Raw genomic sequence first — 41,798 nt, 5'->3', positions numbered from 1 at the left:
AACAGCCGTGGGGGACCCCGCTGTCCGTGCCGCCAAGTCTCAGATCATCACGGCTTGAGCCAGTGCGCAAACCACTGGCGCAGGCGGCCGAGGCGATCGACCAGCAGCCAGGGCTCACCGGTGCGCGAGAGGTCGTGATTGGAGCGCGGATACCGCACCCACTCCACCGGGACGCCCTGCTTCTTGAGCGCCATGAACCACTGGTCGGCGTCGGCCATCGGCGTCCGGTGATCCTCTTCACTCTGCACGATGAGCGTCGGCGTCTTGACCTTCGTCACGTGGCGGATGGGCGAGAGCGAGTCGTACATCGCCGGGTTTTCCCACGGCTTGCCGTAGAACTCGAACTCGGTGAGTCCCTGCGCATCGCTCGCCCCGTACCACGACCACCAGTTGCTGATCATGCGGTCAGCCTCGGCCGCCTTGTAGCGATTGGTGTGCGACGTCACCCACGCCGTCATCACGCCGCCGTACGAGCCGCCGGTGACGCCCATCCGCGTGCTGTCCACGTCGGCGCGCTGTGCGGCGATGTCGGTGGCCTGCATCAGGTCCTGGAAGTCCTCCGCAAACCAGCGTCCGCGCGTGCTGAAGGTGAAGTCGGCTCCCGAACCGCTGGAGCCGCGCGGATTGGTGTAGAGCACCATGAAGCCGGCGCCGGCGAGATTCTGGAATTCGTCGAACCACCCTTCGTCGTAGCGCGAGTGCGGACCGCCGTGGATGTAGAGCACGAGCGGATACTTCTTGCCGGCCTGGTAGCCGAAGGGCTTCATCACCCACCCCTCGACCGTGAGCCCGCCGACGCCCTGGAAGGTGAACTTCTCGGCGTCGCTCCAGGCGATCTCGGCGTTCACCTGGTCGTTGAACGCGGTCAGCTTGCGCTCGTTCTTGCCGTCGTTCTTCCCGTCCTTCCGGCTGTCGAGGTCGGCGATGTACAGCTCCGTCGGCGAGTTGACGCTCGTCGCGATGAAGGCCACCTGCGTCGCCCTCTCGTCGCGGGCGAAGCCGCGGATCACGCGCCGTCCGCCAATCGTCTCGCGCATCTGCGAGGTCTTGGGATTCACGGTGAAGAGCGACGTCTTGGCGCCGATGTCGGCGCTCATCAGGATGTCGCCGTTCGGCAGGAACTCGGCGCTGGCCGGTTCGTACTGCCAGCCGTTGGTGAGGTTCACCGGCGCGCCGCCCACGGCGTCGATGAGCATCAGGCGCGCGTTCTTGGTGCGCTCGGCGCGGCTGATGAAGAGCAGCCGCTTGCCGTCCGGCGACCAGTCGAGTTCGCTTTCGTCGCCCTGGAGCGAGGCCACCTTGCGCGGCTCGCCGCCGGTGACGGGGATGACGTAGATGTCGCGGTCGTTGCGCGGTGCCTCGTCGCGCAGCGCGTCGTACGGCAGCCTGGCCATCGAGTCGGCGATCTGCTGCACCACGCTGTCGGGGCGCAGCTGCGCGTCGGCGATGAAGGCGATCCACTTGCCGTCGGGGGAGACGGTCACCCGCGCGTGCGAGTAGCGCGTGTCGGTCACCTGCACGCGCTTGGAGCCGTCGAACTTCTGCGTGAAGATCTGGAAGGGCCGGACGCGCCGTGCCTCGCGCGGGTTGGGGATGAATCCGATGCCGTTGGCCTTATACGGGAAGTTCACGATCTGGCGGCCGTCGAACCGCTTTTCATCCACCGGCTTGGTGATGGCGCCGTACGGCGGGAACGCCATCGCATTGGGCGCGATGCCGCCGGCCGGCAGCGCGAATCCCCCGGGGCCGCCACGTCCGCCCGGACCGCGGGCACCGCCGCCACCACCCGTGGTGTCCGCGAGCGCATCGAACACGGCAAAGCTCTTGTCCTTCGGGACGGAGCCGGTGGGATAGTCTTCCACCTGGAACGCCTCGCCCACCGGCTGATCCATGCGCAGCGCCCACGTGTTGCCGCGGCCGCCGGGGCGATTGGACGTGAAGAACAGGTACTTGCCGTCGGGCGAGAAGCGCGGATTCGAACTCTCGTACCCCGGCGCGGTGTAGCGCACCGGCGTGCCGCCGGCCGTTGGCACACCCCAGACTTCGCTGTGCCGCTTGTTGTCCTTCTCGACGACCGTGGTCACGGTGAAGACCACCAGCTTGCCGTCGGGCGACATGGCCGGCGCGCTGAGCTGGGTGACCTTGTACCAGTCGTTGGGGGTGAAGGCGCGGGGACTGGCCTGCGCGACGGGGGCGGCAGGCGCCGCCGCTGGCGCAGGCTGCTGGGCGGCGAGAGGGAACGCGGCGGCGAGCAGGACGAACGATCGGCGCATGAATGCTCCGGTGGTGCGGTGGCAGTTGGGGGCAGCAGACAGGCCGCGCGACGCGCGACCCGCTCAATCACGAAGTAAACGTGCAACACGGACACAGCGCTGACGATGGCCGTGACCTGGCAGGCCACGGCCATCGTCCGAGTCGTCAACGCTACCGGTTCGCCAGATCCACCGTCGCCAGGAAGGTGATCCGCCCGAGATCCTCCATGATCTCCGGGGTGAGGATCTGCCAGCGATCCTTGGTCGTGTGATACGACGCGTAGGGCAGCGGCGGCGCGCCGCCGACGCCGATCGACACGGTCGGGATCTTGGCCCACAGGAAGTGCGCGGCATCCTGGCGCGGGCGGGCGAGGTTCGGATTGGCAGAGGCGCGCATCGCGCGATGCACGTACTGGGTGTTCGCGCGCTCCATCGCCTGGAAGATCTCGGGATATTCCACGCCCGACGACACGCCAATCATCTCGCCGCGGCCAACACTCTCGAGGTTGAGGAACGCCTTGATCTTCGCATTGGGCACCACGGGGTGCGCCACGTAGTACTCGGAGCCCGCCACCCCCTGCTCCTCCGCGCCGAACAGGAGCAGCAGCACGCTGCGCTTCAGCGGCACCTTGGCCTTCGTAATCGCTTCCGCGGCCGCGAGCAGCACGGCGACGCCCGACGCGTTGTCGTGCGCCCCCGGCATCATCTCGTGATTGTAGCCGAGGTGGTCGAGGTGCGCGCCGAGCACGATGTACTCGTCCTTGAGCACGGGATCGCTTCCCGGCAGCACAGCCACGACGTTCGAGCCGATCCCCTCGGGGTGATGCTGCGTGTTGTTCGACAGCGTCATGGTCTTGCCGAACGGCCGCGAGGCGGGCTTGAGCGTATTCCGGATCTGGTCGACGGTCTGCCGGTGCGACATGGGCAGCCCCGCGAACAGGTCGTTCATCACCGCACTGCCGACGTACGTGAGGATGAAGCCCTTCACGAAGCGCGCATTCGGGTTGACGATGTGGTAGTCGTACACCATGCCGGCGGCGCCATGCTTTGCCGCGTTTTCGATCTTGTAGCTGTGAAAGGAGTACGGCCGCCACTTCTTGAAGAGCACCGTGTCGGGGCCCGGACCCATCGGCACCTCGGGCTCGACCACGACGATCTTCCCCTTGACGTCCACGCCAGCGTAGTCGTCGTAGCCGAGTTCCGGTGCCGTGACGCCGTAGCCCACGTACACTGCGTCGGCTGTGACGCTCCCCGAGTCGGACGTGGAGCCCTGATAGAATTCCGTCTCCCAGGTGTACGACTTCACGATCTTGCCACCGCCCGGCTGGGGCAGCTGCAGCGACAGCTCAGTCCCGGGCCGCACCAGCGTGTAGGGATTGGGGAACTTCTGATACCACGTCCCCTTGTCGCCGGCCGGCTGATAGCCCCATCCGCGCAGCAGGTCCACCGCCCACGCCGCCGAGGCATCGTATCCGGGCGTGCCGGTGAGGCGGCCACCGTACTTCTCGTCCGTCATCTCCTTCACATAGTCGAGAATGACGTTCGACGAGACGCCGTGCATGGCCGCGACGAGCCGCTCCTGCGGCGTCGCGGGCGCCTGCGGCTGGCGAGCGGGGTTTTGCGCACTGGCGGTGATGGCCGCCAGCGCAATGCACGACAGCGACGCGAGGGGGCGCGTGAAATGCCGAAAGCGTGACAAGTGAGTCCTCACGGAGTGGGCCGGGCGCGCGACGCATGCGGCCGCGCCGATGGTCCTTGAGTTTGCGCGGACGCCGCCGGAACTGCCAGCCGCACGCCGCGGGTTACGCCCGCGCAAAGCGACGTGCGCCGCTGGAGTCAGCCCTGGTTCGTCATCCGCCGCAGCACGCGCCCGGCGCGCCGCGCCGCCTCCTGCAGCCGTGCCGGCGAGGTGATGAACGAGACGCGGAAGAATCCCTCGCCCCCCTCGCCCAGCGCCTTGCCGGCGAGCACGACCACGCCCTCGTCCTGCAGCAGCCGTTCGTGGAACTCCATCGACGAGATTCCGGCCGGGAGCGGAACCCACAGGTACATCGACGCCTTCGGCACCTCGACGTTGAATCCCTCGGCGCGGAACGCGGCCACCGCGGCGTCACGACGCTCGCGGAAGATGGCGAGATTGCCCGGCAGCCAGTCGGCATGGCTGTCGAGGGCGGCGATGGCCGCTTTCTGCGAGGCCATGAACTGCCCGGTGTCCACGAAGCTCTTCACCTTGGCCAGCGGCGTGGTGAAGGTCGCGGCGCCGACGGCCCAGCCCAGGCGCCAGCCGGTCATGTTGTACGTCTTCGACAGGGAGTGGAACTCGAGCGCCACCTCGCGGGCGCCGTCGATCTCGAAGATGCTCGGTGCGACGTAGCCATCGAACGTCATCTCGCTGTACGCGTTGTCGTAGACGAGCAGGATGTCGTGCGCGGCGCACCAATCCACGACCTTCTTCAGGTAGTCGCGCGGGGCCACCGCCGCGGTCGGGTTGTTCGGGTAGTTGAGGTAAAGCAGCTTCGCCCGTGCGCGCACCTCGGCGGGAATCTCATCGACGTCCACGAGGAAGCTCGTGCGCGGCGTGATGGGATACATATATGGGCTGGCGCTGCTGAGCAGCGTGCCGCCGAGATACGACAGGTAGCCCGGATCGGGAATGATGGCGATGTCGTCCGGCTCGAGATACGCCAGCGCGAGGTGCGCGATCCCCTCCTTGCTGCCGATCAGCGGCACAATCTCCGTTAGCGGATCGAAGTGCTGGCCGAACCGTGTCGCCATCCACGCGGCGACCGCCTCGCGGAACGCCGGCAAGCCGAGCCCGAACCCGTAGCGCGACATCGCGGGATCGTGTGCCGCCGCGGCGAGCGCCTCGACGGCGTTCGGCGGCGCCGGCAGGTCGGCATCGCCGGCACCGAGGTCAATGACATCCATGCCGCGCGCGATGAGGTCCCGCTTCTTCTGCGGAATCGAGGCAAGCAGGTACGGCGGCAGTGACGAGAAACGGGTGCTGAGGCGAGGCATATGAAATCAGATGGCTGATGGCAGATGGCGGACGGCGGATGAGCGTCCCCCTTAAACTACAGGCGCCGCGAGTACGCGGCGCCCCCGTGCTTCAGCTCGTCGGCGGATTGAACCCCGGCCCGCCCTCGATCCAGGATCGGTAATACTCAGGGTCCTCGGCGGGCAGCGCGGCCTTGGCCACGTGCAGCGGACGGAACGAATCCATCATCACGGCCAGCTCGTTCGTCTGCTTCGCGCCAATGCTCGCCTCGGTGCGTCCCGGGTGCGGGCCGTGCGGCAGGCCGTCGGGGTGGTGCGTGATGGAGCCATACTCGATGCCCTTGCGGCTCATGAACTCGCTCGAGGCGTAGAACAGCACCTCGTCGGAATCCACGTTGCTGTGCGCGTAGGGCGCCGGGATTGCCTGCGGATCGAAATCGTACGGCCGCGGGCAGAACGAGCAGATCACGAAACCGTCACCCTGGAACGTCTGGTGCACCGGCGGCGGCTGATGGATGCGGCCGACGATCGGCTCGAAGTCGTGAATGTTGAACGCCCACGGATAGAAGAAGCCATCCCATCCCACGACGTCAAACGGATGGTGGTCGAGCACCATCTCGGTGAGCCCGTGGTACTGCTTCACGATCACGGGGAACTCGCCCATCTCGTCGAACGTCACCAGTTCCGTCGGCCGTCGGAAATCGCGCTCGCTGTACGGCGCTCCTTCGGCGATCTGCCCGAACTCGGTGCGATAGCGCTTCGGCGTCCGCACGTAACCGCGGCTCTCCATGATCAGCATCTTGGGCGGCGACGTGAACCGCCAGCGATGCATGATGCCACGCGGGAGCACCACGTAGTCGCCCGGCTTCACCGGCAGGAATCCGAACTGCGACTCGAGCGTCCCCGCGCCCTCCGCGAGGTACACCACCTCGTCCGCCTGCGCGTTCCGGAAGAAGTGCGCGTCCTCGACGTCGGGCTCCGACCAGAGCATCGCGATGTCGTTGTTGAAGAGCAGCGGGATGCGATCCAGCGTCGGCGAGCCGCCCGTGGGGAGCTGGCGCGTGCGGAAATGCCGGTGGCGCAGCGCCAGGTCCATGTCCCGCTCCCAGCGCAGATCGCGCAGCCGGCGCACAGTCAACACCGTGGTGGGCGGGTGGATGTGGTAGAGCAGCGCCGACGGACCGGTGAAGCCCTCGTTGCCCATCAGCTGCTCGCTGTAGAGCCCGCCGTCGGGACGGCGGAAGACGGTGTGCCGCTTGCGCGGCACCTGGCCGAGCGTGTGATAGAAGGGCATTAGAGGTTCCCCCGCAGCGCCTGCTCGCGCTCGATGCTCTCGAAGAGCGCCTGGAAGTTTCCCTTGCCGAACCCCCTGGCGCCCTTGCGCTGGATGATCTCGAAGAAGAGCGTCGGCCGGTCCTGCACCAGCCGGGTGAAGATCTGCAGCAGGTATCCCTCGTCGTCACGATCGACCAGGATGCCCAGCTCCTGCAGCGTGGCGAGGTCCTCGTCGATCGTGCCGACGCGCGCCTGCAGGTTGTCGTAGTACGTCGTCGGCGTCTGGTTGAACTCCACGCCGCGCGCGCGCAGCGCCTTGACCGTGCCGATGATGTCGTCGGTGGCCATGGCGATGTGCTGCACGCCCGGCCCCCGGTAGAAATCGAGGTACTCCTGGATCTGGCTCTTCTTCTTCCCCGTCGCCGGCTCGTTGATGGGAAACTTGATGCGCCCGTTGCCGTTGCTCATCACCTTGGACATCAGCGCCGAGTATTCCGTGTTGATGTCCTTGTCGTCGAAGGTGAGGAGATTGAAGAAGCCGAGCACGTTGGAATAGAACTGCACCCAGTCATTCATCTTGCCCAGCTCGACGTTGCCGACGCAGTGGTCCACGTACTTGAGCCCCACGGGCGGCGGCGCGTACTCCGGCGTCAGGGCGCGGAATCCGGGGAGGAAGAGTCCGCGGTAGTTGCGGCGCTCCACGAGGGAATGGATGGTGTCGCCGTACGTCCTGATTGCGGCCATCACGACCTCGCCGTCGCCGTCGGCAAGCACCTCCGGACCGTGCACCGACTCGGCGCCGCGTCCAATCGCCTTGGCGTACGCGTCGCGCGCGTCATCCACCCAGAACGCCAGGTCCTTCACGCCGTCGCCGTGCAGCCGGATGTGGTCGGCGATGGGTCCCTCGGGATGGATCGGCGTAGTCAGCACGATCCGGATCTTGTCCTGCTGGAGCAGGTACGAGGCGCGATCGCGCGACCCCGTTTCGGGGCCGCGGTACCCGATCAGCTGGAATCCGAACGCGGCACGGTAGTAGAGCGAACTCTGCTTGGCGTTGCCGACGAAGAGCTCGATGTAATCCGTCCCGTTGATCGGGAAGGTGTCGGCGCTGGGGGCGGTCAGGGGGGGCATGGGGGGCGGACTGGAGACGGAAAACGGGAGTGCATCCAATCATCTACGGGCGGATTTCGACAATCGCCCCGGGCAGGGCGTCGTCGCGGCGCCATCTGGGAAGCGTACCCCGGGGCGCCGATGCCGTTCAACGGCCGCGCGCGCCAGTGGCCGCGCTCGTCCAGAACCGTCCCCACATCGTCGCGGTGAAGACGCCCGCGACCAGTCCGGCGGCGACGTCGCCACACACGGCTACAGGGGGTTTCGATGACAGCGACATAGGGGGACTGCCCAATGTATTGCCGCGTCCAGGATTCGACAATTCAGGCGCACCCTCTACCTTAGTGTTTCCCATGTCCGCAACCGAAATCATGCCTGCGTATACGAAGACCGTGCTCTCCCCCGAGGAGACGATGAAACTGGCGCCGGAGATTGGCCGCCATCCGACCGCCAAGGTGTGGGTGTATCGGTACCAGCACACCTCGGAACCCTGGACGCTGAGCATCGCCACGCACGCGCAGCCGGAGTCGCGCATGCTGTCGCTGGGCGGCTTCCGCATTGCGCCGGAAAGCCGCACGAGCATCCCCGGCTGGAATCCGGATCACGAGGCGATCGACCTCGCCATCGGGATGGACGAGAAGGTGTACTGGTCGCGCCTGCTCAAGGTGGGCGGCCCGCACGTAAAGCGCGATTTCTCGCGCATCGTCGGCGGCAAGTGCGTGATGCAACCGACACCCGGTTCGCGCGTCGGCGAGCCGCGCGACCGTGAGCTGCTCGACTTCGCCATCGAGTGCTTCCAGGACGTGGAGAAGACCGGCTTCTTCCTCACGACCGGCCAGGATCTCGGGCATGGCGTGATGAGCGACGGCAAGACGGGGTCCCTGCACTACCTCAACGCGCACTACAAGGGGAGCGTCATCTCGGACACGGGCGCGCCGACCGCCGAGGGCAACTACTGGATGCTCGTCGGGCAGCTCAAGGGGGCGGGCATTCCGCTCAAGCAGGCGGTGGTCGGCCTCATCGGCGCCGGGAACATCGGCCTCCACATCATCGACCACCTGCTCGAGGATGGCGCGACGCCGCTCGTCGTGGAAGCCAAGGCGAGCATTCGCGCCGCCCTCGAGGCGCGCGGCGTGAAGTGCTGGCCGGCGGAGGGCAAGGCGGATTTCCTCAGGCAACCGATGGATGCGCTGGTGCTCAACGCCGCGGGCGGATCGCTCGATTCGGCGACGGTGGCGCTCTGCGCGGCGAACGACCGCCTGCGCGTGATCAATGGCTCAGAGAACCTCGTCATGCCCAATCCGGAGGACGAGGACGTGCTGCGCCGGGCGAAGAAGGTCTTCTGCCCCTGCGAATGCGCCGGCATGATGGGATATCTCACGGCGGCCGAGGAGTACCTGTGCCACCTGGCGGGCGACGAATTCACGCTGGCCGCGATGTACGAGGCGGCACGGGCGCTGGAAGCGCCGGGTGAGAAGGCGACCCGCTTCGTGATCGAGGGCGGATACGAGCAGACGATGGCGCAGGCGATGCAGGCGCTGTACTAGAGACTCCACGCCGTCGGCGTGCGATCCCAGCGATGAGCGCGCAGGCGCGCGAGGAGCTCGGCCGGCAGCGGCCCGCGCTGGACGGCGGCGACATTGGCCTGCACGTGCGCCGGCCGCCGCATGCCGGGGATCACGGTCTGCACCGCGGCGTGCGACAGGCAGAAGCGGAGCGCGACCTCCGGGAGCGTCACGCCCTCGGGCAGGTCGGCGCGCAGCGCCGCCACGCGCGCCACGGTGGGCGCGAGGTTCTCCGGCCCAAAGTAGATGCGACGGAAGTCGCCCTCGGGAAAGACGGAGTCGGCCGTGACCTGTCCCGCCAGCGACCCTTCGTCGAACGGGACGCGCGCGATGATGCCGACGCCCCGTGCCTGGCATTCGGCGAAGAGCGCGTCCTCCGGCGCCTGATCGAAGACGTTGTAGATCACCTGCACGGCGTCGACGAGCCCCGTGCGCAGCGTGTCGAGGCAATTGACCGGTTCCCAGCGGTTGACGCTCACGCCGACGGCGCCAATGAGCCCCTCGCGGCGCAGGTCATCCATGGCGCGCTGCCAGCGTTCGTCGCGGGCCCAGCCGTCCTCCCACACGTGGAACTGCAGGAGGTCCACGCGCGGCAGTCCGAGGTTCGCCAGCGATTTCTCGGCGTATTCGCGGATGTGGTCGGGCGGAAAACACTCGTCCAGCGTGAACTCGCGGCGCGAGGGCCACTGCAGGTTCCGGGGCGGCAGCTTCGTGGCGGTATAGAGACGCCGCTCGGGGTGCGCCCGCACGAGCTCGCCGAGTATCCGCTCGCTCGCACCACGTCCGTAGCCCCACGCCGTGTCGAAGAAGTTGACACCGGACGCGACGGCCGCCTCGAGAGCCTGCCACACCGCGTCCGCATCGGAGCCCGACCAATTGGCCAGTCCCCACATCCCGTAGCCGAGCGACGACACCGGCCATCCCGTCCGTCCGAATGCGCGCGTTTCCATGGCGCGGGAAGATGCGCCCCGCCGTCCGCTGGGACAAGTTGTCCCGCGAACCCGCCGCGCCGTGCCGTCGCGGTACGCGCGACCTCTTTCCTTGCCCGCCGCGCGTACTCATATGATGTTCATACACTCGGTGGCTTCCGCCGCGTGAATAACCGTCTTCCGTGACGCCTACGCCCGACAACTCCTCCGCGCCCGCCTCGCGTCGTGACGCCGATGTCCGCACGTCGTTGATCGGCTTTGCGGTCGTCACGGCGCTGCTCATCGTCATGGCGTCGTTGGTGGTGCGCTTCTACACGCGAGGCCTCGAGCGTTCCGCCGGCGAGAACATGGCGGCGATCGCGCGCGCGCAGGGGAGCCTGATCGAGAACCTGCTCAACGAGCGCCTGGGTGACGGTCGCCTGCTTGCCGTGCGCCCCACGGTGTGGGGAAGCCTCGATCCGGCCAACGCGATCTCGCCGATGGCGACGGCCCAACTGGGCATGGCGCGGGCCATCGAGCAGACCCGTGAGACATTCGGATACAAGCTGATCGTTGTCGTCGATAGCAGTCTGAAGGTCAGGTATCCCAGGACGTACCTCCCGGGTCCGGACGACCGTGAGTTCCTGACGGCGGTCATGCGCGCGCGGACCGCCCGCATCCTCCCCTTCCGCGTCGACGCCGGCGGGTCGCTCGAACTCGGCGTGGGGTACCCCGTCTACGCGGGAGGCGATTCGACGCGGAGCGTCGTCGGCGCCGCGCTGCTGGTGCGCGACGCGACGATCGGCCTGCTGCCGTTGCTCGCGCAGGTGGTTGGCGAGCGCGGCGGCGTCGAGAGCGCCCTGTACCAGCTGGAGGGCGATTCAATTTCGGTCGTGGCGGCCACAACGACCGGCACCACCCTGACGCCGATGCACATCCGGCTGGGCCGGTACGACCGGACACGCGTCGCCGCAAAGCTGTACGCGTCGCGCGTCGACTCGGCGGTCACGGGGCTGGATTATCGCACCGTGCCGGTGATCGCCGCCGGGGTGCGGATCGCGGGAACCTCCTGGCTCGTCACGGCCAAGGTGGAGCGCTCGTCGCTGAACGAGCGGGCGCGAACGTTCACCATCTTCGCGTGGCTGACCGCGGTGGTGCTCATTCTCTTCGCGGGGCTGATCCTGCGCGTGTTACGGCTGGCCGCCGAGCGCCGATCGGAGCAGCGCCAGTTTGCGCTCGCCACCCGCTTCCTGACCGCCACCGCGACGTCCATCGACGGCAGCATCCTGATGGCGCCCGACGGCCGCTTGCTCGACGTGAATCCGGCGCTGGAGCGGATGACGGGCTACGCCATGTCGGAATTGCTGCAGCTCACGCTGGCCGACCTGATGCAGAGCGTCCCCGCCGAGGAGGTTCGTGACTGGATCAGCGAACTCATGCGCCGGCAGAGCGCGCGCTTCCGCAGTCAGTGGCGTCGCAAGGATGGCGGGGTCATCGAGGTGGACATCAGCGCCTCGCATCTCCCGGATAGCGGCGGCGGCCAGTTGTTCTGTTTCGTCCGCGACGTCACCGAGCAGATCGAGACGACACGCCGGCTGGCGCGCCTGAACGCGCTCTACGCGTTCCTGAACCGCGCGAGCGAGGCGCTCTTCACCGCCACCTCGGCGCAGTCGGCGTATGAAATTGTCACGCAGGCCGCCCTGGACGAGGGACGATTCCGTCTCTGCTGGATTGGCGCGGTGGACGAAGCCGCCGGAGTCGTCCGTCCGGTGGCGTGGGCGGGCTCCGCGAGCGAGTACGTCAAGCAGCTCAACATCACGACTGACCCGGCGCTGCCGTCAAGCCGGGGGCCGGCGGGCGTGTGCGTGCGCGACGCCCGCGTCGTTCTCGCCAACGATTTCGCGCACGATCCGTCCACCGCGCCGTGGCACGCACTCGCCAAGGAGCATGGGTTGGGGTCCTGCGCGACGCTCCCGGTGATCGTGGATGGCAAGGTGGTCGCCATCATCGTGTTCTACGCGGCGGAGCGCGGGTTCTTCGATATCGAGACCCTGTCGACGCTCGGCGAGGTGGCGCGTCTGCTCGGGCTCGTCCTGCAGTCGGTGGCCGCCGAGCAACGGCGCCGCATCGAGGAAGAACGGCGGCGCGCCAGCGAGGAGCGGTTCCGCCGCCTCTTCGAGTCCTCGCCGCTTCCGATGTACGTGATGCACGAGCAGTCGGGCCTCATCACGCGGCTCAACCACGCGTTCACCGAGCGCTTCGGCTACACCATCGAGGACATCCCGACGGTTGACGCGCAGATGACGAAGTTCTACCCGGACCCGGCGATCCGCGCGACGCTCGCGGCGGTCTGGACGGACGACGTGGGGCGCGCGTCCTCCGAGGAGGTGCCGGTGCAGTCGCCCGACCTGCACATCTGCTGCAAGGATGGCACGTTCCGCGACGTGCAGCGGTTCGTCTCGCGCGCCGGCGACGAACTGGTGCTGGGCTGGGTGGACGTCACCGAGCAGCGCGCCGTGCAAGCCACGCTGCAGCAGGCGGAGGAAATCGCCAAGCTCGGGTCGTTCGCGCACGACTTCCTCACGGACGAGGTACGTACCTCCCCCGGCTTCCTCCGGGTGCTCGGCTTCGACCCCTCGGTACTGCAGTCGTCGGCGGGCGATGCGGCGCCGTGGCTGTTCAACCTGTTCCACCCCGACGACGTCGACCATATGCGGGCGGCCCTTGGCCAGCGCGCCGATGTGGACCGCATTGTCCGCGCCGCCCCGGATGGCGGACCGCAACGGTATCTGCACGTGCGCGTGCGCATCGAGCGGGACGCGGCGGACGCGCCGCGCCGCGCCGTGGGCTCGTTCCAGGACGTGACGGCGGAAGTCAATGCGACGACGGAACTGACCCGCCTGCGCGACCACCTGCAGGACCTCGTCGAGGAGCGGACCGCGGAACTGGCCAAGGCCAACGCCATTCTGCAGACCACCGACCGGCGCCTCAAGGCAATGCTCGCGATGAGCCAGAAGGCGGCGACGCTCGACGAGGCGGCAATTCTCCAGCTTGGCATCGACGAGGCCACGCGACTCACCGGGAGCGGTGTGGGCCTCCTGCACCTGTTCGCCGAAGACCAGGAGCACATCGAGTTCGGCACGTGGGCGACTGGCACGCAGGAGCAGTGCGAGTGCCTGTACGAATCGCACTATCCGGTGTCATCGGCCGGGACCTGGGCCGATGCCGTGCGCAGCGGCGAGCCGATCGTCCTCAACCAGCTCGAGGCCGGGGGGCTTCCGGCCTGCCCCACCGGGCATGTCGCGCTGCGGCGGCTGCTCGCCGTCCCCGTGCGCGACGGGGGCCGGGTCGTGATGCTCCTCGGCGTGGGCAACAAGGACACCGACTACGAAACCTCGGATGTGCAGGAGCTCGAGATCATCGGCCACGACATCTGGAGCGTGATCCAGCGGCGCCGCGGGGACCTCGCGCTGGAACGGGCGTACGAGCGCGTGAAGGCCAGCGATCAGCGATTTGCCTTCGCCATGGAGGCATCGTCGGAGGGCGTCTGGGAGTGGGACATCCTGCATGGCCGGTACAGCTTCAACGACCCGTTCGCGACGATGCTCGGCTACACGCCGAGTGAATTGAGCCGCGACGTCAAGGACTGGCTGCGCCTGCTCCACCCGGAGGAACGCGACGGAGTCATCGCGACGCTGGTGGCGACGATCAAGGCGGACCTGCCGTACTCGGAGGAGTTCCGCGTCCGTGCCAAGGACGGCTCGTATCGCTGGATCTATGTGCGTGGCCGCGTGGTGCAGCGCGACGCGCACGGGCAGGCCCTGCGCGCCGTAGGGACGCTCACCGACTTGACCGCGCGTCGGCAAGCCGAGGATGACCTGCGCCAGGCCAAGGAAGCGGCGGACGCCGCCAGCCGGGCAAAGTCGGCCTTCCTTGCGACGATGAGCCACGAGATCCGCACGCCGCTCAACGGCGTCATCGCGATGGCCGAGATCCTCGGACAGAGCCAGCTCCCGCCGCATGACATGGATGCGGTGCAGACGATCCAGTCGTCCGCTCACGCCCTGATGGCGGTGATCGACGACATCCTCGACTTCTCCAAGATCGAGGCCGGGCGCCTCGAGATCGACCTGGCCGACGTCTCGTTGCTGCAGCTCGCCGAAGACCTCACCGAGTCGCTGCTGCCGGTGGCGCGGTCGCGCGACGTCGACCTGCTGCTCTTCGTGGAACCCGAGGTGCCGCTCCGCGTGCGCGGCGATCCGACGCGGCTGCGGCAGATCATGTACAACCTGACCGGCAACGCCATCAAATTCAGCGCGGGCCGGCCGGAGAGGCACGGGCAGGTCTCGATCCGCATCGGCATCGCCAGCCGCGATCCGTCCGTCTTCTACTGCGACGTGGTGGATAACGGCATCGGCATGACGGAGGAGACCGTCAGCCGGCTCTTCTCCTCCTTCACGCAGGCCGAGGCGTCCACCACGCGCAAGTTCGGCGGCACCGGGCTCGGCCTGGCAATCACCAAGCGGCTCGTCGAGCTGATGAATGGCGAGATCAGCGTGACCAGCGCGCCCGGCGCGGGCTCGACCTTCCGCGTGACGATCCCCCTGCCCGTCGTCGAGTCGAAGCCCGCGCTGGTACCGCACGACCTGACCGGTCTCAACTGCATCATCGTCAAGCACGACGGCGGCATCCCGGCCAGGGACCTGAAGCGCTACCTCGAGTTCGCCGGTGCGCGCGTCGACGTGGTGGCCGACGAACCGTCAGCCGCGACGCTGGCCGGCCGTCTGGGCAGCCTGTGCGTCATTCTCCACGACCTGAATGGCCAGCGCGTGCTCGACTCGATCCCCGACTTCGCGGACTACCACAACGTGCGCCATGTCGCGCTCACGCGCGGCCGCCGGCGCGTGGAGCGCGTGAAGGTGCCGAATGTCGTGATGCTCGACCTGGAGTTGCTCCGCAGCCGCCGCCTGATTCGCGCGACGGCCGTGGCTGCCGGCCGCGCGTCGCCCGAAGTCTACCACGGCCTTGAAACGTCCGAGCTACTGACGGTGCCCGAGGACGCGCGAAAGCCGGAACGGTTCTCCGTGGAAGAGGCCCGCCGCGCTGGCCGACTGATTCTCGTCGCCGAGGATGACCACACGAACCAGAAGGTCATCCTCCAGCAACTGCAGCTCCTCGGTCACACCGCGGAGATCGCCGAGAACGGCGCCGAGGCCCTCGCGATGTGGCGCGCCGGCAGCCGCTACGCGCTCCTGCTCAGCGACCTGCACATGCCCGAGATGGACGGCTACGCGCTGACGCAGGCCATTCGCGCCGAAGAGAAAGCAGGCGAGCGGCTCCCGATCGTGGCGCTGACCGCCAACGCGCTGCGCGGCGAGGCGGCGCGGGCAACGACGGTGGGCATGGATGGCTACCTCACCAAGCCGGTACCGCTACGGACACTGCGGGAACTCGTCAACCGCTACATTTCCCCGGACGTTCGCGACGCCGCGGCCCGGGACGACGCCACGGAGACGCCGGCGGCGACACCTCCGGCTCCAGTTGAGAATTCCATGGCCCAGCAGCCGCAGTACACACCAGGCGAGGTCCGTCGGTCGGCGCTGGCAGACCTCGTCGGGGACGATGAGGCCGTCATCCGCGAGTTCCTCGCCGACTTCCAGGCCTCGGCGCGACAGCTCGCCGAGGAGATCCACGTCGCGCACGATGCCGGGAACCTGAGCCAGGTGGGCGCGCTGGCGCACCGGCTCAAGTCGTCGGCGCGTTCCGTCGGCGCGCTGTACTTCGGGGAGCTGTGCGCCGAGCTCGAGAAGGCCGGCAAGATGGGCCAGGCGGGACTGGTCAACGACGCGTACCAGCGCTTCGGCACGGAACTGGCGCTGGTGGATGCGGCGTTAACGAAGTATCTGGCGGGATCGTGACCCTCTCGCCGGCCCACCGGAACCCGCTCGCATGAAGATCTTCGTCATCGACGACGAACCGTTCGCGCTTCGCCTCGTCAGCCGCCAGCTGCAGACGCTCGGCTTCAGCGAGGTCACGACGCACGAGCATGCGATGGCGGCGGTGCGGGCGCTCGAAGCCGACGTGCACGCGGCGGAGCTGATCCTGCTGGACCTGCAGATGCCCGAGATGGATGGGATCGAGTTCGTCCGCCACCTGGCGCGCCTCAAGTACTCCGGCGGGCTGATCCTCGTCAGCGGCGAGGACGATCGCATCCTGCAGACGGCTTCCACGCTGGCGAAGGCCCACGCGCTCGACGTGCGCGGCGCGATGAACAAGCCGGTGGCTCCGGACCGGCTGCGCGCCCTCGTTGAAGCGCCGGCGCCGGCGCCCAAGGCTCCGCCCCGCGCACCGCGGAAGACCTACGGGCCGCAGGAGATCGCGCGGGCCATCGACGGCGGCGAGCTCGTGAACCACTACCAGCCCAAGGTGGAGCTCGCCACCGGCAAGGTGGTCGGCGTCGAGACGCTCGTGCGCTGGCAGCATCCACAGGACGGGCTCGTCTACCCCGACCAGTTCATCGGCGTCGCCGAGGAGCACCGGCTGATCGATGCGCTCACGCGTGTCGTGCTGCTGGCCGCGTTGCGGCAGGCGCGGGCCTGGCTTGACGAAGGCTCGGCCATCGTCGTCGCCGTGAACGTCTCGATGGACAATCTCGCCGCGCTCGACTTCCCCGACTTTGTCGAGGGCGCCCTCCGCGACGCGGGGGTGTCGAACCGTCAGCTCGTCCTCGAAGTGACGGAGACGCGGCTGATGACCAACGTCGTGATGGCACTCGACATTCTCACGCGCCTGCGCCTGAAGCACATTGGCCTTTCGATCGACGATTTCGGCACCGGGCACTCCTCGCTCGCGCAGCTTCGCAACATTCCATTCGACGAGTTGAAGATCGATCGCGGCTTCGTGCACGGCGCCGATCGCGACGCGTCGGCGCGCGCCATTGTCGAAGCGAGCCTCGGGATGGCGCGACAGCTTGGCCTGACGACCGTCGCGGAGGGCGTCGAGGTCTTCACCGACTGGCAGCAGATGCGCGCCGCGGGGTGCGACATCGCGCAGGGGTACTTCATTGCCAGGCCGATGCCCGCGGAGACGTTCAACACCTGGCACGCGGGGTGGACGCAGCACCTCGGCGCGCTCATTCCCCAATGAGCGACGGCGTGCCGGCGGGCGCGCCCGTGCCGGCCGGCGCGCCGCATCGCGTCCTCGTCGCGACGCGCTCCCACGAGGCGATTGTCGCGGCGCTGCGCGCGGCGCGTCCGGCCCTGGAATGCCGCGGCGCCCTCCACACCGAGGTGACCGCCGAGGATCTCGCGTGGGCGGACACGTACGTCGGCTTCAAGCGGCCACCGCACGCGACGGCGCTGGGCGGCGTACGGTGGGTGCACTGCACGGGGGCCGGCGTGGATGCCTGGCTGGCGCCACCCGGACTCGATCCGAGCATCCTGCTGACGCGCACGCCGGAATCGTTCGGACCGGCCATCGCCGAGTGGGCGGTCGCGCGGATCTTCGCGTTTCAGCACCAGCTGTTCGACTTGGCGGCGGCGCAGCACGAGCATCGATGGGCGCCGCGCGACGTGCCGCTGGTAGCGGGCACGCGCGCGCTCGTGGTGGGCACCGGCGACCTCGGGAGCGCCATCGCCGCGAAGCTCGCAGCGCTTGGCGTCACGGTGGACGGTGTCTCGCGTTCGGGCACCCCACGTGCCGCACCTCGCGCGCTCGGCAACGCATCACCATTCCGCGCAATGCATGCGGTCGGCGCCCTCGCGGAACTCGTCTCCGATGTGGACTGGATCATTCTTGCCCTGCCCGACACGCCGTCCACGCGCGGGCTGTTTTCGGCGTCCGTCATGTCGCGATGCCGTGGCGCCGTGCTGCTCAATGCGGGACGCGGGTCGGTGGTCGCCGAGGATGCGCTGCCCGGCGCGCTCCTGCAGGGGTGGCTGCGCGGCGCCGCGCTCGACGTGTTCGCGGTGGAGCCGCTGCCGCCTGATTCTCCCCTCTGGGATCATGCGCGCGTGCTGATCTCGCCGCATTGCGCCGGGCCCACGACCGTCGCCGGAGCCGTGGACGGGTTCCTCGAATGCCTTGCCGACGTCGAGCAGGGACGCGTGCCACGCTGGGCCGTAGACCGCACACGCGGATACTGAGGCGGACGCCGCGCGCCTCTTAGAGACTGACAACAGGACGTAGGACAGCGGCTGACGGCCATTTCGGACGTCGGCCGATAGGTCGCGCCTCGACCGTATTGCAGGTTGCTCCCTAACGGAGCCGTGCCGGAGACAGCAGCTCGGCACCCGTCCCGGACGGCCCCCCTGCTCGAGGTCACCATGCGAAAGACTCGTCTCGCTGCCCTCGTCCCATCCAGTCTCGTGATCGTGGCGCTCGTCGGCGTGAGCATCCCCGCCTGTCGTGCCGCGTGGGCGCAGCAGGTGGTCACGCAGTTCAGCATCGGCGCGGGATCGTCCACGGATGCGCGCGGCCTTCGCTCCACCACCGTCAGCGCCGCCCCCGGCGTCGTCTTCTTTCCGCTCGCGCCGGTGAACGTCTCGCTCTCGGCTTCCGGCAGCCGGTTGCAGGACGATGGATGGCAGGCCGGGGCCGACGCTGGGCTCTCGGCGCGCACCCGCGAGCGGATGCGAAGTTCGCTCACGCTCAACGCCGCCGGCAGCTACGTGCGCACGTCGTATGGCGCGACCTTCAGCGTCGGCGACGTCACCCCGGCCCTCGAGATGCACTTCGGGCCGATCACGGCCTTCGCCGGAGCGCGCCTTGCCAGCGGGCGCACCATCATGCGCGGGGTGCGCACGGCGGCCGCACCGGTACCGGTGACCCTTACCTCCATCACCCGCACGGCGCGCGGCCCGGTATACGGCGCGCAATGGCAGGCGATGGCGGGCGACACGCCGCTGCTGCTTTCCTACCGCGAAGAACGCAGTCGCGTGGCCGGCACGCTGGTGCTCGATCGCGCCGCGAGTGCGTCGATCGCCGTTGGGCGCATGCTCCTTGGCGGCAGCGCCGGACGGCGCACGTCGCCCGTGGAACGCATGAACGTTTCCAGTGGATCGGCGTCGTTCTCGCTCACCTCGTCGCTCCTCTTGCAGGCGAGCGCAGGACGGTACCCGAGTTCGTGGCTGACCGGCGCGTCGAGCGGTCGGTTCGTGAGCGTCGGCCTGGTGCTGCGCAACGGCGGGCCGCGCCCATTGCGGCTGCCGCGCCCGGAGGGCGCGCCGCGGGTGCCCCGCGACGCGACCCGGCTCTCGATTCGCGCGCCCGAGGCGTCGCGCGTCGAGCTGGCCGGCGACTGGAACAATTGGACGCCCGTCCCCGCTCGGCGCGCCGCCAATGGCGTGTGGTATGCGGACGTGACGCTGGCGCCCGGTGAATATCGGTACGCATTCCGCGTTGATGGCAACGCGTGGCGCGTGCCGGAAGGGGCGGTGGCCTCGGACGACGGCTTCGGCGGAAAGTCCGCCTTCGTGACCGTCGCCTCTGGCGCCGCCCGAGTTTCCACGCACAACCAGGAGGATCGATGAGACCGTCGTTGATCGGAGCTGTACTGTTCGTTCCCGCCATGCTTTCGGCGCAGGCTGGCGCCTCGGCGAAGGCCTCGACGCAAGCCGGCGTATCCGCGACGGCGCCCGACCCGAAAGCGTCGGCCGAAGCACGCGCGCACGCCAACGCCAATGCCGCGTTCAATGTGCCGGAGCGGTTCAGCGCGAACGGCCGCGCAAAACTCGAGGGCATGTTCAGCGCGGCGCGCCAGCGCGAGCTGCCTGAGAAGCCGATCGCGGACCGCGTAGCAGAGGGTGAAGCCAAGGGTGCGTCGGAGGCGGACATTCTTGCCGCCGCCGGTCGCACGCAGGCTGACATGGAGACCACGCAGGAAGCGATGCTCGCGGCCGGTCGGGCCAGGCCCAGCGGCGAGGAGATCTCGCGCGGTGCCATGCTGATGGCCCACGGCGCCACCTCGGCGCAGATCGAGGCGATGGCGCGCCACACGCCGAGCAATCGATCGCTGGTCGTGGCCTTCGATGTCGTCTCGCGGCTCGCGGCGGAGGGTCTCCCCGTGACGCAGGCGCTGTCGCGGGTGCAGGCCAAGCTCGACGCGCGGGCGTCCGACGCGACGATTCTCTCGCTGGCTCCGGCGGGCACGCCGGGCGCCGCGGCGTCGGCCAGCGGACTGGCGACGGCGGCGGCGGGTGGAGCCAACGCGTCGGCGCAGGGTAACGCCAATGCCGCCGCGAAGGGCGGACTGCCCGGTGTCGCGGGCGGCGTGGCCGGCACGGTCACGGGCGTGGTGAAGAAGCCGTGAGCGAAGCGGAAGCGAAGCGGTGAGCGAAGCGGTAAAGCAACTGTGGGCAGATGGAGCGGGGCGCACCGATGGTCTGGTGCGCCCCGCTCGCGCTACAGCTCCTGGCCCGGGCGCAGTTCGGCCGGCTGGGCGGCGATCTGACGTCGGCGGTCGCTCTCCGTGAGCAGCTGCGTCACGAACCGCTGCCCTTCGCCCATCCGTTCGACCTCGATGGCGATGGCCTCGATGCCGCGTTCGAGGTTGGCCATGCGGTCGCTGACTTCCGAGGAGAGCGCCGGCGCCGCCGCGCGCTTCCACAAGCGGCGGGCATAGCCGATGCTGAGCGGCAGGAGCAGCAGCAGTGAAGCACCCATTCCCATGCCGACGATGGCTTCCGGATCGGGTCCGCTCCGCGGCGGTTCCACGATGACGCCGGGAATGGCCGCCCGCGCCGCGACCTGGGCATCGGCCGCGGCGAGTTGCTTCTCGACGTCGGCAATGCGCTCGTCGATGACGGCGAGGCGCCCCTCGAGACCCTTGATGTCCGCCGGATTGGTGGCGGTGGTGAGCTGTTCTCGTACGCGGCGGCGCTCACCCTGGAGGTTTCCCTGCTGGCTGCGCAGTTCACTGCGTGCGAGGCGCGCCGCCTCGTACATCTCGGTGGCGGTCGGCGCCGTGCGCGCTCCGGCAACGGGCGTCTCGACTTGCGCGGTCGGAGCGGACGACTGGGGCATGGGCGGCGGTGAAGGAGTGTCGCGTGCTACCGGTTGGTACTACGGCGGTCGGCATCGGCCCGTTTCACCGGTTCGTACGGGACGAAGTGACGACTTCGTATGTTATACTGCATTTGGTCCACCGGCACCTGCCAACTCCCTTCAGCTGAAGAACCACGCCGATGATGCCGCACGACATCTTCGAGCTGCCGCGCGACATCGAGCCCGGCGACATCGACGACCTGAACCACGTGAACAACGTGGTGTACCTGCGGTGGGTGCAGGACGTGGCCATTGCGCATTGGTCCACGGCGGCGACGGCGGAACAGCAAGCCGAGGTCGCGTGGGTCGCGGTGCGGCACGAGATCGACTACAAGCATCCCGCGCTCCCCGGCGACGCGATCATCGCGCGCACCTGGGTGGGAGCCGCCGACTCGCACCGCTTTGAACGGCTCACCGAAATCGTGCGCGCCGTCGATGGCAAGCTGCTGGCGAAGGCCCGGACGCTCTGGTGTCCCATCAACCGCGCCACCGGGCGACTGACGCGCGTCAGCGACGAGGTGCGCGCCCGGTTCTCGACAGGTCCGGTTGTGCCGTAGCTTCCGTCAGCACTACACGCCCGATCACCTGGAGCGTCGCTTGCCGAACCGCGCCGCCGATGTCAGCCGAAGCCGTAACGTCCTGTGCCTGCGGACGCTCGTCGTCCTGTTGGGACCGGTGCTGTTCGCGCAATGCGCGGACGCGCCGACCGCGCCGGCTGGCACGACGCCAACGGTGGCCGCGGTCAACGCCGCGGCCGCGTCAATTTCCTCGAGCGAGTTCCTTCGGCTCCTCGGCGTCATTGCGGATGACTCGATGCGCGGCCGGGCGACGCCCAGTCGCGAGCTTGAGCTGACCGCGACCTATGTCGGCGCGGCGCTTCAAAGCGCTGGCCTCGCCGCCGGCGGCGATGCCGGCAGCTATCTGCAGCGCTACACGCTCGCCGCGCTCGCTGCCAATCCGACCGCCACCGCGCCAAACGCCATCGGCATCCTCGAGGGAAGCAGCCCGGCGCGGCGCGACGAGTACGTGCTGGTCACGGCGCACATGGACCACATCGGGGTTGCGGGCGGCGGTCAGAAGTGCACCGCGGTCGGCGCCGACTCCATCTGCAACGGCGCGAATGACAACGGGTCGGGAACAGTGGGGGTGATGCAGCTGGCGCGTGCCTTCGCGTCGCTGCACCCACGCCCGGCGCGCACCATCATCTTTGCGGCCTTCTCGGGTGAGGAACGTGGCCTGTGGGGAAGCGCCGCGTTCGCGAAATCCCCCGTGCGTCCCCTGAGCCAGGCGGTCGCGGTCATCAACGTGGACATGATCGGCCGCAACGCCACCGACAGCCTGATTGTCGTCGGCAAGTCGTACTCCACCCTGGGCGGCGTGACCGACCAGGTGGCGCGCGAGCATCCCGAGGTGGGACTGCGCCTGGTGAACGATCCATGGAACGGGACGTACTTCACGCGCTCCGATCAGTACAGTTTCGCCCGGCTCGGCGTTCCGTCGCTTTTCTTCTTCAACGGCCCGCACGCCGAGGTGCACACGGCGCGGGATGCGGTCGATCTGATAAACGCCGATGTGGCCGTACGATCGTTGCGCATGATCTTCTACACCATCCTCGACGTCGCCAATGCGCCGTCGCGTCCGACGTGGGACGCCGCCGCGCGGGCCCGCTGGGTGGCACCGGCCACCCGTTAGGACCGCCGCACCCGGCGCACCCCCTTTTCGCGCCCGGCGGCGCAATGCATAATCCGCGCTGGTGCACCGCCCTTCCCCCAAGCCGCCCCGATCCATGACTCGCCGCACGCTCGCCGTCCTCGCGACCTTCTGCGCCGTGCTCGGCGCCCCGCTCAGCGCCCAGCGCCATCCCGCGCCGCCGCCCGCGCGTGCGCCGTTCGACGTCGTCGAGGCAACGATTCCGCAGTTGCAGGCGGCGCTGACGGACGGCCGCCTCACGTCGCGGGAACTCGTCCTGCTCTACCTCGCTCGCATCGCAACGTACGACAAGCAGGTCAACGCCACGATCACGGTGAGCCGCACGGCCCTCGCCGAGGCGGAGGCGCTCGATCGCGAGCGGGCGCAAGGGAAGGTGCGCGGCCCGCTGCACGGCATTCCGGTGGCGCTCAAGGACAACATCCACACGACCAACATGCCCACCACGGGCGGCGCCCTCGCGTTCAAGGATATGGTGCCTCCTTATGAAGCGACGCTGACCCGGCAGCTGAAGGAGGCGGGCGCCATCATCATCGCGAAGACGGTGATGACCGAGCTCGCCAACTGGGTGGCCGGCAGCCCCACGCCGATGCCCTCGAACTACAGCGCGCTGGGCGGCTACGGCCTCAACCCGTACGACCCGCGCCCCGATCCGCGCCCCGGCTTCAACGACGGACGCCCCGCGTTGTTCACCGGCGGCTCGAGTTCGGGGATCGGCACCGCCGCCAGCTTCTGGGCGGCGAATGTGGGGACCGAGACGTCGGGCTCGATCCTGAGTCCCTCCAACCAGAACATGCTCGTCGGCATCAAGCCGACCGTCGGGCTCATCAGCCGCTACGGCGTGATCCCGATCACGGCCGACCAGGACACGCCGGGGCCGATGGCGCGCACGGTCGAGGACGCGGCGATCATGCTCGGCGCGATGGAGACGGCGCAACCCGATCCCAACGATCCGGCGACCAGGGCCTGCACGCCGCCGCCCAACCGGGACTACCGCCCGCACCTCAAGCGCGACGCGCTCAAGGGGGCGCGCATCGGCATTCCGCGCGCGTCGTTCTATGAGCCCGTCACCGTCGCCGGTCGCCCGCGCGGCGGCCTCGAGCCGGCGCAGGCCGCGATGATGAAGGAAGTGATCGAGATCCTCAAGAAGGAAGGCGCCATCATCGTCGACTCCGCCAACATTCCGAGCGTCGTGACCGCGGATTCGTCGAAGAACTTCCTCCTCTGGGGAACGTGCGGCAGCATCGGGCAGCGCAAGGGCCACAACGCCAACTGCTCGACCGTGCTCGCCTACGGCATGAAGCGCGACTTCAACGCCTGGCTCGCCTCGCTCGGCAACGCGACCCCCATCAAGACGCTCACCGACCTGCGCTACTTCAACCTGCAGAACGCCCCGCGCGGCGCCATCAAGTACGGCCAGTCACTGCTCGACATCTCCGACGAACAGGACACCATCGCCGATCGCGCGAAGTACGAGGCCGACCGGGCGAAGGACATCGCCCTCGGCGGCACCTACGGCATCGCGCAGGTCATCCGGGAGCAGAAGCTCGACGCCCTGCTCTTCCCGGGACCGTCAAGCGCGAGCATCGCCGCGAAGCCCGGTTACCCGACGGTGCTCGTCCCGTTCGGCTTCACCCCGAATGCGCCGACACCGGCCTTCCCGCCCGGCTTCGACGCCAAGCCGTCGCCCGTCGGCGTGGGATTCACCAGCGTCGCCTGCTCGGAACCGCGGCTGATTGAGCTGGCGTACGCGTTCGAGCAGGCCACCAGGAAGCGGATCCCACCGCCGCTCAAATGACGAAGCGTCGCGCGCTATGGGGCCTTGGTCACCAGCTTCCCGCCACGATACGCCTTTACCCCGTCGTTGACGCCGTGCATCAATAGCAGCGACTCGGGATTCCCATAGCGCTTCATGAGGTCGAGCAGCACGGGTTCTTCCCCGCCCCACGGGTAGCCGAAGACGACGTCGAAGTCGTCGAGGGCAAATCCCAGCTCCTGGTACCCGGACAGCCCCTCGCCGAGCGTCCCCGTGCGCAGGTCGCCGTCGGCCGCGTGATAGGCGTACCCGGCCGGGAAAAAGCTCCCGGAAACAAAGCGCGCCTTGGAGTCGAAACGATGCGCCATTTCGCGCGCGGTGGCGACGAGCGACAGGTCGAGCTCGATCCCATACGCCTCGAACCCGAGCAGGTCGGCCATGATGGTGATCACGCCCGAGGCGGAGCCGAGCTCGAGGAAGCGCCGGCCGGGCGCACGGTGCTCGACGAGCGCGGCGAGCACCACCTCGTATTCCGAGGCGACGAAGGCGTGAAAGCCGCGCTCCCGCACGGTGCGGTCGAACCGGTCGAAGAACTCCCAGCCGGCCGCGCACAGGTCGTGGAGGCGCGCACGGAGCGCATCGTCAATCACAGGCTGGGGCACGGAGACTCCTGGGGCGCGGCAGAGCGAGAGGCCAGCGTGGAAAAGTACTCGAAACACCTGTGCCCGGGTTGTCATCCTCCGCGCCCGGCGGCAAGTTAGAGGCAACCCTTTTCCCCCCTTCCATGCGACATGCCTTGATGTACCACGGCGGTTTCGAGCGCAACTTCAGCCGCGTCACGCCCGGGTTCTCCTCCTTCGAAGGAACCGACGGCAAGGTGCACACCCTGCCCCCCTGGCCGTCCAGTGCCAATGGCCTCTGCTTCGGCTACATGGAAAAGTCGGGCAAGAAGTTCTGTGTCGTGCGCGTGGTGTACGGCGCCGATGACATCGCGTTGAAGAACGAAGTCGTGCTCGATCCAGGCCGCCACACCGGCTTCGGTCACCGCCTCGGCCCGGAGCCGACGCTCGTCGAAGACGACGCCGTGGCGCTCGTCCTGCTCGAGGACATCGCCAAGAAGAACACCGACGCGGCGACAGCGCTGCTCAACGTCCGCGCCCGGTTCAAGGCGGCGGCCGGCATCAAGTAGTCGCCAGGGTTCGCGCGAAACGCACGAGGGGCGCGACCACCTGGCCGCGCCCCTCGCTCTTTCTCCCCCAGCGCCGCGCGCTCTAGCTCCCCCCGCGCCGCGCGCCTAGCGGCAGCGCGGGTAGGCCGGATCGTTGCCCGTGAAGGCGGGCCGCGTGCGGCGGGTTGCCACGGCCATCATGATGTCGTGCACGAACCGGCTCGACCGCGCGGCATGCTCGTAGTCGATGTACTGCGGTTCATCGGTCGCCATGTGATAGTCGAGCGCGTATCCGTGCGAGAAGTACGTGACCGGGATGTCCTTGAGCACGTAGTTCACCTGGTCGCTGCGGCAGAAGCGGTTCATCGGGTTGGCCGTCACGTCCCAGGACTTGTCGATGGCCATCACTTCCTTGCGGACGGCGTTGACGCTGTCAATCACGTCGCCAAACTCGCGCGAGAGCCGGCGCGCGCCCAGCGTCTGGATGCTCGCGGGGCCGCCGAACTTCACTTCCTCCACGCGCCCCTTGCCGAGCATGTCGATGTTGTGCGCGGCGACGACGTCCTTGAGCGGCACCGTCGGGTGGTCGACGAACCACCGGGAGCCCAGCATGCCCGCCTCCTCGCCCTGATGCGAGACGAAGATGATTGAGCGCGCCGGTCGCTCGGCGGCGAACTGCTCGGCAATCTCCAGCAGGGCGACGGTTCCCGAGCCGTCGTCGTCGGCGCCGTTCATGATGCTGTCCCGGCGAATGGGACGAATGCCGCGGGCGCGCGCGACCAGCGAGTCGATGCGGCGCTGCTGGTCCGCCGTCGGGCGGCAGACCGGATCATTGGCCCCCTGGCGCCGGGTGACCAGGTTGACCGCGCGGGCGGAATCATGGTCGATGGCGGCGACGGCCCCCATATGATCGTTGTGCGCGCCAAGCAGCACGTACTCGGCGGCAAGCGCCGGATCACTGCCCGGCTTGATGGCGACAACGTTGCGCGCGGGGGTGTCTGACAGCTTCCAGGCGTGGAGCCAGTGCGCCGTCACCGCCTGCCCCGCATCGCCGATCTTCAGTTGGTCCGCCGGCTTGCCAAACAACTTCGCGGCCGCGGCGCGCGTCAGCGCGGCGGCGGCGATCGCCGCCGGCGCGTCGGCGGCGGGCTGCATGCCGCCACGAATCGTCCACGCGGCGGCGATGGTGGCGGGGGGAATCACGTCCTGTCCGATGACCAGCACCGCGACGGCCCCCGCGGCCTGCGCGCGCGTGTCCCGGGCAATCCCGGCGGCGGCGCGGGCGGGTCGCGGTGAGGCGGCGTCGGCAATCACGGCGGCCTGCGCCCCGAAGCGGTCCGGCACCGAGTCGCACCGCAACACCGTCGGCACCGGACGCACCGGAGGCGGCGGCGCCTGAAAGACCGCGATCTTGCCGCGCACCAGCGCCGGATCGAGTGCTACGGTGTCGCCCCAGCGTCCCGCGAAGACGGTGGCGGCGCCGGCCAGCTCCGCCCGGCCCGCGATGCCGGAGGCGGCGTTCGGCGCCATCGGCAGCCACTCAATGCTGCGGAGCAGCGCCCCGCTGGCGGTCGTGAGGCTCGACGACGCGCTGTCGTACCCCAACGGACCGAATGGCAGCACCTGAAAGTAGCTGCCGTTGTCACCGGCCGGCTTCAGCCCAAGGCGCTTGAACTCGCGCGCAATGTAGTCGGTGGTCTGGTAGTTGCCGCGCTCGCCGATGCGGCGCCCCCGCATCGAGTCGTCAGAAATGCCGTAGAGTCTCGTGCGCAGGTCGTTGGCGGTGATGGCGCTCACCGTCGGGCGCGGCGCCCACGTGGCCGGTCCCTCATCGGGCCACACGATCTTCGAGGCCGCGGGTTTGGGCTGGGCGACGAGCGGCGTCGCGGCGGCAGCGAGCAGGCTGACCAGGCGTACGAAACGCGGGATGCTGGACACGGGCGGTTCTCGCAATTCAGATGGCGGAGCGGCCGTGATCGTCATCCGACCGCAACTGATGCTCTACGTCCGAGCGGCAGCGCGCGTTCAGGCGTCCCGGAATCCTATCGTCGCCCACCTTGTCCGGCCACCGCCCCACGAGGTACACTCGATTCAACGCCCACACGAGGAACCCTGTGCGCCGACTGCTCGCATCGCTCGTCCTGCTCACGTTGACCCAGCGCGCCGCATCGGCGCAGGCGCTGGCTCCCGCCGTGCCCGATCCGCGCGCCCCGCTGCTCGTCAGCGCCGACTGGCTCTCGCACCACGTGCACGACCCGAATCTCGTCTTGCTGCACGTCGGCGCGGAGGCAGAGTATCCTGCCGCGCACATTGCCGGCGCGCGGTTCGTCAGCGTCGCCGACGTCTCGGTGAGCGACACGGCCCGCAAGCTGTCGGTCGAGATGCCCGGCGCCGACACCCTGCGCGCGCGGCTGGCGGCGCTGGGCGTGTCCGATCACTCACGCGTCGTCGTCTACTTTGCGAAGGACATGGTCTACCAGACGACCCGCGTCCTCTTCACGCTCTTCTTCGCCGGGCTCGGCGACCGCGTGGCGCTCCTCGACGGCGGCATGGGGGCCTGGACGGCCGCCGGACAGCCGATCGCCGCCGACGTCCCGGCGGCCGCGGCGGGCAGCCTCGCGCCGCTGGGCGTCCGCAACTTCGTGGTGAACGCTGCCTATGTGCACGCGATGAACGGCAAGGCGGGCGTCGCCATCGTGGATGCGCGCGACAGTGTCTTCTACAACGGGACGCGACAGGGTGGCAGCCCGCAGGCCCCGCAGCGCGCCGGGCACGTGCCGGGCGCGCGCAGCGTGCCGTGGACCGCGCTGTACGACGCCAAGCTGCAGCTCAAGCCGCGCGAAGAGTTGGCCCGCATCTTCGCCGCGGCCGGCGTCAAGACGGACGACGTGGTGATCGGCTACTGCCACACGGGACAGCAGGCCACGGCGATGCTGCTCGCCGCCCGCGCGCTCGGACATCCGGTGCTGTTGTACGATGGGTCATTCCAGGATTGGTCGGCGCGGACCGACCTTCCGGTGGAGACGAACATCCCGTAAGACCACGATTGAGGATCAGGAATCCGGATCCGGATCGAGGAATTCGACAAAGGACAGCGACCCGCGATTGCTCTCATCGCGAGTCGCTGTCCTTATTCGTTATCATGGAATCCGAATCCGGATTCCAGATCCTCAATCGTCACTTGATGCGCGCCATCTCCAGCCGTGCGCCCTTCTCGTCCTGCACGCCCATGTAAACGACGCCGGGTCCGAAGCCGGAGATCACGCGGCCGAAGGGGAGCTTCACGCGGTCGATCAGCTCGCCCTTGCCGTTGATCACGTCGTAGATCGGGCCCGCATCGGTCGGCGCCGTCGTGCGCACCCACAGGTTCCCCTCGCCATCCGCGCGCACGGCGCCCATCCGGAAGGCCGGACGGTAGTCGGGCAGCTCCTTGGGCGCGACGAAGTTGATGGTCGGCGCGCTGATCTGCTGCACGCCCTGCTGCGGGCGAGCGCCGCCGCCGCCACCCTCGAAGCGCATCTCGACACGCACCGGCTGACCGGCAGCCGCGCCGCCCATCACGGCGTTGGCGTTGTTCACCCCATTCTGCATGGCCCGATTGATCACCTCGCGCTGCTTCTCGGCTTCCACCTTCACCGAGTCGATGAACTTCACCTTTGCATCGTCATCGAGCCGCTCCCAGTTGTACGGGATCTTCGCCGTCGCCGTCCACTTGCCGTCCGTCCCCAGCCAGTCGACGTGGTAGTCCTTGCCGCGCACGACGGCGATGCGCCCGTCGGGCAGGAGGGCCCAGTCGTCCACCACCGGCATCGGGTTCGTCTGCATGGTGATGCGCATCGCGCCGCGGTCGTCCTGCGTCATGCTGACGTTGGTGCTCGGGATCTTGAAATACGTCGCCGTGTCGAGCGCCCGCGTCTGCAGGTTGACGCGATAGACGGGCGCGGTGTCGGCCATCTGCGGGGCGCGGAACGCCTGCCCGGGCTGCGGCGGGCCCTGCATGTTCATCCCGCGCATGTTGGGCATCACGAAGCCGCGGTAGACGATGCGCCCCTGCGGATCCACGCCCGGTGTCCCGAACGGCCCGCCGATCATGAAGTTCGCATCCTGCGGGCGTGGCACCGCCATCACGCGCACCACTTCGCCCTTGCCGTCGATCACGAGCATCGAGAGCGACTGCGGATCAATGAAGAGCGACGAATCGCCGCGATACGGCATCAGCCCGGCGACGCGGCTGCTGTAGCTGTTGGCCGTGGCCGGCGTGGTGTCGGCAATCACCGACGCCTTGTTGAACGCCGAGTCGAGCACGATCAGCTGGCGGCGCGTGAGGTCGTTGACGATGGCACCGCCCCCCGGGAGGGGGCGCACGGCCGAAACCGAGCCGAGCAGGTCGGCGGGTGAGACGCGGGTGACGGGGCCAAGCGGACGCACCGTCGGCAGCGGCTGCTGCGCGGCAAGCGGCGCGGCGGCCGCCGCCACCATCAGGAAGGAGCGAAGACGAAGGGTCATGGACGGGACGAGAGAAAGGGGAGCCACGGATTAGCGCGAGATCATGATGGTCTGGACACCCGGTCCGCCGGCGCCGCCGCCCATGAACATGAACGGACCGCCGCCCGTGCCGCCAACCGTGGCGGAGCGGATGGACTGCAGGTACCACGGATCCAGGTGCGCGGCGACGAGCGACGGCAGCTTGCGCTGCTGTTCCTTGGTGAGCACGGCCTTCACGCGCGGGGCCACCCTGATGAGGATGTCCACCGAGGCTTCGCGGGTCTTCTTGTACTGCGCGTACGCCTGCTCATGGCTGTAATTGTCGCTCAGCCCCGCGAGTTCCTTGATGATCGGCGCCCAGAGCCGGTTGAGCTGGATCAGGTAGGCGCGGTTCATCGTCGCCAGGCTGTCGCCCTGCGCCGACGTGAGGTGCAGGCTGTCGGTCTGGCGCAGGATCATCGCCATCGGGTTGATGGTGACGCCGCCGGCGCCGTACATCGCGTTGAGCATGCTCTCGCTGGCCTTCTGGCCCGCGAGACGGCGGCCGCGGTCCAGCTGCTGCGTGAGCAGCGTCCGCTCGCGCGGCGGACCGAGGTCGAAGCGCATCAGCGCGGTGACCGTCACCGGCTGGCGAATGGTCGTCTGCGACGGCTTCGTCGAACCGAAGCGCTGGTTCACCTCGTACGTGTAGCGCTGCGTCACCGGATTGAAGCCGCGCACATAGAGCAGCGTCGCCTCGGGCTGGATGGTCTGCCCCCACCCCTTCAGGTGATCTTCCCCGTTGACCAGCAGGTCGGCGGCGCCGATGGGGTTGCTCACCTGGAACTGGATGTTCGCGCGCTGCGGAAGGTGCAGCTTGATGGGATTGAACGAGACGCTCAGGAAGGCGGTGTGGGTCCACGGCCCCTGGCAGCTGTTGCGGTCGGCGAGCCGCCCCAACTGCGACTCGAGGCACTTTCGGGCCCCGCCGGTCGAACTCCGGAGCAGCGACTGCATGGCCGTCGCGAGCGCCGGATCGGCGGCGGTGGACGGGTTCGGGATGAAGGCGCGGTCGTTGTACAACCCATCGCCGTTCACGTCGCCGCTGACGCCCGGCGTGTAGTACGACCCGGCGCGCACGTTGCCGAACCAATTCACGCGCACGGCATCGAAGAAGTTGTAGTTGAGCGAATACTGCACCTGGTGCCGCGACGCCGCGGCCGAGCGCGACCAGGCCACCGTGCGCGGATCGCCGACCGTGCTCTGGAAGCCGCGATACTGCTCGCGGACGTCGCCGAACACGTAGCCGATGTTCCAGCCCAGCTTCGAGCTGAAGGTCATCGGCACGAGGCGCAGCGTCACCTGCTTCGACTCCGAGCGCAGGTCGGAACGCGACTCGTTGACGGCGTTGTACTCGAGGTGCAGCCGCGACGCGCGCGGTCCCGTGATGCCGGTGACGGGATCGATGCTGGTCGCCGGCGCGAAGACCGGACGCCCGCCTTCGCTCGCCAGCGAGAAGCGCGTGGCGCCGGCAAAGTTGAGGTCGTAGTTGGCCGGCTGGTTGAGGTTGCTCGAGTACGTCACGTCCACCGTCGCCGTGAAGCGGCCGTTCGCCACCGGACCATTCCACTGGAGGTTGCCGCGCACGCTGCGGGTGGACTGCCACGCCTTGGAGAACAGGCTCACGTTGGGCGACACGTTCGTGAACGGCGACGTCACCGAGCCGTCGGCGCAGGTGGAGGGAATCGACGCCGCGTTCGTGGCCCACGTGTTCCAGGCCTGGGACGGGACCGTGCCCCCAACGCAGTTGAGTTGCTGCACGCCGGACGTGAGGCCGGTATTGTCGAGCGCGGCACCCAGGAGCGTGGATTGGGGCACGTTCTGGAAGACGCCCAATCCGCCGCGCACCACCGCGCGCGGACCGCGAATGGCGCCCTCGAAGCCCGGAATCTGCGCGCCCTGGCCGTACTGCCACGAGAAGCCGAGGCGCGGGCTGACATACACGTGATTGGGGGTGGCGCTGTTCTTCACGGCGAACAGCCGCTCGATCTCCGGGTTTTCCGTCGGGCCCGCGCTGAACGCATTGCCGTCAACGCGCACGCCGTACTGGATCTGCAGGTCGTTGCTCTTGCGCCACGCGTCGCCCACCGAGAGCGCGCCCACGGTCTGCGCGCCGCTGCGCACCCGCGGCGAGAGCTGCCGCGAGAACGACGCGGCCCGGCCGGCCTCGAGGTCGGCCAGCGACAGGTAGCTGAACGACCCGAGCTGGTTCGTCGTCTGATCCTGGTTGAACGCGTCGCGGCGCAGTTCGGTCGTGAGCTTGAGGCGGTGCTTGTTGTTCTTCGCGAACCACGAGAGCGTGTTGATCCCGCCGATGCTCGCGCTGCGCGACGCGTTGTCGAGGATCGACGACCCGCCGAACTGGATGCCGCGCACTCCCATCGACCCGTCGGGGAGCGTGGAGTTGATGCGCACCGTGCCGCTGGGCATCGCATAGTACGGATCGCCGGCGCTGCGCGAGCCGCTCAGCGTGATGTTGGTCTCCGACAGGAAGCCCGACAGGAAGCCCGATTCGAAGTACGCCGAGTGGCGGGCCTGCACGCCGCCGTTGTAGTTGGTGCGCTCGCCGCTGTGCCCGGGGAGCTCGCTCACCGAGCCGCCCACCGGCGCGCTGCGGTTGGCCGACCCGTTGAACGTGAGCGCGTAGGCCGCGCCGGTGCGCGACCCGGTCGGCGCAATGTTGATCGTGGCGAGCAGCGACCCGTTGTCGGTGGTGCGGTTGTTGAGCGACCCGCGCGGCGAGAGGGGAATGCCCTTGGCGCGCAGGATGTTCAGCAGGCGCGACGCCGAATCGGGGCTCACGCCGCTCGTCACGAGGCCGGTGGACGACGTATTGAGCAGCGTCTGCAGGTCGTTGGATCGCCGCCCCAGCTGGTACGAGAAGTTGTAGAACGCCTCGTCAATCTTGACCGGTCCCGAGAGCAGTCCGCCCAGCGACAGGTTCGTGTACTTCTGGCCGAGCGCCGTCGCCGCCCGGTCGGTCCACTGCAGGAACGGGGCGTCGAGATTGAACGAGTTGGTGCGCGTCGGGAAGTTGTTCCCCGACGGCGACCGGATGTTGAACTGGGCGCCGCTGAACCCGCCGCGCGAGACATCGTAGGGGCTCGTCGACAGCGAACTCGAGACGCCCGCGTCCCGCGGCACGTCAGCGCCGCCAAACGATCCGCCGTTCAGCGTGGACGCGTTCTGGTCGGGCGTGAGGCCCAGCACCGAGAAACCGGAGGCGTCACCGCTCGTGCCGGGGACGAGCGTCACCCCCGGCAGCGAGGCCGCCATCGCGGCGAGATTCCCCGCATCCCCCGCGGCGACGTTGGCGGCGCTCACATTGCGTTCGCTCCCCGAGATGTCGGGCTGGCGGTCGTCGCGATTGGCCCGGGCGCGCTCGCCCGGCGTGACCTTCACCGCCTCGAGTTCCGTCATTGCGCGCGAGAGCTTGGCATCGGCGATGAGGATCTCCTGGTCGGCCGTGCGCTTGACCTCGAAGCGCTTCATCGAGAAGCCCATCGCCTGCACGGTGACCATGTAGTCACCGTCGCCATTCGGAAAGGTGATGGTGAAGCGCCCACTGTTGTCCGTCAGCGCGCGACGCGTGACGTTGCCGCTCAGCGACACCGCCTGCACGCGGGCGCCGGCAATGGGAATGGAATCCTCGCCCACGATGCGGCCGCGGATGACATCGACCGCTTGCGCGGAGGCACGGAAAGGGGCACAGAAGGCAACGGCAAGGGCAAGCAGCGCGAGGCGAAGGGTAAGCAGGGATCTCATTGTCATCCGGCGACGGGAATCGATGGCAGCGGCGCGGCGAGCGGCGACCCGAACGTTAGAACCCGCCCGGGCAGGCCAGGGTTTACCCCGGCGGGCATCGCGGCCCTCATCTGTACGCGCATGCGCACGCGAACGTTTCTCTCCCTTCCTACAAGCGAAGGCGGCCGGGCGTTGGCCCGGCCGCTGCGCGCCACGCGTCGCCGCCCGCGCTAGATCCGCACCGGCGTCACCTTATGGCTTCAGGCACGGCTTCAGCGACGTATCCACTTTCAGAATGTGGTTCTGCAGCCAGTCGCCCAGCGACTTCTGCAGTTCGAGCGCCCGCGACTCGGTCACGCCTTTCGCGTCGCACTCTGCCTTGATCCGCCCGAAGGTCTCGATGAACTGCTCGTGCGCTTTCTTGTTAGCCGCCGCGTGCGGGCACTTGTGCCGTGCAAAGCACGACTCCTCGTTGGCGAAATGCCGCGTAGCGTAGATGCCCAGAAACGTGAGAATCCTTCGGACTTCCGACTCGCCCGTTCCGGCCTCATTGGCCTGGCTGAGGCGATTGATCCAGGAAATCAAGGTGCGGTGCTCGGCGTCGATCTCGTCATCGCCAGTCGCCATCGCCTCGGTCCACAGGTACTGCATCAGACGGGTTCCTCCGGGCTCATCCCGATCGCGGCGCTACGCCGTGAGTTCAGCACCGACCGTCACCTCGGCCAGCAGATACTCCAGCACGTCGGCGGCGGAATACGACGTGCGCCCCTTCGCCACGCGCGCCAGGTCGGTGACGGCGTCCCCGCTCGTCACCATCGGCGCTTCCACCGATCCATCCCTGCGAATCTGCGCCAGGCCGATGTCGGACATGAGGCCGTTGCACAGGCAGCGACGCCCCACTGTCTCCGCTTCGCTCCCGCCGGCATTGAGGAAGTCCTTCACCGGCGCGGCCGGACAGCGGTAGACGAGCCGTCCATCGGCACGACGCGCCGCCGTGCGCAGGTACCCGAGGTCGCAGCATCGCTCGCGGGTGTCGTCCTGCTGCACGATGGACGGTGTCTGAATGAGCTTGAACGGGAAACCCGTTGGCGAGGCGCGCGGATCCGTGAAGACCGACGCGCGTCCCTCGGCGATGTCGGCCAGCACTTTCTGCTTGATCTCCGCCGAGAAGCCCGACTCGTCGGAGTAGGCGAAGGCCGTTCCCACCTGCACGCCGGCCGCGCCCTGTCGCAACGCCTCCGCCACCCCCTCCGGCGTGCCGAAGCTGCCGGCCAGCCAGAACGGAACGCCCAGGTCGCGCATCACCTGCAGGTCGGCCGCGTCGCGCTCGCCATAGATCGGCTCGCCACGCGCGTTCAGCTGCACGGCGCCGCGCGGCGGGGCGTTGTGGCCGCCGGCGGTTGCGCCTTCAATCACGAAACCATCCACCTTGCCCGTCGCCTTCCGGGCCAGGTTGGTGGCCAGCGTGTGGGCCGAGACGATCGCATAGAAGTCGGGACGCTTCAGCGGCACGTTCGTCATGCCGTGCGTCGCCGGATCAAAGGTCAGAAACACCGGCTGATCGGATGGCTGCCCGTCCACATCGAGCCGCAGCGTCGCTGGCGCGTGCACCGCGAGCGCATCGAGCGCCCCGGGAATCTCGCGGGGAATGCCCGCCCCCATCAGCACCACGTCGGCGCCCGCCAGCATCGCGCCGTAGAGCGAGGCGAGGTTCGGCATCTGGACCTTGGTCAGCAGATTGATGCCCACCCGCCCCTGATGGCCTTCCTTCGCAAGCCAGACTTCCACGAAGTTCGCGGCGATGGTCACCTGCTCGCGAAACGCACTGACGGCCTGCCGGTACATCGGCAGCAGCTCGTAGGGCTCGTGGGGCGCGCGCCCTTCGGGCTTGAAGTAGCGGCGCAGAATCTCCGCGGCGACCTCCGGCTTCGGGAACTTCGCCAGCGCCCGGCGCACGGCGCCGCCTGGGTCACCGTCCTGGAGCCGACGCACGAAGACCGAGTCGAGCGCGGTCCCCGAGATGACCCCCAGGTGCCCCGCGGCCGCGACGGCACTCGCCAGCTTCCAGTTGGAAACCGCGATGCCCATCCCACCCTGGATGATCAGGGGAAGTCCGGCAATGCTCATCAGGTGACTCGGCAGTGAATGTCGAAGCCGTCCGCGGCGCCGGCGTCTGAAGCGGAATGCGACCTGTCGCGGAGCCCCCGCGCAGAAGGCGTGGTAGCCGGGGGCCAGACTATTAAGATGGCCGGAGCCGGGCCGAATGTCTATCGGCCCGGCTCCTTGACATTCTCCACTGTCACTTTGTGTTACAGCGGAGTTGCGTGCGCGTGATCGCGGAATTCCAGGCGCGACGCCACTTCGGCGAGCGCGTGATCGAGGTCGCGCCACAGGTCACGGGCATCCTCCAAACCGACGCTCAGACGTAGCAGGCCGCGGCTGATCCCGACTTCCTCACGCGCCTGCGCATCGACGACCCGGTGCGTCAGCGCGGCGGGCGGCTGGATGAGCGAGTCGGTGGACCCCAGGCTGACCGCGGGTGTGATGATCTCGAGCGCGCCAAGGAAGTCGCGCATGACCGTCGGGTCGTCGTTGCCGATCTCGAAGGAGAGCACACTCCCCGGCCCGCGCATCTGGCGGCCGAGGAGCGCGCGAGGATCCTGCCCCGGAAGCGCCGGGAACCGGACGCTCGCCACGCGGCGATCATCGGCGAGAAGCCGCGCCAGTTGGATGGCCGTCTCCTGGGCGCGTTCCACGCGAAGCGGCAGCGTGGGCAGACCGCGATGCAACAGGAACGACGCGAGCGGGTGCAACAGTCCGCCCGTCGCCGCGCGCACGTGCTTGATGTCGCGGACCAGCGCGTGCGAGCCGGCGACGACGCCCGCCAGGAGATCGCCATGCCCGCCGAGGAACTTGGTCGCGCTGTGCAGCACCAGCGCGGCCCCGTGCGCCAGCGGCCGCTGCAGCACCGGCGTGGCGAAGGTCGAATCGACGAGCACCGGCACCGTTCCGGCCTGCCGGACGACGCCCGCGATGTCCACGAGTTCGAGCGTCGGATTTGCCGGCGTTTCGATCACCACCAGGGCCGTGTCCGGACGAATGACGTCGCCAATCGCGTCCTGGGTGGTCCACGTCACCGACATGCCGAGCAGGCCGGAACTGAGGAGATGATCGGCGGTGCCGTAGAGCGGCCGCACCGCCACCACGTGCGTGCCGCGTGATTTCGCGGCGAGCAATACGGCGGAGAACGCCGCCATTCCCGACGCGAACGCCGCCGCATCCTCGGCCCCTTCGAGTTCGGCCAGGGCGCGTTCGAAGCGATCGGTCGTCGGATTGAACAGGCGCTGGTAGACGAAGGTCCCTTCGGGGGCGTCGCCGGCCACCAGACTGTCGAAGGAGCGCGCGGCGACGTCGAGGTCGGGTGTTGGATAGGTGGAGCTGAAGTCGAGCGGCGGCGCATGCACGCCGAGCTTGATGAAGTCCCCCCGGCCCGCATGCACGGCGCGAGTAGCGAAGGCGTTCTCCATCGCCATCTTCTTGTTCTGTCTCATAGTGCTATATTGGCACTATCTACAGCCAAGGCCAATAGATGCCGAATAATATTCGGAAACACCCCGACCCGTCGCTGATCGACCGAATTGACCGCGAGATCCTGGCCTATCTCCAGCACGATGCGCGGATTTCAAACAAGGAACTGGCAGCGAAAGTGGGGCTCGCCCCATCCAGCTGCCTGGCGCGGGTGCGGCGACTCGAGGCGTCCGGGGCGCTCCTCGGCTATCACGCCGAGGTCGATCCGCGGGTCTACGGCGTGACGCTCGAGGCGTTCATCGCCATCCGGCTCGAGAAGCACGCGCGCACGGCGATCGCCGCCTTCGAACGTCACCTCGGCACGCTCCAGGAGGTGCGCGGCGTATTCCACGTCGCGGGGTCAAATGACTACCTCGTGCACGTCGCGGTGCGTGACGCCGAGCATCTTCGCGACTTCGCGCTCGCGGCCTTCGCGACGCGTCCCGAGGTGGGGCATATGGAGACGTCGCTGATTTTTTCGCACAAGAGAAATGTGTTTTTCGGAGTGCGTGGGTGAGCCCCCTCACCCCTTCTTGAACTGCGCGATCGCCGCCCTCGTGTAATCGCTCAGCACGAGTTCGCCCGAGATCTTCGCGCGCTTCGCGAGCAGGCTTTCCCACTCGTCGGTGCCTTCCCAGAGCACTCGCTTGATCGCGCGCACCGCGTCGGGGTTGGCGGCGGCCAGCTGCCGGGCGCGGGCGGCGACCGCGGCGTCGAGCGCCGCGCGATCAGGCACGACCTGCGCGTACAGCCCGTGGCGTTCCGCCCACGCCGCATCGCGCCAGTCGGCATCGAGGGTCATCGCCCCGAACGCGCCGGTGCCGATGCGCCGAGCGATGACGGGCCCGACGACGAAGGGGCCGATGCCGACGGCCAGTTCGCTCAACCTCAGCGACGCCGTCTCGACGGCGATGGCGTAATCCGACGCGGCGACCATCCCGACGCCGCCGCCGGCCACCTTCCCCTGCACCGCCGTGACGATCGGCACCGGCGCGCCGATCATCGCCAGGATGACGCGCGCAAAGCCCAGGAAAAACTCCCGGCCGTCCGCGGCGTTCTCGATGGCGATCAGCTCGTCGAACGACGCGCCGGCGCAGAACGCGCCGTCCCCCTCGCTGCGCAGCACGATCACGCGCACGTCATCGCGCTCACCCGCCTGGGCAATGGTCGAGGCGAGGGACCGGAGGAGCGTGCCCGGCAGGCTGTTGCCCTTCGGGTGGCCGAAGCGGACGGTCGCGACACCGGCTTCGACGCGCACATCCACCGAGCCGTCGGCGGAGAACATGGAGGTGGTGGTCATGGCGGGGGGAGATGATACCCAAAGGGGAACGCGCGCACTAGCTTGGAGCGTTGGCCTCAAAATACGCTGTCGGCGCCCGCGCGGCGCGGCGGCGGCGCTGTCCAGTGCCAGTCAAGGAGCCCCCCTGATACCGACCACGCCCCCGGTTGCGGACGATGCTGCCCGGCTTGCGCAGTTCGAGGCGCGCATCGCCGCCGACGAATCGATCGAGCCCAAGGACTGGATGCCGGAGCGCTACCGGACGCAACTGGTCCGGATGATGTCGCAGCACGCGCACTCCGAAGTGGTGGGCATGCTCCCCGAGGGAAACTGGATCACGCGCGCGCCGTCGCTGCGCCGCAAGATGATCCTGCTCGCCAAGGTGCAGGACGAAGCCGGGCACGGCCTCTACATCTACTGCGGCACCGAGACGCTGGGCGTGGACCGCCACGAGCTCGTGCAGCAGCTGCTCGACGGCAAGGCCAAGTACTCGAGCATCTTCAATTACCCCACGCTCACCTGGGCCGACATCGGCGCCATCGGCTGGCTCGTGGACGGCGCGGCGATCGTGAACCAGACGATGCTGGCCAAGGCGTCGTACGGCCCGTACGCACGGGCGATGGTGCGCATCTGCAAGGAAGAGAACTTCCACAAGCGCCAGGGCTACGAGATCATGGCGACGCTCGCCCGCGGCACGCCGGCGCAGCGGGCGATGGCGCAGGACGCGCTCAACCGCTGGTGGTGGCCGTCGCTGATGATGTTCGGCCCGCACGACAAGGACTCGAGCAACAGCGACGAGCTCATGAAGTGGGGCATCAAGCGCAAGAGCAACGACGAGCTGCGCCAGCGCTTCATCAACCTGACCATCGCGCAGGTGAAGGCCATCGACCTGACGGTCCCCGACCCCGCCCTTCGCTACGACGAGGCGTCCGGCGACTGGATTACCGGCCCGATCGACTGGGACGAGTTCTGGCGCGTCGTGAAGGGGAACGGCCCGTGCAACAGCGAACGCATCGGCGCGCGCCGGAAGGCCCATGCCGAAGGCCGATGGGTGCGTGACGCGGCGGCGGCGTATGCAGAGAAACAACAGAGAGACAACAGAGAGACAACAGAGAGACAACAGACGGGGATGGCGACGTGAGAGGGGGGATCGCCGCCTCTCGCGCCGGCGCCATCTGCCATCAGCCATCTGCCATCCGCCATCCGCCCTCCGCCGTCTGCTATCCTCCATCCGCCACCCGCCACCCGCCATCCGCCCTCAGCCATCCGCCATCACCCGCCATGACCCCACCAGCCGACGAACGCAACTGGCCGCTCTGGGAAGTGTTTACGCAGGGCAAGGACGGCGAGCCGCACCAGCACGCGGGGAGCGTGCATGCCACGGACGCCGAGCACGCGTTGCAGAACGCGCGCGACATCTACGCGCGCCGCAACGAAGCCGTGAACCTTTGGGTGGTGCCGAGCGCGGCCATCACCGCCTCCACGCCCGAGGACATGGGGCCGTTCTTCGACCCCGCCAATGACAAGGCGTATCGGCATCCGCAGTTCTACAAGGTGCCCAAAGGGGTGAAGGTGTTCTGATGAGTTCCCCGCACGCGGCACTCTTCCCGGCACTCCTGCGCATCGCCGACGATCGGCTCGTGCTCGGCCATCGCACCTCCGAATGGTGCGGCCACGGGCCGATCCTCGAGGAGGACATCGCGCTCGCCAACATCGCCCTCGACCTGATCGGGCAGGCCAACCTGATGCTGCAGCATGCGGGCAGCGTCGAGGGGGCGGGGCGCGACCAGGATGCGCTCGCCTTCTTCCGCGAGGCGATCGACTTTCGCAACGCACTCCTCTGCGAACTGCCGAGGGGCGATTTCGGCGTGACTATCGCCCGGCATTTCTTTCACGGACTGTACAGCGTGCTGCAGTGGGAGGCGCTCTCCCGGTCGACCGACACGACCGTCGCGGGGATCGCCGCGAAGGCGCTGAAGGAGAGCCGGTATCACGTGCGGCACGCCGGCGAATGGGTGATCCGCCTGGGCGACGGCACCGACGAAAGCCACCGGCGCGCGCAGGACGCGGTGGATCTTCTCTGGCCATATACCGGCGAGCTGTTCATGCAGCCGGCCGACGAGGCGGAACTCGTCGCGTCTGGACTGACCGCCGACGTGTCAACGCTCCAGGCGCCCTGGCGCGCCCAGGTGGACGACGTGCTGCGACGCGCCACGCTCAGCGCCCCCGACGGCGTGTGGATGCAGCGCGGCGGACGAGACGGCCGCCATACCGAGCACCTCGGTCACATGCTGGCGGAGATGCAGATTGTCGCCCGATCGCATCCCGGGGCCGCGTGGTGATTGCGACGCGCGAGCAGGTCTTCGCCTGGCTCGAGGACGTCAAGGACCCCGAGGTCCCGGTGCTCTCGGTCGTCGAACTCGGGGTGGTCCGCGATGCGCGCGTCGCCGACGACGGCACCGTGACGGTGACGATCACGCCCACCTACAGCGGCTGTCCGGCGATGCGCGTGATCGAGGAGTCCATTCGCGACGCCCTGCTGTTGCATGGAGCGCCGAACGTCGTCGTGCAAACCGTCTTCACACCGGCGTGGACCACGGACTGGATCCCCGAGTCGGCCGAGGCGAAGCTCGAAGCGTACGGGATCGCGCCGCCGGGGCCGACGCGAGCCGACGACGAGCTCGTGCCGCTGCGCCGGGTGAGCGCGAGCGTGCGCTGCCCCTTCTGCAAGTCCGCGCGCACATCGCTGCGCACCGAGTTCGGCAGCACCTCGTGCAAGGCGCTGTGGACATGCCACGAGTGCACGCAGCCGTTCGAGGCGTTCAAGGCCATCTGATTACTACGGAGTACGACAGAGTACGACAGAGTACGACAGAGTACGACAGAGTACGACAGAGTACGAC

General features: G+C 68.4%; 31 protein-coding genes. 16 read left to right on the top strand and 15 right to left on the bottom strand.

What is annotated here, in order from left to right:
* Positions 1-47: 47 nt before the first annotated feature.
* The 5 genes from VGJ96_03040 to hppD all read right to left on the bottom strand — a co-directional run bounded on the left by VGJ96_03040 (position 48) and on the right by hppD (position 7,655).
* Positions 48-2,273 (bottom strand): S9 family peptidase, encoded by a 2,226-nt coding sequence (locus VGJ96_03040; protein ID HEY3286077.1) that lies wholly within the window; start codon positions 2,271-2,273, stop codon positions 48-50.
* Between the two features lie 151 nt (positions 2,274-2,424).
* Entirely contained in the window at positions 2,425-3,951 is a 1,527-nt protein-coding gene (locus tag VGJ96_03035; GenBank protein HEY3286076.1) for a M20/M25/M40 family metallo-hydrolase, read from the bottom strand.
* A 137-nt stretch (positions 3,952-4,088) separates the two neighbouring features.
* Positions 4,089-5,270, bottom strand: a complete 1,182-nt coding sequence (locus VGJ96_03030) for an aminotransferase class I/II-fold pyridoxal phosphate-dependent enzyme (protein HEY3286075.1) — start codon at positions 5,268-5,270, stop codon at positions 4,089-4,091.
* Positions 5,271-5,361: 91 nt separating this feature from the next.
* Positions 5,362-6,543, bottom strand: a complete 1,182-nt coding sequence (locus VGJ96_03025; GenBank protein HEY3286074.1) for a homogentisate 1,2-dioxygenase — start codon at positions 6,541-6,543, stop codon at positions 5,362-5,364.
* On the bottom strand, positions 6,543-7,655 hold the full coding sequence (gene hppD / locus VGJ96_03020) for a 4-hydroxyphenylpyruvate dioxygenase (GenBank protein ID HEY3286073.1): 1,113 nt from the start codon (positions 7,653-7,655) through the stop codon (positions 6,543-6,545). Before hppD ends, VGJ96_03025 begins: the two co-directional genes overlap by 1 nt.
* Positions 7,656-7,987: 332 nt before the next feature.
* On the opposite strand from hppD, the gene VGJ96_03015 reads away from it, so the two are divergent.
* Complete coding sequence (locus VGJ96_03015) at positions 7,988-9,181, top strand: hypothetical protein (GenBank protein ID HEY3286072.1); 1,194 nt, start codon at positions 7,988-7,990, stop codon at positions 9,179-9,181.
* On the opposite strand, the gene VGJ96_03010 is transcribed toward VGJ96_03015, so the two are convergent.
* A complete protein-coding gene (locus tag VGJ96_03010; protein ID HEY3286071.1) occupies positions 9,178-10,149 on the bottom strand; it encodes an aldo/keto reductase in 972 nt (323 codons plus the stop codon). The two genes, VGJ96_03015 and VGJ96_03010, sit on opposite strands and share 4 nt — an antisense overlap.
* Positions 10,150-10,310: 161 nt before the next feature.
* On the opposite strand from VGJ96_03010, the gene VGJ96_03005 reads away from it, so the two are divergent.
* From VGJ96_03005 to VGJ96_02985, 5 genes are all read left to right on the top strand, one after another.
* Positions 10,311-16,025 carry a GAF domain-containing protein gene (locus VGJ96_03005; GenBank protein HEY3286070.1) on the top strand — a complete coding sequence of 1,905 codons (5,715 nt, stop codon included), beginning with the start codon at positions 10,311-10,313 and terminating at the stop codon, positions 16,023-16,025.
* Between the two features lie 31 nt (positions 16,026-16,056).
* Complete coding sequence (locus tag VGJ96_03000) at positions 16,057-17,253, top strand: EAL domain-containing response regulator (protein HEY3286069.1); 1,197 nt, start codon at positions 16,057-16,059, stop codon at positions 17,251-17,253.
* A complete protein-coding gene (locus VGJ96_02995; GenBank protein HEY3286068.1) occupies positions 17,250-18,251 on the top strand; it encodes a D-2-hydroxyacid dehydrogenase in 1,002 nt (333 codons plus the stop codon). The genes VGJ96_03000 and VGJ96_02995 overlap by 4 nt, the downstream gene beginning before the upstream one ends.
* Before the next feature lie 180 nt (positions 18,252-18,431).
* Entirely contained in the window at positions 18,432-19,637 is a 1,206-nt protein-coding gene (locus VGJ96_02990) for a glycogen-binding domain-containing protein (protein ID HEY3286067.1), read from the top strand.
* Entirely contained in the window at positions 19,634-20,416 is a 783-nt protein-coding gene (locus VGJ96_02985) for a hypothetical protein (GenBank protein ID HEY3286066.1), read from the top strand. Before VGJ96_02990 ends, VGJ96_02985 begins: the two co-directional genes overlap by 4 nt.
* Positions 20,417-20,508: 92 nt before the next feature.
* Here the strand turns inward: VGJ96_02985 and VGJ96_02980 are convergent, their stop codons facing one another.
* Positions 20,509-21,129, bottom strand: coding sequence for a hypothetical protein (locus VGJ96_02980; protein HEY3286065.1), 621 nt, complete (start codon positions 21,127-21,129; stop codon positions 20,509-20,511).
* Between the two features lie 164 nt (positions 21,130-21,293).
* On the opposite strand from VGJ96_02980, the gene VGJ96_02975 reads away from it, so the two are divergent.
* The 3 genes from VGJ96_02975 (at position 21,294) to VGJ96_02965 (ending at position 24,655) form a co-directional block, all read left to right on the top strand.
* Positions 21,294-21,707, top strand: a complete 414-nt coding sequence (locus VGJ96_02975; GenBank protein HEY3286064.1) for a thioesterase family protein — start codon at positions 21,294-21,296, stop codon at positions 21,705-21,707.
* Between the two features lie 40 nt (positions 21,708-21,747).
* Positions 21,748-22,842: a M28 family peptidase gene (locus tag VGJ96_02970; GenBank protein ID HEY3286063.1), complete on the top strand. Its 1,095-nt coding sequence runs from the start codon at positions 21,748-21,750 to the stop codon at positions 22,840-22,842.
* A 94-nt stretch (positions 22,843-22,936) separates the two neighbouring features.
* A complete protein-coding gene (locus tag VGJ96_02965; GenBank protein HEY3286062.1) occupies positions 22,937-24,655 on the top strand; it encodes an amidase family protein in 1,719 nt (572 codons plus the stop codon).
* 14 nt (positions 24,656-24,669) lie between these two features.
* On the opposite strand, the gene VGJ96_02960 is transcribed toward VGJ96_02965, so the two are convergent.
* The gene (locus VGJ96_02960) at positions 24,670-25,275 is read right to left on the bottom strand and encodes a hypothetical protein (protein HEY3286061.1); all 606 of its coding nucleotides are present in this window, start codon (positions 25,273-25,275) and stop codon (positions 24,670-24,672) included.
* A 122-nt stretch (positions 25,276-25,397) separates the two neighbouring features.
* Here VGJ96_02960 and VGJ96_02955 point away from each other — a divergent pair, with 122 nt between their 5' ends.
* On the top strand, positions 25,398-25,802 hold the full coding sequence (locus VGJ96_02955) for a hypothetical protein (GenBank protein ID HEY3286060.1): 405 nt from the start codon (positions 25,398-25,400) through the stop codon (positions 25,800-25,802).
* Between the two features lie 105 nt (positions 25,803-25,907).
* On the opposite strand, the gene VGJ96_02950 is transcribed toward VGJ96_02955, so the two are convergent.
* Complete coding sequence (locus tag VGJ96_02950) at positions 25,908-27,719, bottom strand: M28 family peptidase (GenBank protein ID HEY3286059.1); 1,812 nt, start codon at positions 27,717-27,719, stop codon at positions 25,908-25,910.
* A 176-nt stretch (positions 27,720-27,895) separates the two neighbouring features.
* On the opposite strand from VGJ96_02950, the gene VGJ96_02945 reads away from it, so the two are divergent.
* Complete coding sequence (locus VGJ96_02945) at positions 27,896-28,819, top strand: rhodanese-like domain-containing protein (protein ID HEY3286058.1); 924 nt, start codon at positions 27,896-27,898, stop codon at positions 28,817-28,819.
* A 139-nt stretch (positions 28,820-28,958) separates the two neighbouring features.
* On the opposite strand, the gene VGJ96_02940 is transcribed toward VGJ96_02945, so the two are convergent.
* The 5 genes from VGJ96_02940 to VGJ96_02920 form a co-directional block, all read right to left on the bottom strand.
* Positions 28,959-30,287 (bottom strand): hypothetical protein, encoded by a 1,329-nt coding sequence (locus tag VGJ96_02940; protein ID HEY3286057.1) that lies wholly within the window; start codon positions 30,285-30,287, stop codon positions 28,959-28,961.
* 30 nt (positions 30,288-30,317) lie between these two features.
* Positions 30,318-34,070 (bottom strand): TonB-dependent receptor, encoded by a 3,753-nt coding sequence (locus VGJ96_02935; GenBank protein HEY3286056.1) that lies wholly within the window; start codon positions 34,068-34,070, stop codon positions 30,318-30,320.
* Between the two features lie 231 nt (positions 34,071-34,301).
* Positions 34,302-34,700 (bottom strand): hemerythrin family protein, encoded by a 399-nt coding sequence (locus VGJ96_02930; GenBank protein ID HEY3286055.1) that lies wholly within the window; start codon positions 34,698-34,700, stop codon positions 34,302-34,304.
* Between the two features lie 36 nt (positions 34,701-34,736).
* On the bottom strand, positions 34,737-36,176 hold the full coding sequence (locus tag VGJ96_02925; protein HEY3286054.1) for a nitronate monooxygenase: 1,440 nt from the start codon (positions 36,174-36,176) through the stop codon (positions 34,737-34,739).
* Between the two features lie 182 nt (positions 36,177-36,358).
* Positions 36,359-37,600: a PLP-dependent transferase gene (locus VGJ96_02920; protein ID HEY3286053.1), complete on the bottom strand. Its 1,242-nt coding sequence runs from the start codon at positions 37,598-37,600 to the stop codon at positions 36,359-36,361.
* A gap of 38 nt (positions 37,601-37,638) precedes the next feature.
* On the opposite strand from VGJ96_02920, the gene VGJ96_02915 reads away from it, so the two are divergent.
* On the top strand, positions 37,639-38,133 hold the full coding sequence (locus VGJ96_02915; protein HEY3286052.1) for an Lrp/AsnC family transcriptional regulator: 495 nt from the start codon (positions 37,639-37,641) through the stop codon (positions 38,131-38,133).
* Between the two features lie 6 nt (positions 38,134-38,139).
* On the opposite strand, the gene VGJ96_02910 is transcribed toward VGJ96_02915, so the two are convergent.
* Complete coding sequence (locus VGJ96_02910; GenBank protein ID HEY3286051.1) at positions 38,140-38,916, bottom strand: enoyl-CoA hydratase/isomerase family protein; 777 nt, start codon at positions 38,914-38,916, stop codon at positions 38,140-38,142.
* Between the two features lie 97 nt (positions 38,917-39,013).
* Here VGJ96_02910 and paaA point away from each other — a divergent pair, with 97 nt between their 5' ends.
* From paaA to paaD, 4 genes are all read left to right on the top strand, one after another.
* Positions 39,014-40,036, top strand: a complete 1,023-nt coding sequence (paaA, locus tag VGJ96_02905) for a 1,2-phenylacetyl-CoA epoxidase subunit PaaA (protein ID HEY3286050.1) — start codon at positions 39,014-39,016, stop codon at positions 40,034-40,036.
* Positions 40,037-40,176: 140 nt separating this feature from the next.
* A complete protein-coding gene (gene paaB, locus VGJ96_02900; GenBank protein HEY3286049.1) occupies positions 40,177-40,476 on the top strand; it encodes a 1,2-phenylacetyl-CoA epoxidase subunit PaaB in 300 nt (99 codons plus the stop codon).
* Positions 40,476-41,237 (top strand): 1,2-phenylacetyl-CoA epoxidase subunit PaaC, encoded by a 762-nt coding sequence (gene paaC, locus VGJ96_02895; GenBank protein ID HEY3286048.1) that lies wholly within the window; start codon positions 40,476-40,478, stop codon positions 41,235-41,237. The genes paaB and paaC overlap by 1 nt, the downstream gene beginning before the upstream one ends.
* Positions 41,234-41,731, top strand: coding sequence for a 1,2-phenylacetyl-CoA epoxidase subunit PaaD (gene paaD, locus VGJ96_02890; GenBank protein ID HEY3286047.1), 498 nt, complete (start codon positions 41,234-41,236; stop codon positions 41,729-41,731). Before paaC ends, paaD begins: the two co-directional genes overlap by 4 nt.
* The last annotated feature ends 67 nt before the right edge of the window (positions 41,732-41,798 follow it).

It is taken from the genome of Gemmatimonadaceae bacterium, assembly GCA_036504815.1.
Classification (GTDB): domain Bacteria; phylum Gemmatimonadota; class Gemmatimonadetes; order Gemmatimonadales; family Gemmatimonadaceae; genus PNKL01.
The sequence above is the reverse complement of the archived record's forward strand: the minus strand, read 5'-3'. Positions and strand labels throughout refer to the sequence as shown.

Excerpts from the sequence above, each read along its gene's own strand:
- VGJ96_03040 (HEY3286077.1), bottom strand. The coding sequence starts at position 2,273 with ATGCGCCGATCGTTCGTCCTGCTCGCCGCCGCGTTCCCTCTCGCCGCC.
- VGJ96_03030 (HEY3286075.1), bottom strand. The coding sequence starts at position 5,270 with ATGCCTCGCCTCAGCACCCGTTTCTCGTCACTGCCGCCGTACCTGCTT.
- VGJ96_03025 (HEY3286074.1), bottom strand. The coding sequence starts at position 6,543 with ATGCCCTTCTATCACACGCTCGGCCAGGTGCCGCGCAAGCGGCACACC.
- hppD (HEY3286073.1), bottom strand. The coding sequence starts at position 7,655 with ATGCCCCCCCTGACCGCCCCCAGCGCCGACACCTTCCCGATCAACGGG.
- VGJ96_03015 (HEY3286072.1), top strand. The coding sequence starts at position 7,988 with ATGTCCGCAACCGAAATCATGCCTGCGTATACGAAGACCGTGCTCTCC.
- VGJ96_03010 (HEY3286071.1), bottom strand. The coding sequence starts at position 10,149 with ATGGAAACGCGCGCATTCGGACGGACGGGATGGCCGGTGTCGTCGCTC.
- VGJ96_03000 (HEY3286069.1), top strand. The coding sequence starts at position 16,057 with ATGAAGATCTTCGTCATCGACGACGAACCGTTCGCGCTTCGCCTCGTC.
- VGJ96_02995 (HEY3286068.1), top strand. The coding sequence starts at position 17,250 with ATGAGCGACGGCGTGCCGGCGGGCGCGCCCGTGCCGGCCGGCGCGCCG.
- VGJ96_02990 (HEY3286067.1), top strand. The coding sequence starts at position 18,432 with ATGCGAAAGACTCGTCTCGCTGCCCTCGTCCCATCCAGTCTCGTGATC.
- VGJ96_02985 (HEY3286066.1), top strand. The coding sequence starts at position 19,634 with ATGAGACCGTCGTTGATCGGAGCTGTACTGTTCGTTCCCGCCATGCTT.
- VGJ96_02980 (HEY3286065.1), bottom strand. The coding sequence starts at position 21,129 with ATGCCCCAGTCGTCCGCTCCGACCGCGCAAGTCGAGACGCCCGTTGCC.
- VGJ96_02975 (HEY3286064.1), top strand. The coding sequence starts at position 21,294 with ATGCCGCACGACATCTTCGAGCTGCCGCGCGACATCGAGCCCGGCGAC.
- VGJ96_02965 (HEY3286062.1), top strand. The coding sequence starts at position 22,937 with ATGACTCGCCGCACGCTCGCCGTCCTCGCGACCTTCTGCGCCGTGCTC.
- VGJ96_02955 (HEY3286060.1), top strand. The coding sequence starts at position 25,398 with ATGCGACATGCCTTGATGTACCACGGCGGTTTCGAGCGCAACTTCAGC.
- VGJ96_02940 (HEY3286057.1), bottom strand. The coding sequence starts at position 30,287 with ATGACCCTTCGTCTTCGCTCCTTCCTGATGGTGGCGGCGGCCGCCGCG.
- VGJ96_02935 (HEY3286056.1), bottom strand. The coding sequence starts at position 34,070 with ATGAGATCCCTGCTTACCCTTCGCCTCGCGCTGCTTGCCCTTGCCGTT.
- VGJ96_02930 (HEY3286055.1), bottom strand. The coding sequence starts at position 34,700 with ATGCAGTACCTGTGGACCGAGGCGATGGCGACTGGCGATGACGAGATC.
- VGJ96_02925 (HEY3286054.1), bottom strand. The coding sequence starts at position 36,176 with ATGAGCATTGCCGGACTTCCCCTGATCATCCAGGGTGGGATGGGCATC.
- VGJ96_02920 (HEY3286053.1), bottom strand. The coding sequence starts at position 37,600 with ATGAGACAGAACAAGAAGATGGCGATGGAGAACGCCTTCGCTACTCGC.
- VGJ96_02915 (HEY3286052.1), top strand. The coding sequence starts at position 37,639 with ATGCCGAATAATATTCGGAAACACCCCGACCCGTCGCTGATCGACCGA.
- VGJ96_02910 (HEY3286051.1), bottom strand. The coding sequence starts at position 38,916 with ATGACCACCACCTCCATGTTCTCCGCCGACGGCTCGGTGGATGTGCGC.
- paaB (HEY3286049.1), top strand. The coding sequence starts at position 40,177 with ATGACCCCACCAGCCGACGAACGCAACTGGCCGCTCTGGGAAGTGTTT.
- paaC (HEY3286048.1), top strand. The coding sequence starts at position 40,476 with ATGAGTTCCCCGCACGCGGCACTCTTCCCGGCACTCCTGCGCATCGCC.